Origin of the sequence: Brachyspira pilosicoli, from assembly GCF_008016535.1 — a bacterium.
GTDB classification, from domain to species: Bacteria; Spirochaetota; Brachyspiria; order Brachyspirales; family Brachyspiraceae; genus Brachyspira; species Brachyspira pilosicoli_A.
Window position 1 is genome coordinate 1 of record NZ_SAXY01000007.1, and the last position, 57,671, is coordinate 57,671.

Annotated in this window: 42 protein-coding genes and 3 pseudogenes (1 of these 45 running past the window's edge); 9 read left to right on the plus strand and 36 right to left on the minus strand. The window is 26.5% G+C overall.

Translation table 11 applies throughout. The annotated features are described in order from the left end of the window. Window positions 1–107: 107 nt before the first annotated feature. A pseudogene (locus tag EPJ72_RS00550) lies at window positions 108–581 on the minus strand (ankyrin repeat domain-containing protein); the annotation flags it as partial. Window positions 582–857: 276 nt separating this feature from the next. On the opposite strand from EPJ72_RS00550, the gene EPJ72_RS00555 reads away from it, so the two are divergent. Then, window positions 858–1,730 (plus strand): flagellin N-terminal helical domain-containing protein, encoded by an 873-nt coding sequence (locus EPJ72_RS00555; protein ID WP_013243178.1) that lies wholly within the window; start codon window positions 858–860, stop codon window positions 1,728–1,730. 145 nt (window positions 1,731–1,875) lie between these two features. On the opposite strand, the gene EPJ72_RS00560 is transcribed toward EPJ72_RS00555, so the two are convergent. The 3 genes from EPJ72_RS00560 to EPJ72_RS00570 all read right to left on the minus strand — a co-directional run bounded on the left by EPJ72_RS00560 (window position 1,876) and on the right by EPJ72_RS00570 (window position 4,390). Next, window positions 1,876–3,603: a flavocytochrome c gene (locus EPJ72_RS00560; RefSeq protein WP_147730333.1), complete on the minus strand. Its 1,728-nt coding sequence runs from the start codon at window positions 3,601–3,603 to the stop codon at window positions 1,876–1,878. Window positions 3,604–3,782: 179 nt separating this feature from the next. Beyond that, complete coding sequence (locus EPJ72_RS00565) at window positions 3,783–4,154, minus strand: LuxR C-terminal-related transcriptional regulator (RefSeq protein ID WP_147730334.1); 372 nt, start codon at window positions 4,152–4,154, stop codon at window positions 3,783–3,785. 2 nt (window positions 4,155–4,156) lie between these two features. Continuing rightward, entirely contained in the window at window positions 4,157–4,390 is a 234-nt protein-coding gene (locus EPJ72_RS00570) for a hypothetical protein (protein WP_013243180.1), read from the minus strand. 192 nt (window positions 4,391–4,582) lie between these two features. On the opposite strand from EPJ72_RS00570, the gene EPJ72_RS00575 reads away from it, so the two are divergent. Then, on the plus strand, window positions 4,583–4,768 hold the full coding sequence (locus EPJ72_RS00575; RefSeq protein ID WP_147730335.1) for a (2Fe-2S)-binding protein: 186 nt from the start codon (window positions 4,583–4,585) through the stop codon (window positions 4,766–4,768). Window positions 4,769–4,773: 5 nt separating this feature from the next. Here EPJ72_RS00575 and dapF read toward each other — a convergent pair whose 3' ends face one another. Then, window positions 4,774–5,613 carry a diaminopimelate epimerase gene (dapF, locus tag EPJ72_RS00580; protein WP_147730336.1) on the minus strand — a complete coding sequence of 280 codons (840 nt, stop codon included), beginning with the start codon at window positions 5,611–5,613 and terminating at the stop codon, window positions 4,774–4,776. Window positions 5,614–5,647: 34 nt separating this feature from the next. Next, window positions 5,648–7,873 carry a glycoside hydrolase family 2 protein gene (locus EPJ72_RS00585; RefSeq protein ID WP_147730337.1) on the minus strand — a complete coding sequence of 742 codons (2,226 nt, stop codon included), beginning with the start codon at window positions 7,871–7,873 and terminating at the stop codon, window positions 5,648–5,650. 183 nt (window positions 7,874–8,056) lie between these two features. On the opposite strand from EPJ72_RS00585, the pseudogene EPJ72_RS00590 reads away from it, so the two are divergent. Next, window positions 8,057–8,245: pseudogene (locus EPJ72_RS00590) on the plus strand (hypothetical protein); the annotation flags it as partial. An 86-nt stretch (window positions 8,246–8,331) separates the two neighbouring features. Here EPJ72_RS00590 and EPJ72_RS00595 read toward each other — a convergent pair. The 9 genes from EPJ72_RS00595 to EPJ72_RS00635 form a co-directional block, all read right to left on the minus strand. Continuing rightward, the gene (locus EPJ72_RS00595; protein ID WP_147730339.1) at window positions 8,332–9,300 is read right to left on the minus strand and encodes a M14 family metallopeptidase; all 969 of its coding nucleotides are present in this window, start codon (window positions 9,298–9,300) and stop codon (window positions 8,332–8,334) included. Then, window positions 9,293–10,627, minus strand: coding sequence for an MATE family efflux transporter (locus tag EPJ72_RS00600; RefSeq protein WP_147730340.1), 1,335 nt, complete (start codon window positions 10,625–10,627; stop codon window positions 9,293–9,295). The genes EPJ72_RS00595 and EPJ72_RS00600 overlap by 8 nt, the downstream gene beginning before the upstream one ends. Before the next feature lie 33 nt (window positions 10,628–10,660). Further along, the gene (locus EPJ72_RS00605; RefSeq protein WP_199749254.1) at window positions 10,661–11,521 is read right to left on the minus strand and encodes an ABC transporter ATP-binding protein; all 861 of its coding nucleotides are present in this window, start codon (window positions 11,519–11,521) and stop codon (window positions 10,661–10,663) included. After that, complete coding sequence (locus EPJ72_RS00610) at window positions 11,521–12,345, minus strand: ABC transporter ATP-binding protein (RefSeq protein ID WP_147730341.1); 825 nt, start codon at window positions 12,343–12,345, stop codon at window positions 11,521–11,523. The genes EPJ72_RS00605 and EPJ72_RS00610 overlap by 1 nt, the downstream gene beginning before the upstream one ends. 28 nt (window positions 12,346–12,373) lie before the next feature. Further along, on the minus strand, window positions 12,374–13,198 hold the full coding sequence (gene opp1C / locus EPJ72_RS00615; protein WP_147730342.1) for a nickel/cobalt ABC transporter permease: 825 nt from the start codon (window positions 13,196–13,198) through the stop codon (window positions 12,374–12,376). Window positions 13,199–13,202: 4 nt separating this feature from the next. Next, the gene (gene opp1B / locus EPJ72_RS00620) at window positions 13,203–14,141 is read right to left on the minus strand and encodes a nickel/cobalt ABC transporter permease (RefSeq protein ID WP_147730343.1); all 939 of its coding nucleotides are present in this window, start codon (window positions 14,139–14,141) and stop codon (window positions 13,203–13,205) included. Between the two features lie 73 nt (window positions 14,142–14,214). After that, window positions 14,215–15,807, minus strand: a complete 1,593-nt coding sequence (gene nikA, locus EPJ72_RS00625; RefSeq protein WP_147730344.1) for a nickel ABC transporter substrate-binding protein — start codon at window positions 15,805–15,807, stop codon at window positions 14,215–14,217. A 231-nt stretch (window positions 15,808–16,038) separates the two neighbouring features. After that, window positions 16,039–16,386: an META domain-containing protein gene (locus EPJ72_RS00630; RefSeq protein ID WP_242004857.1), complete on the minus strand. Its 348-nt coding sequence runs from the start codon at window positions 16,384–16,386 to the stop codon at window positions 16,039–16,041. A 50-nt stretch (window positions 16,387–16,436) separates the two neighbouring features. After that, the gene (locus tag EPJ72_RS00635) at window positions 16,437–16,928 is read right to left on the minus strand and encodes a hypothetical protein (RefSeq protein ID WP_147730345.1); all 492 of its coding nucleotides are present in this window, start codon (window positions 16,926–16,928) and stop codon (window positions 16,437–16,439) included. A gap of 131 nt (window positions 16,929–17,059) precedes the next feature. On the opposite strand from EPJ72_RS00635, the gene EPJ72_RS00640 reads away from it, so the two are divergent. Further along, entirely contained in the window at window positions 17,060–17,746 is a 687-nt protein-coding gene (locus EPJ72_RS00640) for a hypothetical protein (RefSeq protein WP_147730346.1), read from the plus strand. A 28-nt stretch (window positions 17,747–17,774) separates the two neighbouring features. After that, window positions 17,775–18,434, plus strand: a complete 660-nt coding sequence (locus EPJ72_RS00645; RefSeq protein ID WP_147730347.1) for a TenA family protein — start codon at window positions 17,775–17,777, stop codon at window positions 18,432–18,434. On the opposite strand, the gene EPJ72_RS00650 is transcribed toward EPJ72_RS00645, so the two are convergent. The 8 genes from EPJ72_RS00650 to cmk form a co-directional block, all read right to left on the minus strand. After that, a complete protein-coding gene (locus EPJ72_RS00650; protein ID WP_147730375.1) occupies window positions 18,435–19,652 on the minus strand; it encodes an HsdM family class I SAM-dependent methyltransferase in 1,218 nt (405 codons plus the stop codon). It abuts the gene before it with no gap. 10 nt (window positions 19,653–19,662) lie between these two features. Continuing rightward, the gene (locus EPJ72_RS00655) at window positions 19,663–20,367 is read right to left on the minus strand and encodes a type II restriction endonuclease (RefSeq protein ID WP_147730348.1); all 705 of its coding nucleotides are present in this window, start codon (window positions 20,365–20,367) and stop codon (window positions 19,663–19,665) included. A 168-nt stretch (window positions 20,368–20,535) separates the two neighbouring features. Continuing rightward, window positions 20,536–35,157, minus strand: a complete 14,622-nt coding sequence (locus EPJ72_RS00660) for a SpiroCoCo family coiled-coil protein (RefSeq protein WP_242004858.1) — start codon at window positions 35,155–35,157, stop codon at window positions 20,536–20,538. A 151-nt stretch (window positions 35,158–35,308) separates the two neighbouring features. Further along, a complete protein-coding gene (locus EPJ72_RS00665; RefSeq protein WP_147730349.1) occupies window positions 35,309–36,064 on the minus strand; it encodes an ABC transporter ATP-binding protein in 756 nt (251 codons plus the stop codon). A 9-nt stretch (window positions 36,065–36,073) separates the two neighbouring features. Continuing rightward, on the minus strand, window positions 36,074–37,063 hold the full coding sequence (locus EPJ72_RS00670; protein ID WP_147730350.1) for a FecCD family ABC transporter permease: 990 nt from the start codon (window positions 37,061–37,063) through the stop codon (window positions 36,074–36,076). Window positions 37,064–37,068: 5 nt separating this feature from the next. Next, window positions 37,069–37,965 (minus strand): ABC transporter substrate-binding protein, encoded by an 897-nt coding sequence (locus EPJ72_RS00675; protein ID WP_147730351.1) that lies wholly within the window; start codon window positions 37,963–37,965, stop codon window positions 37,069–37,071. Between the two features lie 25 nt (window positions 37,966–37,990). Continuing rightward, window positions 37,991–39,661: a S1 RNA-binding domain-containing protein gene (locus EPJ72_RS00680; RefSeq protein ID WP_147730377.1), complete on the minus strand. Its 1,671-nt coding sequence runs from the start codon at window positions 39,659–39,661 to the stop codon at window positions 37,991–37,993. Window positions 39,662–39,707: 46 nt separating this feature from the next. After that, a complete protein-coding gene (cmk, locus tag EPJ72_RS00685; protein WP_147730352.1) occupies window positions 39,708–40,388 on the minus strand; it encodes a (d)CMP kinase in 681 nt (226 codons plus the stop codon). A 178-nt stretch (window positions 40,389–40,566) separates the two neighbouring features. On the opposite strand from cmk, the gene EPJ72_RS00690 reads away from it, so the two are divergent. From EPJ72_RS00690 to EPJ72_RS00700, 3 genes are all read left to right on the plus strand, one after another. Then, complete coding sequence (locus tag EPJ72_RS00690) at window positions 40,567–41,502, plus strand: DDE-type integrase/transposase/recombinase (protein WP_147730353.1); 936 nt, start codon at window positions 40,567–40,569, stop codon at window positions 41,500–41,502. A gap of 101 nt (window positions 41,503–41,603) precedes the next feature. After that, window positions 41,604–42,530 carry a sigma-70 family RNA polymerase sigma factor gene (locus EPJ72_RS00695; protein ID WP_147730354.1) on the plus strand — a complete coding sequence of 309 codons (927 nt, stop codon included), beginning with the start codon at window positions 41,604–41,606 and terminating at the stop codon, window positions 42,528–42,530. 444 nt (window positions 42,531–42,974) lie between these two features. Further along, window positions 42,975–43,838 carry a hypothetical protein gene (locus EPJ72_RS00700; RefSeq protein WP_147730355.1) on the plus strand — a complete coding sequence of 288 codons (864 nt, stop codon included), beginning with the start codon at window positions 42,975–42,977 and terminating at the stop codon, window positions 43,836–43,838. An 82-nt stretch (window positions 43,839–43,920) separates the two neighbouring features. Here EPJ72_RS00700 and EPJ72_RS00705 read toward each other — a convergent pair whose 3' ends face one another. The 8 genes from EPJ72_RS00705 to EPJ72_RS00740 all read right to left on the minus strand — a co-directional run bounded on the left by EPJ72_RS00705 (window position 43,921) and on the right by EPJ72_RS00740 (window position 52,063). Then, the gene (locus EPJ72_RS00705; protein WP_147730356.1) at window positions 43,921–45,009 is read right to left on the minus strand and encodes an iron-containing alcohol dehydrogenase family protein; all 1,089 of its coding nucleotides are present in this window, start codon (window positions 45,007–45,009) and stop codon (window positions 43,921–43,923) included. Between the two features lie 19 nt (window positions 45,010–45,028). After that, window positions 45,029–46,069, minus strand: coding sequence for a diguanylate cyclase (locus EPJ72_RS00710; RefSeq protein ID WP_147730357.1), 1,041 nt, complete (start codon window positions 46,067–46,069; stop codon window positions 45,029–45,031). A gap of 72 nt (window positions 46,070–46,141) precedes the next feature. Beyond that, entirely contained in the window at window positions 46,142–47,107 is a 966-nt protein-coding gene (locus EPJ72_RS00715) for a DNA-methyltransferase (RefSeq protein ID WP_147730358.1), read from the minus strand. Window positions 47,108–47,110: 3 nt separating this feature from the next. Beyond that, the gene (gene guaA / locus EPJ72_RS00720; protein WP_147730359.1) at window positions 47,111–48,655 is read right to left on the minus strand and encodes a glutamine-hydrolyzing GMP synthase; all 1,545 of its coding nucleotides are present in this window, start codon (window positions 48,653–48,655) and stop codon (window positions 47,111–47,113) included. 506 nt (window positions 48,656–49,161) lie between these two features. After that, a complete protein-coding gene (locus tag EPJ72_RS00725) occupies window positions 49,162–50,097 on the minus strand; it encodes a DDE-type integrase/transposase/recombinase (protein WP_147730360.1) in 936 nt (311 codons plus the stop codon). 191 nt (window positions 50,098–50,288) lie between these two features. Further along, on the minus strand, window positions 50,289–50,618 hold the full coding sequence (locus tag EPJ72_RS00730; RefSeq protein WP_147730361.1) for a branched-chain amino acid transporter permease: 330 nt from the start codon (window positions 50,616–50,618) through the stop codon (window positions 50,289–50,291). Continuing rightward, window positions 50,611–51,324, minus strand: coding sequence for an AzlC family ABC transporter permease (locus EPJ72_RS00735; protein ID WP_147730362.1), 714 nt, complete (start codon window positions 51,322–51,324; stop codon window positions 50,611–50,613). The genes EPJ72_RS00730 and EPJ72_RS00735 overlap by 8 nt, the downstream gene beginning before the upstream one ends. 1 nt (window position 51,325) lies before the next feature. Further along, window positions 51,326–52,063, minus strand: coding sequence for a copper homeostasis protein CutC (locus EPJ72_RS00740; protein ID WP_147730363.1), 738 nt, complete (start codon window positions 52,061–52,063; stop codon window positions 51,326–51,328). A 190-nt stretch (window positions 52,064–52,253) separates the two neighbouring features. Between EPJ72_RS00740 and EPJ72_RS00745 the strand changes: the two genes are divergently transcribed. Further along, window positions 52,254–53,171: an Rpn family recombination-promoting nuclease/putative transposase gene (locus tag EPJ72_RS00745; protein WP_147730364.1), complete on the plus strand. Its 918-nt coding sequence runs from the start codon at window positions 52,254–52,256 to the stop codon at window positions 53,169–53,171. A 141-nt stretch (window positions 53,172–53,312) separates the two neighbouring features. Here EPJ72_RS00745 and EPJ72_RS00750 read toward each other — a convergent pair whose 3' ends face one another. The 5 genes and pseudogenes from EPJ72_RS00750 to tpx form a co-directional block, all read right to left on the minus strand. Then, the gene (locus EPJ72_RS00750) at window positions 53,313–54,086 is read right to left on the minus strand and encodes a tetratricopeptide repeat protein (RefSeq protein WP_147730365.1); all 774 of its coding nucleotides are present in this window, start codon (window positions 54,084–54,086) and stop codon (window positions 53,313–53,315) included. A 183-nt stretch (window positions 54,087–54,269) separates the two neighbouring features. Then, a pseudogene (locus EPJ72_RS13685) lies at window positions 54,270–54,551 on the minus strand (tetratricopeptide repeat protein); the annotation flags it as partial. Window positions 54,552–54,553: 2 nt separating this feature from the next. Continuing rightward, a complete protein-coding gene (locus EPJ72_RS00760) occupies window positions 54,554–56,884 on the minus strand; it encodes a tetratricopeptide repeat protein (protein ID WP_147730366.1) in 2,331 nt (776 codons plus the stop codon). A 161-nt stretch (window positions 56,885–57,045) separates the two neighbouring features. Then, complete coding sequence (locus tag EPJ72_RS00765; RefSeq protein ID WP_147730367.1) at window positions 57,046–57,531, minus strand: glutathione peroxidase; 486 nt, start codon at window positions 57,529–57,531, stop codon at window positions 57,046–57,048. A 74-nt stretch (window positions 57,532–57,605) separates the two neighbouring features. Continuing rightward, window positions 57,606–57,671, minus strand: partial view of a thiol peroxidase gene (gene tpx, locus EPJ72_RS00770; protein ID WP_147730368.1) — the final stretch only. 432 nt of this gene lie beyond the right edge of the window; only the last 66 of its 498 coding nucleotides appear in the window; the start codon falls outside the window, past its right edge; the stop codon is at window positions 57,606–57,608.

The following is a 57,671-nucleotide window of genomic DNA, read 5'->3' on the forward strand; positions in this document are numbered from 1 at the left end:
TTAAATTCTGTGCTATAATCTCTTTTCATAGTAGCATCCTTTTTATTTGTTTTATGTTCAAAATATTATAACAAGGATACTGCTTTTTTTATACTAAAAAATGTCCAATATCTCATACTCCTAAACATTCTCACTATTTCAGTATAATTTTGACTGCAAGCTATCATCAATGTTGTTAAATAATTTTTTTCTAATTTAGTTTCTATATACATATCAGCTTTATGTTCAAGAAGAATTTTAACGACATCTAAATTGCCATAAATACATGCATATATCAAAGCAGTATAATTATAATTGTTAGTTATATCTACAGAAGCATTATACTCCAATAAAAGTTTTACTATATCAGTATTTCCTTTATAAGAGGCAATCATTAAAGGAGTGTATCCTTCTTTATTCTTAAAATCTATTTCAATATCTTTTTTTTCAATATCATTTTTATTATTTTCAATTAATATTTTTGCTATTCCAAATACATTTATATTTACATAATTATTTTTATTCAATAAATATTTTATTTGCTCAATATCGCCCTCTTCTACAGCATTGAAAAATTCAATTTTTTCTCTATTTGTAAACATCATAAATCCTAAATTTATAATTTTTTAAACAAAAAATAAAGTTGTATAATACTTATAGATAGTATATTTAAAAATGAAGAAATATCAATAAATATATGTTTATAAAGTAAAAAACACAAAGAAAAGTTTATAATTACATAATAAACATAACATTTTACAAAAAATTATAAAAAAATATCTAAAGTAAGCAAAAAAAATTAATAATTAATTGATAGCAGCCGATAATATATACTAGTTCAAGGACGGACTAATAAACAATTTTCACGGAGGAACCATATGGTTATCAATAATAATATAAGTGCAATAAATGCACAAAGAACTCTTAAATTCCGCCAAGTAGATTTAAGAAAAGACGCAGCTCAAATATCTAGCGGTATGAGAATCAACCAAGCTGGAGATGATGCTAGCGGATTAGCAGTATCTGAAAAAATGAGAACTCAGATTCGCGGTTTACGTCAAGCTGAAAGAAACACTCAAGACGGTATATCTTTCATTCAAACAACAGAAGGTTACTTGGAAGAAACTACTAATATCCTTCAAAGAATTCGTGAATTAGCTATACAAGCAGCTAACGGTATCTACACAGATGAAGACAGACTTTATGTACAAATCGAAGTTTCTCAATTAGTAGATGAAATCGACAGAGTTGCTTCACAAGCTCAATTCAACAAACTTAACATGTTGACTGGAAGATTTGCTAGATCTACAGGAGAAAATACTCCTACAGCTTCTATGTGGTTACATATCGGTGCTAATATGGACGAAAGAAAACGTGTTTATATTGGTACTATGAACAGCCAAGCTCTTGGACTTAAAAATCCAGTTGGACCTGCTACTACTGCTACTTTCATTAGTGTTTCTAGCCCTAATAAAGCTAATACAGTTATAGGTATGGTTGATGAAGCTCTTCTTAAAGTATTAAAACAAAGAGCTGACTTAGGTGCTTATCAGAACAGATTAGAAATGACTGCTCAAGGCTTAATGGTAGGCTTTGAAAATATGCAGGCTTCTGAAAGCAGAATTCGTGATACAGATATGGCTGAAGCTTCAGTTAAACTTGCTAAAGATCAAATTCTTAATCAAGCTAACTTGTCTATGCTTGCTCAAGCTAATCAGTTACCACAAGGTGCTCTTAGATTATTACAATAATAATAGCCTAATAGCTTAAAATAAAAAGGGTGATGCTATTTTTTAGCTTCGCCCTTTTTTAATGCAAAATAAATAATAAAATATATATAAAAAATGGCTTGCAAGTATATATACTCACAAGCCTTAAAACATTTTCTATAAAATATTATTTATTAGACTGTATATAATTAGCAGCATTTTTTCCAGCCTGTCTTCCAAAAATAATAATATCGGCTATAGCATTACCGCCAAGTCTATTAGCACCATGTATACCTCCAGTAACCTCACCAGCAGCATAAAGTCCAGCTATGGCAGTATTATTTGTTCCTATAACTTCAGCATTAGTATTAATTTTTATACCTCCCATAGTATGGTGTACGGCAGGAGCAATTTTTATAGCATAATAAGGAGCCTCTTCTAAACTCCAATCAATAGCCTGAGTTCTTCCAAATTCAGTATCATTTTTAGCCTTAACATCATTATTCCATTTATCCATAGTAGCTTTAAAAGCATCAGTTGGAATATTTAATTTTTTAGCAAGCTCTTCATAAGTAGCAGCTTCAGTAACTATTCCAAGAGCAACCATTGATTCAACAGTAGCCATATTTTTTCTTAAATTGTTATCAAATATGATATAAGCATAACTTCCAGGCTGAGCTAATACATCAGCAGAAACAACATCTCTAGTAGCCATTTCATCTCCAAATCTCTTTCCTTCCTGATTTACAAGTATAGCTCCCCTTCCTCTTAATCCTTCTGTAACAAGCTCGCTTTTTGATTGCTCAACTGTAGGGTGAATCTGTATTTGTTCCATATCAACCAAAGCAGCCCCAACTTTTTCTGCCATAAATATACCATCGCCTGTTCCGCCAGGATGACCTGTAGTAATGAAACCTTTTAATTCAGGCTTATATTTGGTATACAATTCTTCATTGGCACTAAATCCGCCTGTAGCAATTATCACAGCTTTAGCATTTATAGTCATTTTTCCATTAGGAGTTTCAGTTATAACACCAGCAGCTTTCCCATCTTTCATAATTATTTCAGTGGCTTTAGTTTCAGTATATATATTTATGCCTTTAGGCTCTAATTGCTTTTGAAGTCCTGCAATGATATATTTTCCTGCATCTGAGCCTCCTTCAGGAGCATGCATTCTTGGTCTGCTAGCTCCGCCGCTAGATACTACTGATTTTAAACTTATTCCCATACTGTCTAACCATTCTATAGCATCAGAAGAATTTTTTGCTAAATAAGCAACCAATTCAGGATCATTTATATTTTTTCCGCCTTTCATAGTATCATCTATAAATGTCTGAATACTATCTGCAATACCGAGTGATTTTTGATATTTAGTTTCAGCAGCATTCAATCCGCCTTTAGCTCTTACAGTATTTCCGCCTAAATAAACCATCTTTTCTATTAATGTAACATCAAGTCCGCTTTCTTTAGCACTTAAAGCAGCACTCATACCTGCTCCGCCTGCCCCTATAACTAAAACATCTGTATCTATTGTAACATCTTCTTTTACTATAGCTTCTTTTGAAGATTCCCCTATAGTTCCAGCCTGACTCAATGCCACTGTAATAGCCTCTATAGCACCTTTAGTAGTTCTAGTTGCTCCACTTACAGTATTTACTCCATCTATAGTATTCTTTTTAATAGTTTCATCTATAACTTTTTTTACAGCCATATCAGAAAAATCACTATCAGCTTTTTCTAATACATCTATTTTCTCTATCTTATTATTTGATATTGTAACGGAAACTTTTATCTCTCCTTGATGTCCCATAGCAGAACCTTCATAAACCCCATCTGCATAAGAACTTTTTTGAGAATCTCCGCAACTAATCAGTAATGATAAAGTTAATAATGCTAAAAAAATAGTTTTTTTCATTAAAAAACTCCTTAATATTTAGATAAATTAATTATATAAAAAAAGATTAGCATTGTCAATTTGTTTTTATATTTTTATTACAATTCTATTATTTTAAAGTATAAAAAATAACAAAATTATTATAATTATCAAAATTTATAAACTTTTATAAACTTAAACTATATTACTAAATTATTATATTAGCTATTTATAACCATCTTGAATTGATTTGATATCTCCTTCTTTATAGCCTGTAAACTCTGTGATATAGATGATTGGCTAACATTAAAAATCTTAGCTAACTCTCTTTGGCTCTTACCTTCAGAAAATAATTTTAATAACTGTTTTTGCTTTGGTGAAAGTATCGCCACAACCAAATTTGAAAGCCTCTCATATTCTACATAACTTAAACTATTTGTATAAAGTATATTCTCTAAGTCTTTATCTGTTAAAACCACTTCCCTGCTATAATCCCTATTTTTCTTAAACTCCCTCTTTCCATATCTAATCTTCTTTAACATCTCATCGCATAATTTTACACAAGTATTATATTTAGGACATAAATTACACATTGTTAATACTCCTTTAATACATATAAAATATCTTCTAAAAGCATAGCTGAATATTCAATAGATGTATCAAAATTAAGTTTCTTTACAGCATTATCAACATCTACCCTCATTATAACCCAATCCTCCCAATTAACCTTTTTATTGTAAAAATAATCATCATCGTCAATATTATCTAGTATTATTTTTACAAGTTTTTTGTTATAATTTTTAAACTTTCTTGTTGGCGGTTTATTCATAATAGCTCTCCCAAACTAATGTATAGTAATATACTGTATATTACTATAGTAGTTTTATATATCATATATCGTTTTTTTTCAATACCCATTTTGATGTTTTTTAACATTTTTTATGTTTTTTATGCTTTTGATATTTTTTTATTTTTCGATTAGAATGGTTTATAAATCATAATAAATAGTAAGAGTAGTATAATGATAAAAGAAGATAGTAAATATATATGTAAATGTAAAGAATTATCTATTGAAGAGATAGAAACATTAAAAAAAGAATATGGATTAAAGACATTAAGAGATATAGTAAAGAAGACAAAAGCAGGCACAATTTGCGGTGGATGTAGAAATCGTTTAAAGGAGCTATTTAAAGATAATTTAAGATAAAAGCATTATAATTCTACATAGCCTCTGTATGCGTATCTTGCTTCGCCTTTCATAAAAACTGTATTATCTTTATAAGTTAATATCAACCCCCCCCCCAAAAGGTGATTGAGTATAATATTGTCAGTTCTTTTACTTATAAATCCAGCCACACAAACGGCAGAAGCACCTGTACCGCATGCCAAAGTCTCACCGCTTCCCCTCTCCCAAGTTCTCTGTATAACTTCTCCTCTACTTATAACCTGCACAAACTCTACATTTGTTCTATTTGGAAATATAGGATTATTTTCAATAAAACTTCCAATATCATCAATTCTCATATTTTTTACATCATCTACAAATATCACACAATGAGGATTGCCCATAGATACACAAGTAAAATAATAAGTTTTTCCATTAAAATTAATAGGCTCATCTATTATTGGAGTTTTATCTATAGTAGTTGGTATTTTTAAGCCTTCAAGTATAGGAGAGTCCATATTTATCTCAACGCTATCAACTTCATCATTCTTTATAAATAAATTAGCCTCAAGAACCCCTCTTAAAGTTTCTATTTTCATTGGGTTATTTTTTGATATATCATTATCATAAGCATATTTTGCAACACATCTTATGCCATTTCCGCACATTTCAGACTCAGAGCCATCATAATTAAACATTCTCATAGTTACATCAGCTATTTTACTAGGCATTATTAAAATAATACCATCAGCACCTATAGAATAATGTCTATGACTCAAAATTGGAGAATATTTTTTGGCATCTTCAACTGTAAAACTCTCTTTAAAACAATCTATATATATATAATCATTACCTATGCCATGCATTTTAGTAAAATTCAAAGTCATAACAATAAACTCCAAAACATAAAAAAATATTTATTTATTTTACTTTAATTTCTATAGTTTTGTCTTTTACCCTGCTGTTTGAAACAGTAACTATTATAGAGCCTTTCTTGTTATTAGATTTCACCCAGAAAGAGTAATATCCGCCCTCAAGTACAGGGTTATCATTTCCTATTAAAGAACCAGAGCCTTTAACTTCTATTTTTATAGCTTCGTTAATATATGGAAGTCTGTTTCCTATAGAGTCAATAGCTTTTACTGTTATTCTTGTAGCATCCCATGCAGAACCATTGCTTACAGCATTAATTTCTTTATCATCAGCAATTACTTCCAACTCTTTGAAAGTAGGATTTTTTAAGAAATGTTTTTCTATTACAGGATTACTATCAATATATCCTACAACTTTAGCATCTTCCCAATTCATAGCACTAACACCGGGAATATTTCTCTCCATTTGTATAATAACAGGAGCATGCTTTAATCCTTGATATTTTGCAGAAGCAGGATATTCTTTTGCTAGTAATTCATTCTTATAATAAAACTCCACATAATCACAATTTGTAGCAACCATTAAAGGAGATATTCCCCCTATAGCTCTTTCACCTCTTGCATATATAGTAATAGGCTCTAATACAACACAATCTTTTTTATTCATCTGAGAAGAATATACACTTGCAGCCAATTTTTTATTTCTAAACATATCGCAAACGCCATGATAACATATTCTATCACCCGAACCAAAATCATAATGAGTATGATAATCAAAAGCACACCAGCCAGTAGAACCAGATATACTGTCATCTATAGCAACAGCATTAATAACATCAAAATGTCTTTTAGTATGCTCAATCAAACGCTCCTCAGAGTCTTGCATCTTTGTAGGGAACATATGTCCATTATACTCTGTTATCATATAAGGCACATTTTTATCTAATTTTGTTACAAACTTTTGAGCTCTTATAGGGTCATTAACTCCATCGCAATTAAAGTCATTCATAGTATATACATCTTCTAAAAGCTCGCTTCCCATTATATATCTAACTCCGCCTGTTTGTCTTGTTTTATCTAACTTGTGAGCTACTTTGTTAGTTTCTTTGTAAAAGCTATGATTATCCTGACTCTCATTGATTCTCACTCCCCATATAATTATAGAAGCATGATGAAAATCTCTCTCTATCATGTCTTTTACATTTTCTATAGAAACCTTTTGCCAATCTTTATCACCTATATGCTGCCAGCCAGGTATCTCTTCAAAAACCATCAACCCTATTTCATCGCATCTGTCTAAAAAATGTCTTGAAGCAGGATAATGAGATGAACGAACTATATTAACTCCCAAATCAAACTTTAATATATCAGCATCTTTTTTCTGCATTCTCTCAGGCATAGCATAACCAACATAGGGAAAACTCTGATGTCTGTTTAATCCTCTTAATTTTATTTTTTTACCATTCAAAAAAAATCCGTTATCTCTAAATTCAACATCTCTAAAACCAATACTTACACTAATAGTATCTTCATTAGAAAGAGAAGCCTCAAGTCTATAAAGTCTAGGATTATCAATATCCCAAAGCTCTATTCTGTCAGTATCAATATATTCTTTTATATTTATATCAGTAAATAATTCATCTTTTTTTAGAGTAATTTCTTTTTTTATCTCGCATATATGATATTCTCTATTATAAAGATTAATAAATAAAGTTTCTTTTTTGTTTTCTTTTTTGCTATTTCTTATTCTCACTTTTCCAATAATATTTTGTTTAGCGTCACCTATAATCATAACATTCTCTATAGAAACTTCATCAACTATAATAATTTGTACTTCTCTATATATACCGCCGTAGCATAAATAATCTATTTCATTTCCAAAAGGAGGAATATCTTTTCTCTCTGTACTATCAACTTTAACTGCTATAATATTATCTCCCTCAATTAAAGAGTCTGTAATATCATGAACAAAAGGCAAATATCCCCCCTTATGTTCTGCGAAACTTTTGCCATTAATAAATACTTCTGCAGCAGCCATTACTCCTTCAAAATTAATTAAAACTCTCTTATTTACAAAATCTTTCTTATTATAATTAAATATATTTTGATATCCGGCAACAATCCAAGTATCAGATTCATCAAAATAATGAAGCGGTATTTCTTTTACAGTATGAGGTAAAGTTACACTTGTTGTTTTTTTAATGGTGTTTTTTATATCATCATTCCATTTATCTAAAAACTTCCAATTAGTGTTAAAATCAATTACTTTTATCATAATATTTTACTCCGATAAGGATAAATAATTTTTTATTAAGTATAGATTTTATTATTTAAACAACAAAAAATCAATTATAATTTTATCATTTTTTGTTTAGGAGTATGAGATATTGGACATTTTTTAGTTTAAAAAAGTAGGTATTCCTTATAATATAAATAGCCCAAATTTAAAGGAATACCTATGAAAGAATATACTTCAAATCAAAGAAAAAAGATAGTTATAAAAATAAATAAAGTTAAAAATAAAGAAATATTAGCTTTTAAATATCATATTAGTATTAGAACATATTATTATTGGAAAAGACAATTAGAAACTTGTTCTATTATAAAACCTAAATCTACTAAATTTAAAGCTAATAAAAACATTCTGCTTTAAATTATAATACGTCTTTTGTTTACTTTTATAAATTAAGGAATTCCTAACTGCAATATATTTGTCCCCTGTGCATATTAAACTTATTTTTTTATTTCTTCTATTTCATTTATCTCTATTAAAGAATCCCCTATTTGTAAAGATGGATTTGTCTTTAAAATACAAACAACACCGTCATAATCTGATACTATGTCTTTAATTTTTTTACCAAAATAATCTTTTATTTCTCCAACCTTATCTCCTTTTTTAACAATATCCTCTGTTTTTACAATAGGATACCACATACCATAACAATCAGCCTTTATAGAAGCAGTATAATTTAATATAACTCTCTCTTCTGTATCTTTTATTTTTTCATCGCATAACATATCTAAATAAATCATAATATTTTTTATTCCATCATAATGAACTTGAACATTCTCTTCATCTAATATACCGTTGCCTCCAGCTTCAGTAAGTATAGAAGGAATACCTCTAAAAGCTAATCTGCTATAAGCTCCCCCATATTTATTATCTTTGTTCATTTTAGTATCTATTATATATTTTATATTATATACTTCAGCCATCTTTCTTGATATATTATCTGTTTCTTCTATACCAACTATAGGAATATAAATACAATTAGCTATTGATTCAGGTATGTCCCCTCCATGAAGTTCTATAGAGTAGTGAGCATCTTTTAATATTTCATTCCAAAAATAATAATCCATAGCTTCGGTATAACTTCCATACTCTTCACCTGGAAAAAGTCTTAATGGATTTTTATTATCATTAGGTACAATAAAAGCTCTATTCTCTCTAAAAGCAGGTATATTAAATATTGTAGTTATTATTAATTTCCCTTTAACTTGCAATTTATTTGATTCCAAATCATTTAATAATCTTATAGCAGCCTCTATTCCTGTAAATTCACTTCCATGCATCCCGCCTATAATAGCTAAAGTTTTATCATTGTTATTTGTTTCGCCTTCTACATATGCAATAGGAAAAATTATTTCTTCTCCTGTAGTCTTACATATAAACTTTTTAATTTCTTTTTTTATTTTATTCATTTTTTACTCCATTATCAATTTTTTTAAATAAACTTTTTATAAAAGGTAATATAAAAATACTTCTGCCAAAATAAAAAGAAAGTAATGCAATCCAAAGCCCATTATTGTTTAAATAATCAAAACTTATAAAAAGCACAGCTAAAAATAATATTAAACTCAAAAAAGTAGATATAAACACTGCCCTATTAAAAGAAGCCCCTGTAAATATTCCATAAAGTGTAAGCCCCAAAGCAGAAATAGTAGGATATAATGCTACCCAAAAATAATATTTATAACTATAATTTAGAACTTCAATATTATCTGTAAATAAATTAATAAATGTTTTATTAAAAATTAAATATAAAGTTGTTAATAATATTACAAATATAAATCCATATTTAATATTTTTTATTATTGCATATTTTAATAAAGTTGAGTTTTTTAATCCAAAAGCTCTGCCGCTATAAACACTTGAAGTATTAGCAATTCCATCAAACATATACGATATTATTGATTGTATTTGAAGAAGTATAGAGTTTGATGAAATTAATATGGTTCCCAATGAAGCACTTTTTGATGTAAAAATATTTATTTGAATTAGTAAACATATTGTTCTAAGCATAAGATATAAATTTGAAATTAAAGAAGTTTTCATTTTAGATAAATCAGTAAAATCTTTTAAATTAACTTTTCCAAAATTTCCATATCTTAAAATAAAAAACACACCAATAAAAAAAGAAGTTAATTGAGATATTAAAGTTGCAATTGCTATACCCAATACCCCCATAGATAATGATAAAGCAAATATTACATCCAATATCATATTTAATAAATTTCCGCTTATTTGCATTATTAAAGAAGCCTTAACTTTTCTCTGCCCCATAAGCCAGCCTAACATCACATAATTAGATAATAAAAATGGAGCCCCCCATATAAGCACATTATAATATATATTAAAAGCTTCTAATGCCCCTATTTCTAAATCAAAACTATTTTTTGCATAAAAACTAATAACTCTTTGAAATATTAGTATTATAAATGATATTGATAATGCAATATATAAAGGCTGAAAAAAAGCAAAAGCTCTATCTTCTTTTTTTCCTGTACCTAATGCAATAGCACTAAATGAAGTAGTATTTACTCTAAGAAAACCAAATACCCAATATATAGTATTAAAAACAACACTTCCAACCGATACACCAGCTATATATATTGGATTGCCTAATCTTCCAGCAACAGCTGTGTCTACTGCACCTAAAAGAGGTTGTGTCATTGTGGATATTACAAAAGGTATTAATATTTTTATATAATCTGAATCTTTTATTAATTGTTTTGTATCATTATTCATTTTATAATTTTTATATTTTTATAATTGAAAAAATCATATTGCAATATATTCTTCTTTTCTTAATTCTCTTGCTATATTCACTATATCAAATGTTTTTACACTATTAAGAAGCTCTAAAGCATATTCTGTTTTTACATTATTAAGATTTTTTATATCATCTACTTCTTCTACAATATTTCCGCTATTAAAAAATAACACTCTATCACATAAATATGTTATAGTAGATAAATCATGAGTAATAAATATATAAGAAAAACCATATATATTTCTTAACTTTATTAAATAATCCATAAGCTGAGTTTGTGTAGAAACATCTAATGAACTTACTGCTTCATCTAATAAAATTATTTTTGGGTGAACCGCTACTGCCCTAGCTATACAAATTCTTTGCAATTGCCCTCCGCTTAATTCATGAGGATATCTCTTCAAAAAACTTTCATCTAACCCTACATTATTTAAAAGCTCTATAGCCATGTTTCTTCTGTTTATTTTATCAAGTTGCTCTCCTGTATTGATAGTATGAACATTAATAGCTTCATCTAAAGTTCTCATAACCGTAAATCTAGGATTAACAGAAGATACATAATCTTGAAACACAACACTTATATCATATCTTAATTTTTTATTCATTTTGTTTTTATATTTATAGAGGTCTATATTATCTATAATAACTTTCCCATTCTCAGGTCTTTGAAGTCCTAATATAACCTTTCCTAATGTGCTTTTACCGCTTCCGCTCTCTCCTATAATACCAAGACATTCTCCCTTTTTTAAATAAAAAGAAACATTATTTAATACAGTCTGTCTTTCTTTACCAAAAACTTTTTTTTGATTTTCCTTTCTAAAACTTACTTTTATATTTTTTGCTTCTAATATTATTTTCTCATTTGTCATTATATTGCATCTCCATAAACTATTTCATTAAACTTTTTCATAACAGACATTCTTTTTGATACCAGAGAAGCTGTATATTCATCTTTGCTGTTAAATATAATGTCTCCTACAGAAGCATTTTCCAATATTCTTCCTTTTTTCATTACTATCATTTTGTTTGATATTTTGGATAATATTCCTAAGTCATGCGATATGAAAAGCATAGAAACTTTATTCTCTTTTTTTATTCTCAAAAATTCATTCATAATAGTATTTTGACTAATAGAATCTATTGCAGTAGTAGGTTCATCAGCTATTATAAGTTTAGGGTTTAATGATAATGCTAATCCTATCATTATTCTTTGAAGCATGCCTCCGCTAAGCTGATGAGGATATTTTTTTATTGTATCTTCTGGATTTCTTATTTTCATTATATTTAGAGTATCTATACATTTTTGATATATTTGTTTTTTATTTAAATCCGTGTGCTCTAAAAAAGTTTCCTGCATTTGATTGTATATTCTGTATAAAGGATCAAAACATGTCATAGGATTTTGAAGTATCATACATATTTTATTTCCCCTTAATTTTCTTATGTTTCCAGAACTCTCTTTTATTAAATCAATATTGTTAAAAAGAGCCTCACCTTCTACACGAAAATTATTATCAAGCAAACGAAGTATTGATTTTATGGTCATACTCTTGCCGCTTCCGCTTTCTCCTAATATGCCTAAACATTCGCTTTCTTTAACAGAAAAAGAAACATCATCTATTATTTTTATATTATTGTTTTTTTCTCTAAAATAAACATTGAGATTTTTTACTTCTAAAATATTTTCATTCATATTTAATCCTATTTAATAAATAATAAAATTATGCCCTGCTTTCTTTAGGGTCAAGAACATCTCTTAAAGCATCTCCAAGGAGATTGAATGAAGCTACCAAAAATACTATCGCAACTCCTGGAACTATCATCTGCTTAGGATTTGTAGTCATTACATTTTTTGCTTCATTAAGCATAGCACCCCATTCAGGTATAGGAGCCTGCACACCTAACCCCAAAAAAGATAATGTTGAAATATTTAATATAGCCCACCCTGTATCTAAAGTTGCAAGTACTATCATTTCTGACGATATTGAAGGAATCATATGATTAAATAATATAAATCTTGAAGAAGAACCTATAGTTTTTGAAAATAAAACAAAGTTCTTTTCTCTATATTTAAGTACATTCGTTCTTATCATTCTTGAATACCATGCCCATTTTATAAATACATTAGCTATAATAACATTTGCAATATCAACTCCTAATAAAGCAACAACTGCAAGTATCATTATCTGACTTGGAAAAGAAAGCATAACATCTACTATTCTCATTATTATCTCATCAACAGCACCTTTAAAATATCCAGCAAGTATTCCCATTAAAGTGCCAAGTGCTATAGTTCCAAGCATAGTGAGTAAAGATAAAAATAAAGTGTATCTTATTCCATATATCATTCTTGATAATATACATCTTCCAAGCTGATCTGTTCCTAATGGATATTCTTTTGATATACTTGCAAATTTATTTAATATATTATTTGCATAAGGATCATTTGGAGCAATTAACGGAGCAAATATTCCTATTAAGGCAATAATTAATATAAATACCGTACAGCCTAATGCCATCTTATTTTCTAAAAATCTTTTTAACATTTTATTACTCTCCTATTCTAAGTCTAGGATCAGCTACTCTTTGTATAATATCAAAAATCAAATTGAAAAATACAAATAAAATACCCGTCATTAATATATAAGCTTGTATAACAGGATAATCTCTATTAAATATAGAAGCTATGCATAGTCTTCCAACACCGGGCCAAGCAAATACATTTTCAACAACTATAGTACCCGATATTAATTGAGGTATACTCATCCCTATTGCTGTAATGCATGATTGAAGAGAGTTTTTTAATATATGTTTTACTAATATTATTCTTTGATTTAATCCTCTAGCATTTGCATATAATACATAATCTTCTTTCATATTTTCAAGCATATTATTTCTTATAAGCCTTATATATGTGGATATGTATGTTATTGATATTGTTATTGCGGGAAGTATAGCATGACTCCAAGTTCCGCTCCCGCTTGTAGGGAGCAAATCAAGTTTTATACTAACAAGCCATATTAATAAAAGCCCAACCCAATAAGCAGGCATAGCAGTTGTTGCAAATACTATAAATCTAATAACTCTATCAAAAATGCTATCTTTATAGACGGCACTAAAAAAACCAATAGGCAAACTCAAAACTACTACAAATATCAGAGAAAGAAATGCTAATTGCAATGTGGCAGGTAATGATCTTGCTATTTCTCCTACCACTGTTCTTGAAGGATTAGTATAGCTTACACCCAAATCTAATCTTAAAAAATCTAATATCCATCTAAAATATCTAACAAAAAAAGGTTCGTTTAAGCCCAATTCTTCACGCATTTGTTCTATTGCTTCATCAGATATAATGGGAATTTGCTGAACTCTCAAAACAACTTCGGCTGGGTCTGATGGTATTAGATTGATAAAGAAAAAACTTAGCAAAGTAATTCCAAATAAAAGCGGTATTGTAACTAATACCCTTTTTATAATATATGCTTTCATAATGAAAACCTCTTTTTTTATATATAATTGTATGCTGCAAACTATTAATTATAATTTGCAGCGATGAAATCTATTAATTAAAATACATTAGCCAAAAAGGAACTTCATATTGAGTTTGAGCAAACTTAACATTTTTTAAATCTGATGTATAAACCGCCTTGTTACATTCATAAGTAAGCGGTATATAAACAGCATCTTCATGAAGTCTAGTGAGAACGAAATTATAAAGCTCTTTTCTTTCATTTTCATCTACACTCAAAAGAATCTTTGTTATAGCTTCATCAATTTCTTTTTTGTCATGCAAACCCTGCTGAGCTGCATAATCGCCATATACCCTCTGACGCATAGCTGCTAATGATGATTGCGGGTCATAAGGAGAGCCCCAACAAATATTAAACACCATATCAAAATTACCAGCCTTCATATTATCTCTATAAGATTGCTCTTCTTCTCCTGTAATATTAACTTCAACTCCTATTTTAGCATACTCAGACTGTAAATATTCTGATATTGTTTTTTCTGTTACACTATCACTATTATATAAAAGATTTAAACTTAATCTTTGTCCGTCTTTTTCTCTTATTCCATCATTGCCAACAACCCAACCAGCTTCTTCTAATAATTGATTTGCTTTATCCATATTATACTCATAAGGAGTAAGTTCTATATCGCAATATGCTACAGTTCTTGAGAAAAGTGTATCAGCAGGAGGCTCTAAACCATAAAATATTCCATCTGATATAGCTTTTTTATCAGTAGCATGCTGCAATGCTTTTCTAACATTGCTATTAGATAATATAGAATGAGTTGTATTTAATACTATTTGTCTTGTTGAAGTAGGTGCTGATAGAGATGATACAAATTTAGAATCATTTTTATATTTATTGATAGCATCAGAGTCTATCATGTTTTTACCAAATATTAAATCTATCTCTCCCTTTTCTAAAGCTAGTAGTCTAGTTTGATTATCAGGTATAACTTTTACTCTTATTCTTTTAATTTTAGGCTCTTCTCCCCAATAATTAGTATTAGCTTCAAAAACAGCATATTTATCAGTTTCATATTCTTTTAATACATAAGGCCCTGTACCTATATATTCATTAACTCCATTCTTTGTAGAACCATTTTTCATAGCCTTTGGAGATATCATAGCAAATGGTCTTGTAACTCCTAATTCTGTAAGCATAGGATAATATGGAGAAGTTAAAGTTATTTTTAAAGTATAATCATCAATAGCCTCAACTTTATCTAATATATGCATCATTTCAAGCCATGTATGTCTTTCTTTATTTTCTATAATAGCATCAAAATTAGCCTTTATAGCATTAGCATCACATATCTCACCATCAGAAAAATAAACATTCTTTCTAATATTAAATGTATATACTTTTCCATCTTCACTAATATTCCAGCTTTCAGCAAGACAAGGCTCGTATCCATTCTCTCCGATATTAACTAATGTTTCATAAAGCATCTCTTGTGCATACATCTCCCCAGCATATAAATGCGGATTTAAATCCCTTATATCTCTATAGTTTACAAATATTAACTCTTCATTATTAAGTTTTCTGTTACTTTCTGCCGTATCTGAACTTCCAGAACAATTTACAAAAAGCATTAATAATAATATGCTGAAAAGCAGATTTTTAATTATTTTATTTTTCATTTTAGAATCTCCATTGTTTTGTTACTAATATATTTTGTTAGTGTATTCTAACATATAATATATAAATGTCAACACATTATTAGTGATATAGAACAAATTTTTAGATGTGTGAAATAGATAAAATACTACTCAATATACGTAAAATACAACTCAATTGCTATAAAAAACTTTAATTATACTTTAATTTTAATATTTATTACAAAAAAATATAGACCTTAAAATTACAAAAACTTAATATTTTATCTCTTCATATATTAAAGGTTCATCTCTAAATGTTGTGTATATTGTTAACGTATTATCTGTTATATTAAAAGAATAAGCTGTTTGAAGAATTGACAAATATTCACCCTCTGCATTTCTTTTTTTTGAGTCAGCAGTTTTTCTTGTGGTATTTATCATAGATATTGAAATTTTATCATTTTCTATTTTGCAATCTGCCCAATACTCATTAATTGAAGACTTACCATATATTTTATTTTTATCAATACTAATAGTAATATTCATATAACTATAAATATTGACAAGTTTATATACTTTTATCTTTTCAACTTCTTTAGAATCTTCTTGCACAAAGAGCATATTATGTTTGCAAGATATAAAAACTAGAAAAAATAGTATTATAATATTTTTTAAAATAATGTAAGCTCTCCTTCTTTGCTTGAACCAGAATCATCAAAAGATTCCATAGTGTTTGCTGCATCCAATGGAGATAAATTGCCTTTAAGTGCATCTTCAAATAATGGCGAACTTATAAGTCTATTATAACCCTGATTTGTTCCTTTATCAAATGTGATGTCTGGGTGAAGCTTTATTGCATGCAAAAGAAGAAGCTTACCAAATCCTCCCCTTCTATATGGGAAGCTTATATATATGTATTTAAGCATATTCTCTTTATCTACATAATAATAACCTTCTATTCTTCCATCTATTGTTAAAAGACCTACATTTTGATTGTTATTATTAATTATTTTATAGAAAAAATTATCAGTATAGACAATTTCTTTATTATCTTTTATCTTGATATTTTTTATAAAGTTAATTAATTCATTTTTGTATAAACTATTATATTCAATAACAATTACTGAAGGATATTCTTCATGGTCTATTGTTAAAACAGGCATATAAAATTCTCCCAAAAATATAAAAAATCTCTCTTACAATATCGGAAATATTGTCAATATATATACTAATTAATTGACTTAAAAAATTAATAGCTATATATTATTAATATAATAAATATTTAGGATAATTTATGAAAAAAACTATAATTTTATTTTTTGCATTATTTTTATTTTCAGTAAGCAATCTATTTTCAGCACCAGGTTTTTTTAGTTTAGGCTATGTTATAACATTAGCAGGAAGCTTGCCTGAATACAAAATAGAAAATAACGGCGGAAGTTTAAATAAAAATGACTATCAAAGTCAATCATATTTTGAAGGCGGTATAATATTACAAACAGCTTATAATTTTATAGTTAGCTCAAGAACACAATCTGCTATAACACTTGGTATTGATTTTGGATATAATAGAGATGCTTTTAGTTTTATAGATTATAATATTAAGAAAAAATATGCTAATTTATTTGACAGCATACTTGTGGGAGGATATTTAGAATCTACCATATATGGATTTATGCTTGGAGTTGGAGGAGGAGTAAAAATAGCTTTGGGCGGAAACTATAGATATGATAATATAATAGAGCTTCTTAACTATAATAGATTAAGAGAAAGATTTGATGATTTATATATACCGTATATAAAATTTGTAGTTGGTTATAAATTCTATAAATATTATTCAAGCAGCAGTTTGAGTTTTTATTTTAACTATGATTTTCCTAATGTTAAAGTAAAAGGAGTTTCTCCAGATGTACAAAAACTTGCAGCAATAGATTTAGGTGTTCAGATATCAGGACATTTTAATTTTACAGAAGACTATTAATTAATAAAACTAATTAAAGAAATTAACAATGGATTTTTCTAAAAAAGTATGGAACAAAAACATAAAAAACTATCAAAAAATTAAAGATATGCCATTCAACAAAGAATTGATGTTAGGAACTTTAGATAAAAATAAATTTGCCTACTATATAGAACAAGATGCTCATTACTTAAAATATTATTCAAAAGTTTTAGCAATAATATCTTCAAAAATAGATAGTGCAGATACTGCTATTACATTTTTACAATCTTCTATTAATTCATATATAGTTGAAGAAGAGGTGGTTCATAAATATTTTAGAGAGTTATTTAATTTTAAAAATACAAATAAAATAACAACTGCCTATTTAGGCTACACTAGTTTTTTAATAAATACAGCACATACTGAATCTGTAGAAGTTGCAGCATCTGCTATACTTCCTTGTTTTTGGATATACAATGAAATAGGAAAGTACATAAAAGAAAATGCTGTTACAAAAAACAACCCTTATAAAAAATGGATAGATACTTATGCAGACGAAGAGTTTTCTAAAGCAACTGACAATATGATTAGCATTATTGACAATATGTATTCAAAAACTTCTAAAATAAATAAAGAAAAAATGATTAAGGCTTTTGATACTGCTTTTATTTGGGAATATAGGTTCTGGAATGATGCTTACAATTTAGAAGTATTTAATAAAATATAATTATTTTTTAATTTTTATAGGAAGCAGTCTTTCTAATTCTGTTTTTGATACTTGAGTGTTGCCTGTTATTAAGCTTAACACTTTTATATTAGTTTCATCATTTAAAGCATTAAAAATATATTCTAAGCTATAATTTTTATTATAATTCTTTAATGGATATATTATATTCACATGATTTTCGCATACAAACACACTCTCTTTTACTATTGCTGACTTTATATTAATATTTTTATGAGAGCCTGTGATTCTATTAACTGCTATAACCTCTTCTCTTATTATTAAATCTTCTGAAATATTTTTTATATATTGAAGTTTTCTTTTATTTGGTATAACAATTTTTCCATTTACTATATTAGAAGAATATATTAAAGGAATCGCATTATTTTTACTTTCTGTAAGATTTTCTTTATATTTATTCCAAGCAATACTTCCTGTTTTTACAGAGTAGCCTATTTCTTTTAAGCTAATTGTGTCTTTATATGCCTTGTTTAAAAATAATTTATCTTCTGTAAATATTGTAATATCATTTTTTGAAAATATATATTTTTTATTTTTTTTAGTATTAGTTCTTTTGAGTATTAAAAGCATCACTTTTTGATTTGCCATATAAAAGTTATCAGAGCCTTCCACTATATGCATATATTCTATACTGCTATTATTAATTATATATTCTCTTAATTTAGCAAAGAATGCTCCATTATTCATTGAAGGCGGCACAACATAGGCTAAATATCCACCATCATTAAGAAGCTCTAAACCTATTTTTATAAACAAAGAAAATATATTAACTCTTCCGCTTATAATCTCTTTAAATCTTAATTTTTGCTCTTTATCTAATTTAAACTCAAAATATGGAGGATTTCCTATTATATAATCATATTTAATAGATTTATCAGTGTTAATTTTTAAAGTATCTAAACATTTAACATCTGCATTATTTATTATTTTTTTTGATATAGCTACTAAACTCTCATCAATATCAAATCCATGTATCTCAGCATTATTAAAATATTTTCTACAAGATAAAAGAAACTCTCCGCTTCCGCATGCTGGATCTAATATTCTTACATTATCTTTTTTTTCTGAAATATTTATTAATTCTTTTAAAAGTAAATCTCTTATACTTTTTGGCGTAAAGTACTGTCCTAGTTTTTTTCTTTTTTCTATATTTGTATTTTTAAAATAATCTATACTTTCTTTTGTGTACTCTTTTATCATCATATCTCTCTTACAAACTATTACAAAACTCTATAACATTATCTTCGCATCTTTGTCTATCTTCATGTAAAAAATAATCTATCTTAGCATTTTCATTTATCGTCTTATTTTGTTCGTAAGCACGCCTCACATAAACATTAAATCCCCTATCAAACTTATATGCAAATAAATTATCTTTATTATTTCTTTTAATTTTCTTTTTAAAACTATCTTCAAGTTTTTTTATCTCTTCAAAAAAATCTATCAATTCATCTCTCTCATTCATAGGAAGCACATCATTACCCATAAAAAAAGTAACATCTCCCCTACCATAAGAACCAAATATGTAAATAGAATTCGCTTTAGGAAGATTACTATTCCACATTGGTTTTGAAGATATATTGCTACTATATTTTATTTCTATAGATATAATTTTTTTTCTGCTAAACACAAGAAAATCAGGGAAATTCTGACTTCCATAAGGCTGCGATACAAAACAATTTTCAAAACTCTTATCTTCTAAAGAATAAATATTATCAATAATCTTATCAGACTTTTTATTTAAAATATCACTTTTTAAAATAGAAAGTATTTTTTTTATTTCTATATCATTTCTTCTATTGAAGCCAACCTTTTTTAAAGCAGTCTCAAATCTATCTTCAAACTCAATACCTTTTTTACTTTTTAGCCACTCTTTTTTATTATTTCTTATATCTATAAATATATCTCTAAGCATGCTAATAATATATTTTAAAAAATAATATTGTCAATATATAACTATTAAAAGTTAGTATGTATAAAATTAATATAAAAAATAATAGAAAATGCTAATAAGTCTATAGCTAAATTGCTCTAGCTATAGACTTATTATTTATATACTATATTTTATCAGATCTCTTATTTATTAATATCCTCTCGCTGACTCATCTTTCCATTTTTTGATAACTCTCTCAACCTCATCTCTGTCATAAGAAGTATTTTTTACTATCTCATCATATTTCCAACCCTGCTTATACATATTAATAATAATGTTTTCTTTCTTATCATTAATCTTTGTACTAGTAGTTTTATTTCTCTTAGTTAAACTTTTACCCGCATCATTAACATACTTCTCAGCATTATCTAATAGAGTTTCCAAATAACGAACAAAATATTCAGCTCTCTCAAGATTTTTCACTATATTGTTATCATAATCCTCATACTGCTTCTTCATATATTTTAGGTTTTCTCTCTGATTCTGTATCTCTTCTATGATAACATTAAGCTCTTCTAACTTGCTAAAGAACTTCTGAACCTTTTCATCATTCTTATCTATCTTAGCTATATCTCTTTCTAAAGCAAACATCTTATCAGAGAACTCTCTTCTAGTATCTTCTATATCAAGCATAGCAGATTTAATAGTATCTATTTTTTGTAATATATCATCAGATTCAGTGTCTGCAGTATTTACTTTTTCTAATATAGTATTAGCCTGCTCTTCTTTATCATTGATAATAGCAAGTTTATTTTCTATCTGAGAAGCTATATCTATAACAACTTTTATACCCTCTTGAGTATTTTCTATCATAGAGTTGCTTTCTGCTATTTGCATAAACTTGTTTTGTACCTCTTCAGACATCTCTACAAGCATATTTACTTTTTCTTGAGTATCTTTCAAACTTTCTTTCTCTTTTCTGATACTATCCGCATAGTCTAATATAGTATCATGCATATTCTTAAGCTCTTCAAACTCAGACATAGTTTTATTCATATCATAAACTGTATTTTTAGTATCATTTACTAAAACGTCTAATTTAGCTACATCATCTTTAATGAAATTAGCCATCTCTTCCGCTTTATCAAACATTTTTACAGTATCCATATACTTATCTATGTCTTTGCCTATTTTTTCTATCTGTATTTTTAATGTTTCATACTCACTGTTTATATCATAAGTTTTATCATCAAGCATTTTATCTATAGAGTTAACAACATCATTTAATTTTTCTGTTAAATTATCTGTTCTTGAATCTAAATCTTTGAGTATAACATTAGTTTTATCTTCATACTTCAAATTAATGTCTTCTAATCTAGCATCTATCCCACTAGCATATTTAGCTATATCCTCTTCTAAAGCAGATATAATATTTTTCATGCCTGAAAGTCTCTCATCATAAACATCTAAATTTGAAGATTGAACCTTTAACATCTCCTCTTTAGCATTTTGTACATACTCTTTAGCATCATTCATAAGCAATGATAAAGTCTGTTCCATATTAGAATTAAGTCTGTCTATATATTTATCATACTTATCATTAGCAGATTCTTCTATATTAGTTACACTCTCTTCAATAATACTATTAGCCTCTTTAATCTTTTCGTTAACAGCATCAGATATAGATTCTCTTAACTCCAACAATGAAATAGAAATATCTTCATACTGAGTTCTTAATTCATCAAATTGAGTATTCTTATCTTCTAAAAGCTCATTTATTCTATTAGTAACATTCTCAATTATAGAATCAAATTCACTAACTTTGCTGTCTAAAGAAGTTTTAGCATTAGAAGAAAGCTCTTCAAGTCTAAACTTAAACTTATTGCCTTCTTCTTCTATATCTTTAGAATACAACTCAATTTTATTTTGTAACTCTAATGCCTTCTCTTCAACTATAGCTTGAAGTTTCTCTATAGAAGGAGAAAACTCATTTTGTAAGTTATTCATCTTCTCTTCTACATCTTTTAATAAGTCTTTATTATCTTCTAAAGATTTATTAAACTCTTCTTTAGCATTAATAGCCTTCTCTAAATCACCTAAAAGATTATCAACTGAAGAATGCATACTTTCTTTTGTTGACTCTAACTCACTATAAAGAGAATTAATCTTATCCTGCCATTCTTTATAAGTGTTTTCAAATAAAGCTACAATATCTTCTTTGCTTCTCTCTTGTCTGTCACTATAATACTTCTCTGTTTCAAGATACATATCTTTTAATTTTGTAACTTCTTCCTCATGCATAGTTTTTACTTCTTCTATGCTTCTTTCACTCTCATAATTAACAGCACTTCTTAATTCGCTTAAAAGCTCATCTTGATAAGAAGACATATTATCTCTTAACTCTTTAGCAGTATCATCTAATTTAGAGTTCATCAATTTGAAAGTTTCATCAATCTTATCACTAATAGTTAACTCTACCTCATCTATAGCCTGTTTAACATCATTGAATCTCTCAAACTTCTTCATCTCATTATTAACAAACTCATTTACAATTTTCATTATATGAGGAGTTAAATCATTAGTCTCTTTCAATATACTCTCATTAAATGAAGCAAGTAAATTATTAACAGCCTCTTTAGATTTGTCTAAATGCTCATTATTTTCATTAATAATTTTCTCTTCCATAGAAGATATATATTCTTCAACTTCTTTTATCTTTCTATTAAACTCTAATTCTTTCTCAGCTATTCTTTGAGAAGCATTATCTGAAGCCTCAATAACCGCAGATGTTAAACTATCAATCTTATTATTTATATTAACATCACTAGTTTTTACCATCTCAATTAGAGCTTCTCTTTCTCTGCGAACATTTTCTATGTCCTGAGATATTAATTTTTGAGATTGACTTAATAATCTTATCTCATTTTCCTGCTCTTTCAAATTAACTTTAATAGTATCAACTATAGCATCTATTTCATTTTGAGCATTATCTATTTTCTCCATTATAGATTTTACTTTATCATTTTCTATATCATTTATATGCTTCTTAACTTTTTCAACATTGTCAGTAATATCTAATAATATATGAGAAGCACTCTCTTTAATATTATCAACTTCAACCTCTATAGCATCTCTATAAAACTCTTTAATTTTTTCTGGCTCTGAATAAGCATCTTCAAAATGTTCTATTCTTGCCTCTATACGTTTTCTGAAAGCCTCATTAGATTCTTCAAATACCTTGATAATATCATCTCTCAACTCTTCTGTCATATATTTGAAATCAGCTTCTATAGAATCACCCTTAAAGTTCTCAAGAACATCTAATATCTCTTTTTTCTGTTCATCTATTAGAGAAATAGCATCATCTTTACTTATTAAATCTAGAGAAACTTTTTTGTTTAGCTCATCTATATTATCAATAATGCTTATTTTCTCATTGTTCAAAACCTTCATAGCTTCATCTTGTTCTCTTATAAGCTCTAATATAGATTTTCTAAAATTAATAAACTCATTAATTAATCTATTTCTATCGCTTTCCATACTATTTATAGCATCATCAGAATATAAAGTGCCTGTCTCATACTTTAATCTAATATCCTCTACTTCTAAAGCAATTCTCTCTCTCTCTTGTAATAAACTATTAGCCAACTCTTCTATGAAAGAAAGTTTATTAGCAAACTCATCTCTAAAGTTAGAAATATCATTTGCTATATTATCCCTATAGCTATTAATATTGCCAACTATTTCTTCTTGAAGCATAGCAAAGTTATTTCTCATATCAGCCTTTTGCTCTTCAGCAATATCTTGGAAATGATTCTCTTCTTGAAGTTTAGATTCTATATCATCTCTAAATGAAGCAAACTCTTCTCTCAAAGACATCTTCTCTTCAACAAATATATTGCTTATATCCTCTAAAGTTGGAATATCTTTAAGTATTGATTCTTTTAAACCAGATAATTTATTTTCAAAATTAACTTGCTCTTTTGATAAAATCTCAGCTATAACATCTGTAGGAGAATAGTTTTCTTCTAAGTCTTTTCTAAACTCATCTATAGTTTTATTAATATTAGCTATCTCTTCATCAAATAATTTTGAAACATAATCTTTATCTGCAATATTAGAAGATAATTTTTCTTTTGTATCATCTATAGAATCATCAATACTGCCTTTATACTCTGACATAAGCTCTTCAAACTTATCTAAAGAAACAGAATTATCTTTTAAACTTTCAAACTCTTTTCTTATATCATTTAAAGCATAATATAAATTAGCTTTTTCTTTATCAATTATATCATTAAAGTTCTTTAAATATTCGTTTCTAAAAGCTTCTATCTTATCAGAATTAGACATATATTCTACTCTAATAGCAGATTTGAAATTATCCAATTCTTCTATTAATTTATTTTTCTCTTCTTCAAACATATCAGCAAAGTTTTTATTGTTAGAAGTTAATATATCATTTTTAAAGTCTTCAAACTCATTAACTATATTGTTCTTCTCTGAAACAAATAAATCGCTAATATCTTCCATGCTAGGTATTGATTCAATAACCTCTGTTTTAAACTTAGAGAACTCTTCATTCATCTGAGCATCTTTTCTCTCTATAGTTTCATAGACATCTTTCTTAAGCTCATATATTGAATCTAATAACTCTTTCTTATCTTTAGCAAGTTCATTAGAAAGCTCTAAAGAAGAAATTAAATTATGTTCTATATGTCCAGTATCATTTGATAAGCTATCTTTCAAATTATTTATCTTAGTATCAATAGCTTCTTCATAATCATTTAATACTTTATCTAATCTGTTTACATATTGAGTGATATCATTATTTAAGTAATGCTGACTATCCTCTACATCTTTTATTCTATCTTCAAATGCTTCCATTTTATTTTCAAATGTAGAAAGTTTATCATTAATCAATGATTTTGATTTATCATTATCTTCTTCAATAGAAACTATTTTTTTCTCTATATCAGATTTTAAATTATTTATAGTATTTGATATACTTTCTATTTTTTCATTAGAAGTAAGATTTTCTTTGTCTAGGTTTTCAATTATAGAGTTTATATTTTCATTAAAGCTCTTTTCAACATTATCTATTTTTAAATTAAACTCCTCAAATGAATCTCTAAACTTAATCTCTAAATCAGATTTAAAACTATCTGCCTTCTCAGTTATAAAATCAGAATATAATTCTCTTATTTTATCTCCGTCACCCCAAGAATCTTCAAAGAACTCTATACGCTTCTCTAATCTGCTTGTAAAGTTCAAGTTATTATCTTCAATATCTGATAAACTATTCACTATAGAAGATATTTTAGATTTATATTCTTCAAGAGTATTAAATATATCATTATTATTAGATTTAAATAACTCGAAACTCTCCTCTATTTTTTTCAACTCTTCAGATAATTCATCTTTACTGATTTTATTATTCTCATAAGAAGAGATTTTATTTACTAATTCTAATTCTTTGCTATTTATAAACTCATTAATCTTACCCTCTGAACTTTCAATAGCCTTAGATATAGCATTATTGATGTTTTCATTTAAATCATTTAATGAATCTGTTATAATATTATCTAAGCTCTCTTTGCTCTTCTCTATACTATCCATCTGCTCTTTTAATTTTGAATCTATCTTAGAAGAATAATCACTCAAATATACATCAATATATCCTCTATTAGCATCCATCTTAGATTTTTCTATTTCTAATTTCAAACTATTACAAAGTTCTTCTAAAGATTTAGAATTATTTTCATAAGCAGTATTCAATAACTTAGCATAGCTTTCATAGTTAGATATAATACTTTTACCTATATCATTGATATCTTTCATTATAGAAGATGACTCCTCTAATCTATAGCTTTCTATATTTTTTAACTCATCTTCATATTTATCAATAGCATCAGTTATCATATTATTAAATCTATTAATATCAGAAGTTAGCTTGTTTTCCAAATTATTAACTTTATTATTAATAGAGCTTATTCTAGATTCTAATGATTCATTTAACTCATTTTCTCTATCTGCTATTTTTTCTCTAACAGCTTTTACTATATCATCTACAATAGAATCCTTTTTATCATTTGTGCTGTCTATAAATGATTCTATATTATTTTTTGCTTCTTTTAATTGTTCAAGCAAATTATATAAACTATCATCTTTCCAAATAGATATGCCGTTTTCAACCTCATCAATTTGCTCTTTTAAACTTGACATTATCTCATTTTTCAAGTTGTTTACTTCTGGAGTAATAGCATCTTCATAAAGTTTTAATATTTTACTTGAATCTGATAAATTATCTTCAAAATAAGCAACTCTATTATTGATATTTTCTCTAAACTCATCATTATTAGAATTTAATTCATCATACAAAGAATAAAGCTTCTCCTTCTCTTCGTCAAAATATTCTTTAGAAACACCATTATCCTCTAATGTATCTATTTTGTATTCTAATGAATATTTAAACTCAGATACCTCTTCAAATAATCTATCAATATCAACTCTTAAATTACCATCAACACCTTCTAAATTATTTTTTAACAAATAAACTTCATTTTCTAACTCATCAAGCTTATCAAAATCTTCTTTCAATGAATTGAATGTATCTTGTAATTTTATTCTCTCCTGTTCTAATTCATCTAATACATCATTATTTTTCAAAGCTTCTAATTCAAATTTAAAGTTATCTATGCTATCTAATATACTATTTTTTTCATCATCCATAGTATTTTTTATATTAGAAATCATACTCTCAGAATCTGATACTCTATCAATTATCTCTTTAGTAAACATGTCAAAGGATTCTTCAAATTGATTTTTTAATTCCTCAAAAATACTTGGAATATATGATTTTTTAGCTTCTAATATAGAATCTTTGAAATTAGCAAACTCTTCTCTTAATGCTACAACATGCTCATCACTTAATACAGAACTTTCTATATTTGAGAATTTATCTTCATAAGATTTACCTATAGACTCATACTCTGTTTTAAGTTCTGATATTTTTGAATCTAAATATTCATACAATAATTTTTCTTTTTCATCTACTTTAGATATTTGTTCAGCATAATCATTTAATTTGCTCTCTACAATAGATATTCTTTCATTTTGATTAAGAGTATTCTCATTTATTTTACTTATAGTATCATTTAAATTAGAATTAAGCTCATCAAAACTATTTTTTATTATACTTTCTAATTCTTCTTTTGCTTTATTTAATACACTAAACTTATCTTCTATTTTTGAATCTATATTATTTAAATATTCTTGTAAATATTCATCAATATAATTCTTATCTGCATTCTCCTCTCTAATACGTTCTATCTCTTCTCTTAAACTATTTGAATACTCTTCTAAATATTCGTTTACATAATTTTTGTCAGATTCTCTATTATCTTCTCTTAAAGTATTCAATTCATCTTTTAAATTATTTGAATACTCTTCTAAATATTCATTAATGTAATTTTTATCTGCTTCTGTATTTTCTTCTCTAAGAGAATATAGATCATCTTTCAAATTATTAGAGTACTCTTCTAATAAAGATACTGAATTATTATAAACTTCTTCTAAGTCTTTTACATAATTCTCATAGCTATTTTTAACCTCTTCACTAATTTTGTTTAGAGTATCCTCACTTAACTCTGCACTATTAACTTGTAGAGTATTTATTTCTGCTTTATAGTTATTAACAGCTTCATTTAAACTATTATAGAAGTTCTCTAAATCTTTGCTAACATCATTAGTTATCTTATCATCAAATACTGACAACTTACTTTCTATATCTTTAACTCTGTCTTCTAATTTGCTGTATATAGCTTCTTCTTTTGATTCTATCTCTTTCATCATATAAGATAACAATTCTTCTTTTTTAGCGTCTGTATCTTTTATATAGTTTTCTATAGTAGACTTAGACTCTTCTAATTTATCATATATAGATTTCTCTTTTAATTCTAATTCTTTCATTATAGAAGACAATATTTCTTCTTTTTTACTATCTGTATCTTTTATATAGTTTTCTATACTATTTTTTGCTTGTTCCAACTCAGACAATAATCTATTAATATCATCTTCTTTGTAATTATCCACACTTAATGATAAATTATCTACCTTAGATTTTAGCTCTTCTAAATAATTCTCAAACTCAAGCTCTCTTTCATATCTTATATTGTCTAGCTCTTCTCTTAAATCTGCTGAATATAAGCTTCTTATTCTTGTGCTGTCTGACCAAGTATCTTCAAAATATTCTACTCTTCTCTCTAATCTCTCTCTAAACTCTTTATTGTCTTTCTCTAAATTATCAAATAAATTATTTAGTTTTGACAACTCTTCATTAAACAAATCTTTTACACTGCTGTCATTATTCAATGAACTAATGTTATTTTCTATTCCTATTAATTTATCTTCTAAATCTTTTCTGTAATTTGATATACTATTTTCTAACTCTAATGATTTGTTAATAGCTTTATCCACATCTTCTTTGAAACTGCTTAATCTATTATCAAAATCATTTACATTACCATTCACACTCTCAAAGTTATTATTTAACACCTCAAAGTTAGATGATATTGTATCTAAATTAGCAGATATATTTTCATTATTTAATGATAATTCTTCAACTCTGCTATTTAATTTATCCATTTCTAAATGAACATTATTATATTCTTTTTTAAGTTCATCTATTGATGAGTTTATTGAAGATTTTAATGAACTATCTAATTCTGATACATTATCTCTCAATTCATTTAAACTGCCTTCTAATTCATCAAACTTAGACAACTCTTCTCTTATACCATTAAAAGAATCTTCTAATGATAACTTATAATCTAATAACTCATTTAATCTGTCATCATTATTAATATTATCTATATCAGAGCGAAGAGCGTCTAACTCCTCTAATAAAAGATTCTTATCACTTGATAGCATATCTTTTACATAGTTTATGTCACTGTCTGTGTCATTTAGTCTAGTTAATAAATCCCTGCTAAACTCTTCAAAGCCTCTCTCTAACTTCTCTCTCTCCTCTTCAAATAAACTATATAAATCACTGCCATCATTATTAACCAAATCATTATTATCATTAACTGATGAAATATCTTCTTTCAATGATAAATAATCATCTCTAAGACTCTCTAGTTTAGATATAAGCTCTTCTTTCTCTTGACTTTGTAAATCTATTATCTCATCTCTATCTAAAATGCTCTTCTTAACTAAATCTAAAGCTTCCTCAAAATCTACACTCAACTCTTTATATTGACTGCGTACTGAAGATATATCATTATCTAAACTTGCTTTTATATTAGTTATCTCTTCTTCTAATTTAGAGTTAATACTATTTATACGTGAATCTAATTCTTCAACATAATCTTTATTAAACAACTTGCCAAAATCTTCTTCTAACCTGCTTAACTTCTCTACATTTGCAAGAAGCTTATCATTAATATCATTCTCTAATGATGTTATTTTTTCTTCTGCTAAACTATTTACTTTAGATAATGATTCTTCTATACGAGTATTAAGATTTTCAAAAGAAGTATTTAATATATTGTCTAATTCTTTTTTGCTCTCTTCTAATACATTTAACTTCTCTTCTAATCTGCTGTCTAAATTATTTGAATATTCTTCTAAATATTCATTAATATAATTTTTCTCATCATTTAAAAGCTGTAACTGAGATTCTTCTTTAATATTTTCAATCTCTTTTTTTACATTATCAAGATGCTCATCTAAAGAAGAAATAGCAGTATTATAAGTATTATCAAGCATTATAGAATATTCTTCATAATCTGCCCTTATACTATCTGATAAAGATTTTAAATCAGATATAATGGCCTCTTTTTCATTGCTTCTGTAATGTTCTATATTTTTTATCTCTTCACTATATTTATTAGAAGCATCATTTATCATTTTATAAATATTTTCTAAACTGCTTCCTATATCATTGTTAATTTTTTTGTCTATATTAGATAATTTATTATCAACATCTAATATCTTTTCATCTATACGAGAATAAATTTCTCCCTCTTTAGCCTCTAATTTTTTTAGTATATCAGAAAGCAACTCTTCTTTTTTGCTGTCTGTGTCTTTTATATAAGATTCAATACTATTTTTAGCATCATTTAATTGAGATAAAAGCTCATTAATATTTTCATTTTTCCAATCTTCTATACCGCTAGAAATCTCATCTATCTGTGTTTTTAACTCATTAATATAAACATCGAATTTCTCATCAGAATATGCTCTAAGATTGTTAATTTCTTCTTTTAGCTCATTAGAATACATACTTCTAAGTCTAGTAGGATCAGACCAAGAATCTTCAAAATATTCAATGCGTTTCTCTATTCTATTTTTAAACTCATCATTTCCAGCTGATAATTCTTTTAATATATTTTCCATTCTGTTTTCTATATTATCAGTCTTATCAATAGAACTAGAAATACTGCCCTTTACATCATACAATTCTTTATTAAGAGTCTCTAAATCTTCTAATAAAGAACTAGAATCATTAGATATTTTCTCTTCTAAATTGTCTTTAAAATCTATTAATTTTTTAGATAAAGAACTAACATCATCTTTTATAGTAGAGTCTATTCCTTCCATTCTATCTTTCAAAGAGTTAAAATCTTTTTCTAAGTTTTTAACTTTTTCTATATCAGATTTCAAATCATCTAAAGAACTCTCTAATTGTAACTTATCCTCAACTAATGCCTCAACTCTATTATCAGATTTAACATCTTCTAAATCTTTTTCTATCAATTCTATTTTTTCTATTAAACGATTTCTCTCTTCAGATAAAACATCTTTAATATAATTTAAGTCACTTTCATTATCAGATATTCTCATAAGAAGATTTTTTGAAAACTCATCAAATATATTTTCTATTCTTTCTCTCTCTTCTTCTAATAAAGCAGGTATTTCTACTTCATTGCTCTTTAATATTTGAGATTTAAAAATTTCAAACTCTTCTTTCATATCATCTAATTGAACATTCAAAGCTTCTCTTTCAGACTCTTGTATATCATTTAATTCTTCTCTAGACATAATAGAAGATTTTATTTCATCTATAGTTCTATCGAATTCAGTATTTTTAAATGATACATCAGATTTTAACTCTTCTAATTCATTATAAATATCATCTTTAAGAGTATCTACTAAATTAGAAATATCATTAACACGTTCAAGTTTTTCGTTATATTGATTAAACATAGATAACATATTTTCATTATTAGAAATCATATTATCTATCTCTTCTTTTAATTTATTATCAAGACTCTCTCTATAACCATTAAAACCATCTCTCAATAATTCTAATGCCTTAGAAAGTTCTAATGTTTGATTACTTACAGCAGAATCAGTATATTCTTTAGCCTTATCTAATAATTGAGTAACGCCATTATAAAGAGTATTGAAAGAATCATTTAAAGTAGTGCTTATATTATTAACCTTTTCATCTATCTCTAAAGATTTATCCTTCAAATAATTATCTATATAATTAGCCTCATTTTCCAAATGTACTTTTTCAGAATCTTCTCTGTGTTTTTCTATATCATTTTTTAATTCACTAACATAATCATCAAGAGAAGATTTTTTATTATTGTATATCTCTTCTAATATCTTAGTGTATTTTTTATAATCTTTTCTTATGCTAGCACCGATATTTTCAATATCAGCAATTATATTTTCATTTTCTTCTAATCTTAAGCTTTCTATCTCTTTTATTTCATCATTATATTTTTCTATAGCAGCCTCTATTATTTCATTAAGCTCCTCTAATTTACCTAAAGACTCCTCCTCTATTTTATTAAACACTTCATCACATTTAGCATTCAAAAACTCTTTCTTATCTTCAATATAAGATGAAACATCTTGCATCTCAGCATTAACTGCTTTTTTCAAGCTATCTATATTGTCTTTAAGTTCATTAACATAAGAATCAGCTGTTTCCAATCTATCATCTATAGTGTTTTTTAATGCATCTATATAATAGTTAGAATCTTTCTCTTTAGAATCTATATTAGATTTTAATTCATCAACATATTTGTTAATATTCTCTTTCTTTATTTCAATATCTTCTATTATGCTATTTACAGAAGAAACAACCTCATTAGATTTTGCATCAACATTCTCTTTTACACTATTAACATAATCTGTTATATCTTTAGTTTTATTTTCTATGCTGTCTTCCATATTTTTAGAAGCAAATGCAAGCTCTTCCAACTTAGAAGATAAAGTATCCATTTTTATTCTATATTCATCGCTAATAATATCAGAATGTTCTTTTAATTGTTCGTATTCATTTCTCAAATTATTATAATAATTTTCTAAAGAACCTTTATATTCCTTAGTCATAGAATCTAAATCTGATTTACTTTCACTAAACAAATCATCTATTTTATCATTTAATGATTTATACTTATCTTCAATATTTGATAACAAATTACTTTCTTTTTCATTTGCAACATCATATACTCTATTTATAGTATTTTCAAAATCTTCTCTTCCATTTTCAACTCTATTTAAAATATCTTCTATATCATCTCTAACTTTATTTATACCTTCTCTTTTTTCGTTTAGGAGAGTATCAAATGAATTAGTTGCCTCAAGTAATTCAGTATTTAGCATATTAACTATTTTGTTTTTATTATCTTCAGCAAACTCTTTATTTTCATTTAATGAATAATCTATTTTCTCTTTAAACTCTTTTAAAGAATCTTCCATATTTGAAATTATATCATTATGTCTTTTGTCGCTTTCTTCTACCTGATGAGCAAGACTGCTTATGCTATCACTTATAGATTTTATACTAGTCTCTTCATAATTATCTATAACTTCTTTTAATTGACTTTTCAAACTATCTAAATAAGAGTTGCCGTATTCATATAGATTATTTCTAATCTCTTCCATGTTAGATTCTGCATTTTTTATACCAGTGTCCAATTTTTCATTAGCACTATCAACTAAATCTTTTATCTCTGAAGAAGTTTTATCTAAAAGCTCTATACGTTTTTCTATATTTTCTTTTAAATTAGTTTCTGTATTTTCTAATAAGTCTTGTATCTTACTACTATCATTATCATATTGTTCTTTTAATACAGATAATTTATCAGTGACATCATTCAAATCTGTATATGTATTTTTTATATAATTATCTACACCCTGTTCAAAATCAGCTTTTATATTATTGAAATTATCCTCAAGCTCTTGTATCTTTTTATTAGCCTGTTCTTCTAAATCTTTATATAAATATTCTTTTTCTAAACTTAAAGCATCTAATATCTCTTCTTGTTTATTGTTTAATATAGAAGATATTTCAGAAGTTTGATAATGTATTTCATTCATTTTATCTTTTAAAAGATTAGTTTCTGTTTCAACATCTGCTCTAAGTTCATTAATTTCAGCTATAAGAGAACTTCTAGCATTGTCTATAGAATACTCCATATCATCTTGAGTTCTAGCTAATATATCATTTTTAAGTTTGTCTATATCATTAACTATCTCATCAAATTTACTCTCTGCTCTAAGCATAGTTTCTTCGCTCATACCATCTATAGATACTATTAAATCAGAAAGCTCTTTAGTTTTATTTCTATAAAGAGTGATAATACCGTCATTTTCATTTTCAAGTATATCTCTTATATTATTAGAAAATGCTTCCACTTCTGTTATCAAACGATTGCTAATATCATTTTTAAGAGTAGTAAACTCTGTTTCTAATTGAACAGTTTTATCTTCATAATCTTTAGTTATTAAATCTGCTTTATCTTTAATATCATCTATAGTCTTCTCTAAAGAATGAGCCTTATCTTCAACAGACACTAAGAACTCTTCTTTTTCATTTCCTATTTTCTCTAATTCTTCTTTTAATGTGTTGTATAAGAACTCTTTAGTCTTCTCCATTTCACCCTTAAACTCTTCAACGCTAGACTCTGTTATAGAATTAAGTCTATCTTGTATAGTATCTCTCAAGTTTATAAGCTCAACTTCAAGTCCTTCTTTGGACTGGCTCAAACTAGCATAACGTTCTTCTATATCTTTTGATTTAGCATTAATCTCTTCAGCAAATAGAGAATATTTATTTACAAGTTCATCTCTTCCCTTTTCAAATAATTCTGCCAACTGTTCTATGTTGTTGCGTGCAGTTCTTTCAGCAAGCTGAGTAAGCTGATTTGTAAAGAGTTCTTCTTTTTTTGCAACATGAAGCTTAAACTCTTCTGTTAATGCTGATATCTTATCTTTTTCCTGCTCAGCCATATCTGTATAATGAGCATCACGAGCGAGTAAGTTTGTAGTAAGAGCATCAAATCTCTTATATAATTCAGACTCAAAATCATTTAATTTAGCATTATAAGAAGCAATTAAATTATCCTGTATAGAAGAAACATTTTTTTCTAATTCTATCATCTTTGTTTTAACATCAGATATTCTTTTATATGTTTTTTCTATAGTGTTGCGTTCTTTTAATACAGTATCAACTTTGTTAAGTATATCTAAATAAGCCTCTTCAAGCGAGTCTACTTGTTCCTGATATTGTGATACTGCCGCCTTATAATCTTTATATGACTCTATTTTATTATTAAGTTTAGCTAAATCTTCTTCCATAGACTTACTTATAAAACCAGCTTTTTTTACAGCAATCTCCAAATCTATGGCATTATCCCTAACTTCTGATATTTTCTCTTCTATAATACCTTCTAATGCTGCTTTTTCTTCAGCAAAGATATCATCAAAATTTGAGTTGTTATTGTTTTTTTTTCTATCGATAATTTTAGAAATACCGACAACTATAATAGGAATAATTAGCATTAACGCGAAATTCAATATAGGGAACATAATTATCTCCAGTAGACAAAAAATATAGTATAATTAACATAATAATATATTATGTTAATATATAAGTCAATAGTTTTTTACAATTTTATTATGATAACTTATGCATAATTTAGTGTTTTAATAAAAAATATCCTATAAAATCGCTTTTTAATCACTTCCATATATTTAAAGAATCATGCATATACTTAGATATATTAGAATTATATAATTTATTAATTAAACTAACATCAAAATCTTTAACTAATCCATAATAATATAATGAAGAGTCTTTTAATATTAGTATTTTATTTGCAAAATATAAAGCACTATTTAAATCATGAAGCACCGCAACAATGCATCTATTCTCATTTTCCAAAACCCAATTTTTTAAATCGTTTATTAAATCTAATTGTATATTCAAATCCAAATGATTAGTAGGTTCATCTAAAATTATAATATCAGGCTCTTTTGCAAAAATACGAGCCAAAAATACCCTCTGAAGCTCACCTCCAGAAATCTCGGTTATAAGTTTATCTTTTAAATGTAATATTTTTAGTTTTTCTAAACAATGAATAATAAAGTCTTTATCCTCTTTGCTTGGAATAGATAAAAGCCTATCTTTGAAATTAAGATATCTGCCCATCATCACAGTATCATAAACAGTATACCCAAAATATATATTGTATACCTGACTCATCATAGCTATTTTTTTGTATAACTCATTATATTTTTTTTGATTATTTATAAGTATATCACCTTCAAAATCAACTAAATTACATAAAGCATTTAATAAACTACTTTTTCCGCACCCATTAGGACCTATTATGCATAAAATATCATTACTATAAACTTCAAAACTAATATCTTTTAATATGTTTATATTATTGTAATAAATATAAAGATTTTTCACTTCTATAATTTTTTTCATAAATAAACCCTAATTTTTAATAAAAACATACAAAAAGAAAGGAGCCCCTATAATAGCCGTAACTATACCTATTGGAATATTAGAACCAGAAACAATAACCCTAGAAAATATATCAGCAATATTCAAAATCAAAGCCCCAATTAAAGCACTCATAGGAATAACTATAATATGCTTAGCACCAAAAAGACGCCTTGCAATATGAGGCGATATTAAATCTATAAAACCAATAACCCCAACAAAAGCAACCAAAACACCAGTAACTAAAGAAGATAATAATATAAATAATATCCTAGCCTTTTTGGGATTAACTCCAAGAAGTAAACTCTCCTTATCTCCAAAAGTCATAATGTCTAAAATATTAGCATTTTTCACCAAAACAACAAAAAATATTATAGTCAATAATATTATAATAAAAATATCAAAATAATTTCTAACAAATAAATTACCCAACTGCCAAAATATTATCTGATTAGAATACTTAGGAAAAGTATAAGCAAAAAAACTCATAATAGAGCTAAAAAATAATGATATAACAACTCCCGCAAGTATTATAGAATTACTACTGATATCTTTATCTATTTTTTTTGAAATAAAAAGTATAAATAATATTGTTATAAATCCAAAAAAAACAGAAGAAATTATAAAAAAGTAATAATTAAAATATATACCGCTAATTATAATTAAACTCACCCCAAAACCAGCCCCAGAAGATATACCCAAATTATACACAGAAGCTAAACTATTTTTTAATATAGACTGCATAACAATCCCTGTCATAGATAAAGAAGCACCAATAAATAATGACAAAATAATATGCGGAAGTCTTATATTAAATACAATATTTATTTTATTTATATTGTCTACAAAACCAAAATTAAATAATTTATATAATATAATAGACATTACTTCTTTAGGCGAAATAAAAACACTTCCTATACATATTGACGCTATAATAGATAATATAAGTAAAATAAAAATTATTATTATTTTTTTTATCATAATATTTATTTAATATCCTTATATTCTTCTGGATAAATATATTTAGCCATTAATAATATAGAAGAAACTATATTATGTGTTGGAAGAGATGTACCTTCTACAAAAAATACTTTACTTGTTTTTACAGCATTAATATCTTTCCAAGCAGCCCTATTTTGTATTTCTGCTACAGGGTTATCTATATAATCAACACTTGTAAAAATTATATCAGGATTTAAATATACTACCTCTTCTTCTGATACACTTATCCATTCATTTCTGTTAGAAAAAATATTTTTAGCCCCTATAATGTTAATAATATCATCTAAATAAACATTAGAGCCAAAACTATATAGATTAGGAAGTGAAGATATCTCAAAATAAACAGTTTTTTTGTTTGTAATAGTATCTCCTATATCTTTTATCTCTTTTATTTTTGTACGCATATTATAAACAATTTCTTTAGCTTTCTCACTAGCATTCAAAACATTACCTAAAAAATATATATCATCTTCTATTTTCTTTAGAGTTTCACTATTTGTAATTGTTATAATTGTAAGGTTAGATAATGAAAGAATAGAGTTTTTAGTGTAAAATGCTGTGAGATTATTTATAAACACAACATCAGAATTAAGAGAAATAATTTTTTCTGCATCTGGATTTAACATATCAAAAATAAAAATATTAGAAACATCTATATTATTTCTTTTAAGAATATCTTTTGAAAAAGTATCGGCTGCTATTATTTTATTAGCTACATTCAAATCAATCAATATATCAGTAACTCCAGGAGAGAGAGATATTATTTTTTCTATTTTTTTATTTGGAATTATTATATTGTTTTTGCCGCTATTATTAATCCCATTTTTAGAACATGAGTATATTGATAAAATAAAAATAATAAAGAAAAAAAACTTATACATACGATTTTAGAATTATTTTTATAAATTAATTTTTAATATTATCGAAAGGATTATAAGTTAAAGAAGCAGGCTTTTCTTTAGAAATATAGCTTTGAGTTTCTTTTTTATTTTCAGCTTCCATATACTCTCTTCTAGAAAGAGATATTCTTCTTTTTACTTGATTAACTTCTCTTACAACAAAAGGATAACTCTCCCCAACTTTAAGTACATTTTCTAAGCTCTCACCCTTAGGTAAATCTATTTGAGAAATATGCATATATCCTTCTAAATCATTTTCTAAAGAAACAATAACACCAGAATCTATAATAGCCTTAACAGTACCATTAACTATAGAGCCATGAGGATGAGCCTTGTCAAATACTCTCCAAGGGCTTTCTTTAGTATGCTTATAGCTAAGTTTAATTCTTTGCTTATCTCTATCTATGGAGATAATAACCATTTCAACTTCTTCATTTTCTTTTATATAATCTTTAATATTAACAGTATTGTTCATCCAATCGAAATCGCTAATATCACATATACCCTCAAGACCATTAGGAAGTTCAAACACAGCAAAATCTTTGAATATTCTTTTTACTTTACATTTTACAGAACTCTTAACAGGGAAATCTCTATCAGCACTGTCCCAAGGATTATCTTGAACTTGTTTTAGACCTAGAGTTAATTTTCTCTCAGGTACATTCATATCAAGGATTTTACATTCTAAATAAGCACCAACCTTAACAAAATCATTAGGATTATTAACATGAGAGTTCCAACTCAAATCAGAAACATGTATAAGCCCTTCAACACCATCATATACATTTACGAAAGCACCAAACTTTTTAACAGTAGTAACCTCGCCTTTGATTATATCTCCAACATGATACTCTTCAACAAACTTATACCAAGTATCTCCCTTAAGTTGTTTAATACCCAAATCAACTTTTCTTTTTTCTTTATCAACAGATAAAACTTGAAACTTTCTCTCTTCACCTTTAGTTATAATATTTTTAGGATTAATAATCTTAGCCCAAGACATATTCGGTATAGCAAGGAAACCGTCTAAACCTTCTGTTAATTGTATGAAAGCTCCGAATTTCTCTATATTTTTAACTTTTCCTTCTACTATATCGCCTTCTTTCAAATTTGATAAATATTCTTCTATTACCTTATTTTGAGTTTCTTCTTGTAAAGCCCTCCTAGAAACAACTATATCTTTATTACCTTTTCTATCTATAATCTTAAATTGAAACTCTTTTCCTATATAATCAGCTTCTTTTATTCCTCTAGAAATATCAATTTGAGAAAAAGGACAAAAAGCATTATGTCCCATTATAGAAACAGTAAATCCTCCCTTAATAGCCTCTTTAACAACACCATTTATAGGAGCAGCATTTTTTACAGCATCTTCTATTAAATCTTGTGCCTTTCTCTTATCAATTTCTCTCTTAGATAAAATAACATAACCTTTATTATTATCTTGTCCTATTATTACAGCCTCAACCTCTTCACCTTTAACAGGCTCCTTGTCAAACTCATCTCTATTTATCTTACCTTCAACCTTATAATTAAAATCTATAAAAACATCAGTATCATCAAATTGAACTATTTTTCCGCTAACAACACTTCTAAGTTTAAAGTGCGTTTTATTGTCAGTCTCCTCTAATGCCTTAAGAAATTCATTTTGTTGTTCTGATAAATTATTATCTTCCATCATTCTTCCCTCTCCCTCCTGAACTTAAAATCAGGTTAATATCTAATTATTCATTAGATTTTTTATTAAAAACCACATCTGTGATTTTTTGTACAACTTCATCTATAGTCATATTTGTAGTATCTATAATAATAGCATCTTTAGGTACTACTAGGGGACTATCCTCCCTATTAGAGTCAAACTCATCTCTTTTTTTTATGCTGTTAAGCACTTCTTCAAAAGTTATATTTTTGCCCTTTTGTATTTCTTCTTCATATCTTCTTTTAGCCCTAATTTCAACAGAAGCATCTATATAAAACTTATATTTTGTAAAAGGAAAAACAACACTTCCTATATCTCTGCCGTCTACTACATAATTATCATTTTCAGCAATAGCCCTTTGTAAGGAAACCATACTTTTTCTAACTGCACTAATAGAAGATACTTTAGAAACCATATTAACAACTTTTATACTTCTTATCTCTTCACTAACATCTATATCATTTAAGTATATTTTGTTATTATTGTCAAAACTAATTTTTAAATCGCTGATAGCAGATATGATTTCATTATCATTTTGTATATTAACGTTTTTATTTAAAAAAAATAAGGTTACAGCCCTATACATAGCACCAGTATCTAAATATTTATATCCTAACTTTTTAGCTACTAACTTAGCTACTGTACTTTTACCAGCACCCGAAGGACCATCTAAAGATATTATTTTATATACTTGTAAATCAGACACCTATAACCTTTATTTAAAAACTTTAATGCTAATAATATATCATAAATAATTATAATTGCAAATATTTTAAAAGAAAAAATTGTTAAGGAGTGTGAGATATTGGACATTTTTTAGTATAAAAAAAGCAGTATCCTTGTTATAATATTTTGATATAGAAAACAAATAAAAAGATACTACTATGAAAAAAGATTATAGCACAGAATTTAAATTATTTATAGTGGATGAAGCATTAAAAACTAAAAATATTAAAAGATTTTTAAAGAGAGAAGAAATATCTAAATCCACTTTTTATACTTGGCTTAAGAAATATAAAGACACTGGAACTGTCGCTAATTTTAGCACTAAGCCAAAAACTTCTCCAAATATCTTTAATAATCAAAAAGCTATTAATTTAATTATTGAACTCTATACTAAAGAATATCGAGGTAAGCATTATATTAAAGCATATTTAAATCGTGAAGGCATTAATATAGGTGTTACAGCTATAGAGAATGTACTAAAAAGAAATAATCTTTGGAGATACAAAATAAAAAAGAAAAAGAAGCGATATGATAAACGAAAATTTGTCTCTAAAATACAAAAAGAAGGCAAAATAGTTCAAATAGACACTAAATATATCAAATTAGGCAGAAAAAGAGTTTATCAATTCACAGCTGTAGATTTAGCTACTCGCTATAGTTGGAGGCAAATCTATGAAGATAAAACACCTTCTAGTGCTTTATCTTTCTTAAAATATGTATTGAAAACTTCACCTTTTAAGATACAAGCTATACAAACAGACAATGGTATAGAATATACTTATCGCTGTATTAATACTCCTAAAATCAATATTTTTGATGAATACTGCTTAAAAAATAAATTAGAGAGAAGATATATTCCAGTAGCAACACCAAGATACAATGACGTAGTAGAAAGAGTACACGGCATAGACGAAAGAGAATTTTATTCACGATTAAATAAAAATATCACAGTAGAATTATTGAGAGAAAAATTAAAAGAATATACACATTTTTATAACAATCAAAGATTGATTTCTTCGTTATTGTATATTACAATCAAAGAAAGAATCAAAAATATTATAGCAAGTAAAAGTACAATATCTATGGCTCCATGACAAGCAAGTTTATACTTATAACCTTGACAATTTTTAAAAATCTTTTATTCTATGTATATTAAGTTTTTATATTTTTTTATAATAATTAGGAAATATAGCACTTGAAAAAAGATATTAACGAAGAATACAAAGGTCCTGTCAGTGTATACCTAAAACAAATAGGTGAAATACGCAGACTCACAAAGGAAGAAGAATTAGAATTATGGCAGCGTCTTGAAGTGTGCCGAGAGAATAAAAATAAATTAATAGATGAAGATGAAGAAAAGTATTCTAAAGAAATTGAAGAGATTGACAAAGAAATAGATTCTATTCAACATAAATTAGTAAAATCAAATTTAAGATTAGTTATTAGTATTGCAAAGAGATATTATAATAGCGGAGTACCTTTTATAGATATCATAGATGAAGGAAATATTGGTTTAATAGAGGCTGTAAAAAGGTTCGAGTATAGGAAAGGATTTAAATTCTCTACTTACGGAGTGTGGTGGATAAAACAAAGTATTGTTAAAGAAATATCAAGCAAAAGACATATCATAAGATTTCCAATGCATATGGCAAGATTAATAAAAAAAAGTATACAAATATCTAAAAACCTCACACAACAGCTTGGAAGAGAGCCTTCTATAGATGAAATAGCTAAAGAAATGAAAATAGACAGAAAAACTCTCTCTTCTATAATAGTATTCACACAAGAAACTGCTAGTGTTGACTCTTTCTTTAAAAACTCTGATAATAATGATATGACTTCTTTTATTGAAGATAAAAACTTTCCTTCACCTCATCAAGATGCATTTATGGAAAGTTTAAGAGATACTTTGACAGAAGCATTAAAAGCTCTAGATGAAAAAGAAAGAACCGTAATTATAGAAAGATTCGGACTTTATGGAAAAGAGCCTAAAACATTAGAAGATACAGGAAAAGAATTAAATATCACAAGAGAGAGAGTAAGACAAATACAAATAAAAGCTCTTAAAAAATTATCCGGTCTTAATTTATCCAAAGAATTAAAAAGTTTCCTTTGGGACTAATATATTGTGGGATTAATATATACTAAAAATTTTTAAGTTTGTCAATCTTGTTTTTAAATTTTATTGTTTGCGGGGACTAGCCCCCGCACCCCCACTTCTTTTATTGCTATAAAAGAAGCAAAAGAACTGCATTTTTAGCTAAAATATAGGTATTACTTTATATTTTAATACATATTTTTATATATAAAGTTCTACTAATTAGTTTTTTTATAAAATATAATAAAAAGGTAAAACTTTTTTTGTTCAGTAAAAAACAGATAATTTTTTATAATGTGTAGTTATTGATAAACTATATTTGTTTAGGTATATACTAATATTTTAAGTTTATCAAAATATTTTTTCACTTTATATTTTTAAGTATATTCTTGATTATTTTTTTATAAAAGATTTTTATTATTATCCGAATTAAGTAACATATAATTTTAAAAAACGGAAGTAATAATTATGCCTAATGAAATCAAAACTAAATTAAAGCCAGTGATAATAATTCTTTTAATACTTATAGTAGTAGTTGCTGGTTTTTTCATTGTAAGAAGTATATTAAACAGTAAAGGAATGCCAAATATAGATTTCCCAGAAACAAATACTACAGAAACAACTGATACTACAACAATAGATGATATATTCGGTGAAGATATTACACAAGAAGAAAAAGATTTCTTGTCTACAAATCAAACTATTAACCCTACTATAACAGAAACGAATATAAATACTAATAATAATGCTATAGCATTAACAGATGATGGGTTATATGAAGCTAATAATAATATGAATATACCAGATATAGCTCCTAATCCTACTCAAAAACCTTCTTCTGGAAGTTCCGCATATATTTATGACACTACAGGAACAGTAGTTGTAGAGCCTAATACTGGAAATAATCAAGCATTAAATAATACAGTAAATAATAATCAAACTGTTAATATAAGCTCTTTTATAATAAATTATAATGATAGATTTGTTGCTTCTAGAAGCGAGCCATTATTAATAACTTTGGCTGTAAAAACACCTCCTCAAGGTAAATTTGCTAGAATAAGATTTTATGCTAGAAGAATAGATGATAATTATAATATTTTAAGCAGAGATTTAATATTCTATCTTCCAAAAATATATGTTATAGATGGACAAGCACAAACTCAGTTCTATTTTGCAGGAAGAAAATCACCATTAAGCGGAGGACAATATTTACCTAAAGGAAGATATTTATTATACGCTGAAGCTGAAATAACAGATTCTAACGGAATGCCTGTTGGAAAAACTGGAAGATATCCTCTTCCTCAATGGAATTATGTTATAACATTAAGATAAAAAATAAACTTAAATAAAAATTAAGCTCTGGAAATAAAATTATTATTCCAGAGCTTTTATATTTTTTAATAATATAAAAAAATTATAATATTTTTTTTATATTATATTCTTCAAGTTTTATCATAGCATTAATTATCATATCTTTAGTAATAGGATAAGGCGAAACATCCAAATCCTTTGAAACATACGCCCCATCTAAAACTCTTGATAACTCTTCATCTTCTAAGCTTATATCTTTTATACCTATTGCTTTTATTGAAGTTGGAAGTGATAAAGATTTATTAAAATTAAAAACTTTTTCAAGTTCATCAAATTGTTTGTCCATAATTAAAAGCAAAAGTATACCATAGGCTACAAGCTCTCCATGAAAATACTTCTCTCCTATTTCTTTTATTCTCGTAAGTCCATTATATACAGCATGAGGCAATGATATATGATAATCATCTCTCATCATCACAGATGTAAGTCCTGTAGTATATACTATATGCAAAACTACTCTGTTAAAATCATCAGTATTTTTATTGTTTTTAAAATCATTAAAAGCTTTTAAAGAATATTTTATTATATCATCAGAACATTCTTTTATTATTTCATAGCCTAAAAAATTTTTATAATCAAAAACTTCATTTCTTGTAGAAAATAAAGTTTCATATTGCTTAGATAAAGCATCTCCCATACCCGCAACAAAATATCTCTCAGGAGAGTTTAATATAATATCAGTATTGATAAAAGTATGAATAGCAGGTCTTTTTTGAGTATATAAGTTTTTATAAGAATCATCACTATTATACATAACAGATAAACTTGTAACAGCCGCACAATTAGAAGCCAATGTAGGAAATGTAAATAAAGGCTTATTTATCATATCACAAAGTGTTTTTACTGTATCAACACAACGTCCGCCGCCAACAGCAAAAATCATATCTGCTTCTTTTATCTCTTTAATATTTTTGAGCATCTCAACATTCTCGTAACTTGCAACCCCGCCATAATAAATCTCAGCAATTATTTTTATGTTTTTTAAACTCTTTAATAAAATATCTCTTGAAGCATTTAAAGATTTTTTTCCAGAAATAATTACAGCATTAGAACCATAATTTTTACATATATTATCTATATAATTATACGCATCGTTTCCAATAGTATAATTTGGTAAAAATAAACTTTCCATAAATATATCCTTATAGTAACTATTTTCTATTAATTATTCTATCATCATATATAATAACTTTATTTCTGCCTTGATGTTTGGCCTCATACATAGCCATATCTGATTCTTTTACACTTTGAAATATTGATGTTTTTGAATTATGCCTATGCTCAGATATACCTATACTAACAGTAATTTTTATATCTTGTTTTTCATAATTAAAAACTTTATTTTCAACAGTTCTTCTAATTCTCTCTCCAACAGTAAATGCTTCATCTTTATTTGTATTAGGACAAATAATAATAAACTCCTCTCCTCCATATCTAAAAGAAATATCACTTCTTCTTAGTATATTATCTGATGATGAAGTTAATAAATGTCCTATTTCATGCAACACCAAATTTCCACAATCATGCCCATATATATCATTTACATTCTTAAAATGATCTAAATCCATAAATATGAGTGATATAGTATATTTATAACGTTTAGCCCTCTCAGCTTCCTCTTCTATAACTTTGTAAAAATATCTTATATTATATAAATTGGTAATATGGTCAATTATTGATTGTTCATTCAATATATCTATTTCTTTTTTTAACTCTTTGATAAATCTATTTTTTTCTATAGATGATTCTAGTTCTATATTATCTATACTAAGTCTTATATTTCTTATTTTTAATTTAATAATAATGTCATACAAAGTATATATATCAATTATACCTATAGGAAAATCTTTATCATCAACAACAACAGCATAATCTAATTTTTTATCCATCATCATATCGAACACATCATTTGTATTGGTATTAAACGGAACTTTTATATAATTTTTAGTAATAAATTTTGATATATTTTGATGAGCCAAACAGTCTATATTCTTTTTTTTCACTTGTTTTGCTAATGCGGTAAAGAGATCATTATATATAACAACACCAAAAATTTTTTTATTTGTATTTAGAACAATAAAGATTTTAGGCGGATTTTTTGATGATATAGAAATTAGATCTTGAAAGGTAGTATTTTTGTATATTATTTTGACATTATCAGCCTTAATGTAATTTATGATATCAACATGCATATAATGAGCCTTTAATCAAAAGAAATATTAATAGTACCAAATTAATTTTAACATAAAGTCATATTTTTTCAATTATTTTTTTAGTTTATTTTGAAGCTGCATTGTGTTTCTCTCCCAGAAGATATTATCAGTATAGCCTTGTATTTCTTTGTTTTCTTTAGCAATTTCTATTCTTTTTTCTGTCCAAGCACAGTATGCTGGGTTTTGCTCTATGCCTGAGTAATTTCTTCCTAATTTTTTGGCTACCACTGAAGTAGTACCGCTTCCCAAAAAAGGATCAAATACAAAATCATTTTCATTAGAACTAGCTAATATTAACTTTGCTATTAACTTTTCCGGCTTTTGTGTAGGGTGTGCTGTGTTTTCTGGCATTGACCAATAGGGGATAGATATATCGTCCCAAAAATTAGACGGACAAGTATCTCTAAAGTTTCCTTCTTCTGTTTCTATCCAATCTTTTGGTTTGCCTTCTATTCTATATGGAGCTATTACATTTCTTCTTATCTTTACTTTATCTATATTAAAAGTATATTTATTTGAAAGAGTAACAAACCATATATCTTCCATTCCATTTTTCCAATTATTTTTTGCACCTCTGCCCTTCTCTCGCTGCCAAGTAATTCTATTTTGTATCTTAAAATATTTCTCTAATACATTTCCTATTACAAGACTTGACTTCCAATCGCAACATACATACATCGTAGCATTTTCTTTTAGCATAGGAATAATACTTTCTACCCATAAATGAGTATATTTCTCATAGCTTAAATTATCTCTGTCTTTAAACTTATATCCATGATAATTTTTTGATATGTTATAAGGCGGATCAACTATCATCAAATCAGCTATATTTTTTTCTATTTTTTTAAATACATTAAAAGTATTTCCGTTTATAGTTTTATTTATAATATCTTTTTTTTTGTATTCTTTTATACTATCATTATCTATAATACATTTACTTAAATAAACTTTTCCTTCTTCTGTATTTATATCAAAATCAATAGTTTTGTTTTTGACAGATTTAATTTTTACATCCATCTACTATTCCCATTCTATAGTAGCAGGCGGTTTTGAAGATATATCATAAACAACGCGGTTAATACCTTTAACTTCATTTATTATTCTGTTTGATATTATACCTAAAACATTATAATCAATCTTAGCCCAATCAGCAGTCATAGCATCAACACTCTCAACACATCTTACAGCACAAACCTGCTCATAAGTACGTCCGTCACCCATAACGCCAACGCTTTTTACAGGAAGAAGTATAGCAAAAGACTGCCATAATTTTCTGTAAAGTCCTGCCTTTTTTATCTCACTTACAACTATATCATCAGCTTCTTGAAGTATTTTTACCCTCTCTTCTGTAATGTCCCCAAGTATTCTAACTGCTAAACCCGGACCGGGGAAAGGTTGCCTATATACTATATCTTCAGGTAATTTTAATTCTAAACCAATCTCTCTCACTTCATCTTTGAATAATTCTCTAAATGGTTCTAAAAGTTCAAATTTCATGTCCTTTGGAAGTCCGCCTACATTATGATGACTTTTTATAACCGCAGAGCTTCCCCTTAATGATACACTCTCTATTACATCAGGATAAAGTGTTCCCTGTGCTAAAAAGCCTACATTTTCTATCTTTTTAGCTTCATCATTAAATACGCTTACAAACTCATGTCCTATTATCTTTCTTTTTTGTTCAGGGTCAGTAACTCCAGACAATTTATCTAAGAATCTCTTTGAAGCATCAACATAAATTAAATCAATATTAAAATTATCTCTAAATACTTCAACGACCTTTTTATCTTCATCTTTTCTCAATAGTCCATTATTAACAAATATACATTTTAATTGCTTGCCTATTGCTTTTTCTATTAATACAGCAGCTACAGAAGAATCGACCCCTCCAGAAAGCCCTAATATTACATTTTTATCTCCTACAGTTTCTTTTATTCTTTTTATTTCATATTCTATAAAAGAGCCCATATTCCAATTTCTTTCGCACTTACAAATATTAAATAAGAAATTTTCTATGATTTTTATACCGTTTTCTGTATGAACCACCTCAGGGTGAAACTGTATAGCATAAATATTTTTCTTTTTATTTTCTATAGCAGCTAACTCTGTATTTGGAGTTTTTGCTATAAGTTCGAAACCTTCTGGAATAGATTTTATACTATCCCCATGACTCATCCACACTACATTGCTTTTACCGAATGATTTAAATATGCTTTCATGATTAGTTATTTCTATTTCAGCTTTTCCGTATTCTCTTTTGTCGGCACTTTCAACTTTTCCGCCCATAGAATAAACTATTATCTGCATTCCATAACATATTCCAAGTATAGGCACTCCCAACTCAAATAACTTTTTATCAACTTTAGGAGCATCTTCTTCATACACACTTGAAGGACCTCCTGAAAGTATTATTGCTTTTGGGTTAAACTCTTTTATAAAATCTATGGAAACATGAAATTGGTGAATCTCTGAATAAACATTTAATTCTCTTATTCTTCTTGTAATAAGTTGCGTAAACTGTGAGCCGAAATCTAGTATTAAAACTTTATCAATATTGTTTTGCATATTTTTCCTCTTTAAAATAAAAACATGATTTATGATTCATTAAGATTAATTAAACAATATTATATTAAAACAATAAAATTTCAATTAATAGTTATCATAATATATAGATTTTTAAATACGCACGGTAAGCAGATTTTTTGTTTAATAAAAATTATTTTATTTGTAACGTATTTATTTTTATAGTAAGTTAAGCGTGCGTTAATTATATTTTTAAATAAAAAAACACTAGGGTGGGTGCCATAATTCATATTGAAATAATAAATATAATTAAAACTAAAAATTCAAAATTAAGCATTAAATATTGAGGGCGGGGAGCGTAAATAAAATTTAAAATCTATTTACATTCCCCGCCCTTTATGATTTTTTGTTTATATTTGAATTTTTTATTTTGTTTATCTTTTATACTCACACAGAAAAAGCACTCCCGCCCAAGCTTTTTAAAACTTAAAAACTTATATAAAAACAATATATGCATAAAGCAATTCATATCATACCAACTATAAATGTCATGGAGCCATAGATATTGTACTTTTACTTGCTATAATATTTTTGATTCTTTCTTTGATTGTAATATACAATAACGAAGAAATCAATCTTTGATTGTTATAAAAATGTGTATATTCTTTTAATTTTTCTCTCAATAATTCTACAGTTATATTTTTATTTAATCGTGAATAAAATTCTCTTTCGTCTATACCGTGTACTCTTTCTACTACGCCATTGTATCTTGGTGTTGCTACAGGAATATATCTCCTCTCTAATTTATTTTTTAAGCAGTATTCATCAAAAATATTTATTTTAGAAGTATTAATACAGCGATAAGTATATTCTAATCCATTGTCTGTTTGTATAGCTTGTATCTTAAAAGGTGAAGTTTTTAAGACATATTTTAAGAAAGATAAAGCACTATAAGGTGTTTTATCTTCATAGATTTCTCTCCAACTATAACGAGTAGCTAAATCTACAGCAGTGAATTGATAAACTGTTTTTCTGCCTAATTTGATATATTTAGTGTCTATTTGAACTATTTTGCCTTCTTTTTGTATTTTAGAGACAAATTTTCGTTTATCATATCGCTTCTTTTTCTTTTTTGTTTTATATCTCCAAAGATTATTTCTTTTTAGTACATTCTCTATAGCTGTAACACCTATCTTAATGCCTTCACGGTTCAAATATGCTTTAATATAATGTTTTCCCCTATACTCTTCAGTATAGAGTTTAATAATTAAATTAATAGCTTCTTGATTATTAAAGATATTTGGAGAAGTTTTTGGCTTAGTACTAAAATTAGCGACAGTTCCAGTGTCTTTATATTTTTTAAGCCAAGCATAAAAAGTAGATTTGGGTATTTCTTCTATCTTTAGAAATCTTTTAATATTTTTAGTTTCTAATGCTTCATCCACTATAAATAATTTAAATTCTGTGCTATAATCTTTTTTCATAGTAGCATCCTTTTTATTTGTTTTATGTTCAAAATATTATAACAAGGATACTGCTTTTTTTATACTAAAAAATGTCCAATATCTCACACTCCTAAACACATCGCTATTTTTTATATAAAAGCATAAATAATTTTTGAAATTTATTTTTTTAATAAGAATTTTCAATTATTTTTTGTATTTTTGATATTATATTAAATAAAAATAACCTGCACTAAAAACATATATATAACCGTACCTAAACCTATACTAATAAGCACATTTCTTTTAATAATTTGAAAAACAGCTACTAAAATTATAGAGATTATTTCAGGCAAGCCATATGGAAATTTTATTATATTTATATCTTTTATGCAATATATTACAAGCAACGCTATCATAGAATATGGCAATATTCTACCTAAAAACTGAACATATTTATTTTCAGATAATGATTTATTTATTATAAAAAAAGGTAAAAATCTAAGAAAAGCTGTTCCTATTACAATCATTAAAGCTGTTATTAATATTTCTTTATTATTCATATATTTTTCCATTTTCATTATATTTATAAATAGCACTTATTGATATAAATATTAAAACCATAGCAAGTATTATAAATATATTAGTTTTAAATATTAAAATAGGTATAGAGCATAAAATTCCAATCAAAGCACCTCTATGGTCTTTAGAATCAAGCCATTGTTCTGTAAATATCACCACAAATAAAGCAGTTAAAACAAAATCAAGCCCTTTAGTATTGAAAGTTATAAAAGAGCCTATAAAACATCCAAGCAATGTGCCTATATTCCAATACATATGATCTATAAAAGATACAAAGAAAAGAAAGGCATTTTTATTGATGTTTTTAGGTATATCTGCAGAGCATAATATAGAAAAAGTTTCATCGCTTAAAGTGTATATTAAATAAGGCTTTATAAAACCTGTATTTTTAAACTTTGATACAAGAGATATACCATAAAAAGCAACCCTTGAATTAACTATTAATGTAAGTATAAAAGCGTATAGCGGATTAAAAGGAGCTAAAAATAAATAATTAATAGCCGTATATTGCATGCTTCCGCAATAGGCAAATAAACTTAAAAAAACCGCAAGCCAAGTATCAAACCCTTTAGCTTTCATAAGTATACCATAAGCCATACCCAAAAATATATACCCCACAAGAACAGGCACAGTAAAAGGAAAAGCATATTTTAATGCTGAAATTAAATCATATTTTTTGATATTCATATTATAACTTCGATTTTATATTTTTCACTTTGTTTTCATCTGTATATTTTTGGCTAAACTCTACAGGTCTTAATGCTGCCCCCATAAATACATTTTCATTTCTATATTGCATCACACTTTCAACTGTTTTGTTTGCTGTCATATGATATTCATTAGCCTTAACAGTATCTTTTACATATTCAATGTTTCTTTCATTTATTCCGCTTCCGGGCATTATTATTATTTTGTTATTATATTTTTCAACTAATTCTTTTAATTTTATTATACCGCTCATAACATTAGATTCACCGCCTGAAGTAAGTATTCTCTCAAACCCAAGCGATATAATATCTTCGCATGCTTTATTTAAATCAGAACTTACATCTATTGCCCTATGAAATGTTGCCTTACTGCTACCCCATAAATCTAATAAGTCACCGCATCTTTTTTTATCAACTTTCCCATCTTTCGTGAGTATACCAAACACTATGCCGTCAATTTTTAATTCTTTCATGAGTTTTATTTCTCTTTTCATTATTTCAAACTCAATATCATTGTAGCAGAAATCCCCTCCCCTAGGACGCACCATTGCATATATTGGTATGTTTATTTTTTCTCTTGCTAATTCTAAAACACAGTAACTAGGAGTTGTGCCTCCCTCAAACATGTTCCCGCAAAGTTCAAGCCTATCAGCTCCGCCTTTTTCAGCACTTATACAAGACTCTGCACTATCTACGCATATTTCTATTTTTTTATTCATATAATGATGCCTCTAAAAACATTAATTAAAACATATAGATTATACTAGAAAATTCCTAATTGTCAAGAGCTATAATATAACTATTAATTAAAGCCTTATTTAAACAAAGAATATTTATTAATTATTTTGATGAATTAATAATAAATAATCAAAACTTTACTTTTATAGTTATTTTTCGTATAATAATATTATGAGTAGCAGAGATATTAATGTTTTAAATGATTATTTTGTGAGATATTTATTCTCATCTCAAGACAGCAATTTAATATTACTTGACTTTATTAATTCTATAATGCTTGACTCTAATATGAAAATTTTTAGAGCAGTAGAAATTTTAAATCCATTCAATTATAAAGAGAATTATGAGGATAAAGAAACTATAGTTGATGTTAAATGCATTACTCAAAATGGCTCAGTTGTTATTATAGAGATTCAATTACAAGGCAATTCAAAGTTTCCAGAGAGAATATTATATTATTGGGCTTCTAATTATAATAAGTTATTAAAACATGGTGAAAAATATGATGCTCTAACTCCTGTAATAAATATCAATTTGCTTAATTTCAATTTAGATGATAATGACTCTATACATTCTTGTTATATGATATATGATACTAATAGTAAAAGATTACTTACCGACCACTTACAAATACATATAATAGAATTAAAAAAGTTTAAATATAATTTATTAGAACCAGATTTAAACTGTTGGCTCACATTTTTTACAATGAAAGAAAAAGATAATAAGGAGGTTATAATGTCAGAATTAGTAAAAGAAAAACCAATAATGGAAGAAGTACAGAAAAGATATAACAACTTTATTAAAGACAGATTAATGATGAATGAATATGATAAAAGACAGGCTTATCTATACGGCAATCAAATAATGCTTGAAGAAGAAAGAAGATTAGGTATAGAGCAAGGTATAGAGCAAGGTATAGAGCAAGGTATAGAGCAAGGTATAGAACAAGGTATAGAACAAGGCATAGAACAAGGCATAAAAAAAGAACAAATAAATATAGCCAGAGAAATGAAAAAAGAGAATATGGATATAAAACTCATAAATAAATTAACAGGCTTGAGTATAGAAGAAATAGAAAATTTATAAATCATTGCCGCCATCAAAAGAATACAAATGCCGACATTGAATATAAATTTTTAGCCCCGAACAACACCCTAAAAAATCACAATCCTAACTCCCTTAACTCTTCAGCTATTCTAGAGCATTTTTCAGCTTCAGATTCTCTTTTTAGGACATGTAAGGTACTACTCTTCTCAAAATAAAGCTCACTGCGCTAGGCTTTAACTTTATAGCCTTGTCATAACATTTTATAGCTAAGTTATAATATTTTTCTTTGTCAGATTTAGAATATTGATGAGAGAAATATTTATTAGCGAATTGACTATAAGCATCAGCTTTGCCTTTATAGGTTTCTGCATCATTAGGATTTAATTCTATAGCCTTGTCATAACATTCTATAGCTAAGTTATAATATTTTTCTTTGTCAGATTTAGAATATTGATGAGAGAAATATTTATTAGCGAATTGACTATAAGCATCAGCTTTGCCTTTATAGGTTTCTGCATCATTAGGATTTAATTCTATAGCCTTGTCATAACATTCTATAGCTAAGTTATAATATTTTTCTTTGTCAGATTTAGAATATTGATGAGAGAAATATTTATTAGCGAATTGACTATAAGCATCAGCTTTGCCTTTATAGGTTTCTGCATCATTAGGATTTAATTCTATAGCCTTGTCATAACATTCTATAGCTAAGTTATAATATTTTTCGTCACTATAACTATAACTATTATCAGCTAATTTATAATAAGTATCAGCTTTACCTTTATAAGTTTCTGCATCATTAGGATTTAACTCTATCATCTTGTCATAGCATTCTATAGCTAAGTTATAATATTTTCCTTTGTCAGAACTATAATCAGATTTATCAGCTAATTGATTTAAAAAGTCTATTTTCTCTCGGTAAGTTTCTATATTTGTTGGATTAGCTTCTATCATCTTGTTATAGCATTCTATAGCTAAGTTATAATATTTTTCTAAGTTATAATATTTTTCTAAGTTATAATATTTTTCTTTGTTATTATTGTTTTTACTATTACTATATATACTATTACTATATATACTATATAATATTTTGTATATATTAGCTTTACCTTTATAGGCTTCTGCATAATTAGGATTTAATTCTATAGCCTTATCATAATATTTTATAGCTAAGTTATAATATGTTTCTTTGTCAGACTTAATATAAGCTAATTGATAATAAATATCAGCTTTTCCTTTATAGGCTTCTGCATCATTAGGATTTAATTCTATAGCCTTATCATAATATTTTATAGCTAAGTTATAATATGTTTCTTTGTCAGACTTAATATAAGCTAATTGATAATAAATATCAGCTTTTCCTTTATAGGCTTCTGCATCTGACAGATTTAACTCTATAACATTGTCATAGCATTCTATAGCTAAGTCATAATATTTTTTTTATTACTATCATTTTCATTGGCTAATGTTCTGTATATTTCTGCTTTGCCTTTATAGGCCTCTATAGGGCTTAATTTCATCATCTTGTCATAACATTCTATAGCTGCTTTACTATTGCCTATGCTTTTGGCAAATTCTATTTTCTCTCTGTAGCTTTCTATATTTTGATTATTTGCCTCTATAATTTTATCATACCATTCCATAACTAAATAATTTTCTCCTTTGCTTTTTAATAAATTAATTTGTTCTTTAAGGCTTTTTATATCTGATTTATTATCTTCTTCTTCTCTTTTATTAGAATTAACATCTATTTTGTTTTCATCTAATATATTTAAGGCTTTTTGATAAAGTTCATCTCTGCTTAAAGATTCATTATTTTTTTCTATATTGTTATATAATGATAATGCTTCATCATATTTGTTTAGCAAAATCAAAGCTATTATTTTATAAGCATAAAAAACTTTATTATTCTTTTCAAGCTTTAAAATATTATTGCAGTAATTCAAAATATCTTCAGCATTTTTATTATCTATAAATGATAATGCCTTATTAAAATTATCAATAGCCTTGTCAAAAAGAGATAATTTATATAATGTCATACCTATTATATAATAATCTCTTGCATTATTTTTTTCTTTATAATTTTTTAAAGCTTCATCATAATATTTAATAGCTTCTTTATAATTATTTTTTATCTCATAAATCTCGCCCAAAAAATAATACATATCATATTTATTAAAATTGTTTGTGCTTTTAAAACTTTCTAATGCTTCATCATATTTTTTTAAATTGTATAAACAAAGTCCTTTATAATGATATGCATTACTGTTTTTATCATCAATTTTTAAATATAAATCCATTACTTCTATTGATTCATTATATTTTTTAAGTTCAAATAAAATTAGAGCTTTATTATAATAAGAATCAGTATCTTTATCGTTAATCTCTATTGCTTTATCAAAACATACTATAGCTTCATTATAATTTTCTATATTTTTTAATAAAGAGCCCTTAAAATAATATGACTTATAATATTTTTCATCTAATGAAACAGCTTTATCAGCACAATTTATAGCCTCTTTATGCCTTCCAAGTTCAAAAAATGTCTCTGCTTTATCATAATAATATTTTATTTCTTTTTGTAAGTTCTCATTATAGTTTATTTTATCCAAACAGTATTCTTCATAGTATGCATTATAATTTTTATCTAAACTTTTTACTTTATTATAATATTCTAATGCCTTTTTATAATCATCTTCTTTTGAAGTTTTATCCGCTTGTTTTCTATATTCATCAGCAATAATGTATAATGCTTTTATATTATTAGAATCAATATTTAATATTTCATTACAGCAATTAATAATTTCTTCCTGTCTGCCGACTAAACTCTCTAAATATTCTATTTTTTTATAATAGCTTTCTAAATTATTTTTATTCAAATTAATTATATCATCATAGCATTTAATAACATCTTCTTCTCTGTTGCCCAAGCTCTGTAAATACCACAATTTTTTATAGTATCGCTCTGCATTATTTTTATCCAATTCTATTATATCATCAAAACATTTTATTATATTATCCTGCCTATTTCCTAAACTCTCTAAATATTCTATCTTTTTATAATAACTTTCTAAATTGTTCTTATCCAAATTAATTATATCATCATAGCATTTTATTATATCATCAGCATTTACTTCATTACCTTTCTTTAAAATATCTAATTTCAAAAGTTTTAAATTTATATCATTCGCATCAATTTCTATTGCCTTATTACAGTCTTCTATTGCATAGCTTGGCATTGATAAACTATTATATATTTCTGCTCTTTCTTTATAGAGATTTTTTTTATTTTCTTTGTTATAGCTTTTATCTGTTTTTTCTACTTCCTTTATTTGATTATCTAGTGAAATAATTCTATCTAACAACTCATCATTAATATTTTCATTATCAGCAAATTTATTAAAATATTCGTTTTCTGTAAGTTTTATATTTTCAGCAAATGTTTTAACTTCATAAAAATCATCAGCACTTAAATCAGGCATAACATTAACCATAGGATTAAGCTCCATACTTTTTTTCATTATATCATTTATTTTATCATTAAAAGAGTTTATTTTGCTGTTTATATCTGTGATAATATTATCAATCTTTTTATTAGAAGTTAAAGCATTATCCAAAAAGTGAATAAAGTTTTCTATATTATTTTTAGCTTCCTCTTTAAAATCTTCTTTTACTTCATTTAAGTTTATATTGAGATTTTCTTTTATTTTGTTAATTTCTTTTTTTAGAAAGTATATTTTGATGTCAGCCATAATATTCAAATCCTATATAATATTTTGCTATTATATATTTATTTTCATATAAAATCTATATTTTAATCAAAATAAAAATAAAGAAAAAATTAATTTGAAAAGCTTTTAAATTGTTATAAAAAAGAGCCTCTATATAATAATATATAAAAGCCCTTAATATTTTACTCTTTTTTTAATAATTCGCCTACTATCTCATCGAGTTCTTCAGGCTTTACTCTAGGGTCATAACGCCCAACTATATTACCTTGTCTATCTATTAGAAACTTACCGAAATTCCATCTTATTTTATCAACACCCTCTTCGGTTGGTTTTTCGGTTCTCAAATAAGTAAATAAAGGATCAGCATTTTTGCTATTAACTTTTACTTTGTCAAACAACTTAAAAGTAATGCCGTATTTTTCTTTTCTAAACTCAGCAATCTCTTCAATAGGCTCTTTTGCCTGTCCGCCGAATTGATTGCAAGGAAAGTCTAATATTTCAAAACCATCCTTTTTATATTTTTTGTATAAATCCTGCAACGCAGAATATTGTTTAGTAAACCCACATTTAGTGGCACTATTAATTATAAGCAAAACTTTTCCCTCGTATTTTTTTAATTTTACATCTTTGCCTTCAGCATCTTTTACTGTATAGTCATATATACTCATCTCTTAAACTCCTTATTAAAAAAAAGCATACCTTTAAAATAAAGATATGCTTAATTTATACAAAATATTTTTAATTATAAAAGCTCTTTAGCTGCTTTTATAACTGATTCATAATCAGGTTCATTAGTAATTTCTGGAAC

Coding starts and splice junctions, on each gene's coding strand:
- EPJ72_RS00555 (WP_013243178.1), top strand. CDS start 858: ATGGTTATCAATAATAATATAAGTGCAATAAATGCACAAAGAACTCTT.
- EPJ72_RS00560 (WP_147730333.1), bottom strand. CDS start 3,603: ATGAAAAAAACTATTTTTTTAGCATTATTAACTTTATCATTACTGATT.
- EPJ72_RS00565 (WP_147730334.1), bottom strand. CDS start 4,154: ATGTGTAATTTATGTCCTAAATATAATACTTGTGTAAAATTATGCGAT.
- EPJ72_RS00570 (WP_013243180.1), bottom strand. CDS start 4,390: ATGAATAAACCGCCAACAAGAAAGTTTAAAAATTATAACAAAAAACTT.
- EPJ72_RS00575 (WP_147730335.1), top strand. CDS start 4,583: ATGATAAAAGAAGATAGTAAATATATATGTAAATGTAAAGAATTATCT.
- dapF (WP_147730336.1), bottom strand. CDS start 5,613: ATGACTTTGAATTTTACTAAAATGCATGGCATAGGTAATGATTATATA.
- EPJ72_RS00585 (WP_147730337.1), bottom strand. CDS start 7,873: ATGATAAAAGTAATTGATTTTAACACTAATTGGAAGTTTTTAGATAAA.
- EPJ72_RS00595 (WP_147730339.1), bottom strand. CDS start 9,300: ATGAATAAAATAAAAAAAGAAATTAAAAAGTTTATATGTAAGACTACA.
- EPJ72_RS00600 (WP_147730340.1), bottom strand. CDS start 10,627: ATGAATAATGATACAAAACAATTAATAAAAGATTCAGATTATATAAAA.
- EPJ72_RS00605 (WP_199749254.1), bottom strand. CDS start 11,521: ATGACAAATGAGAAAATAATATTAGAAGCAAAAAATATAAAAGTAAGT.
- EPJ72_RS00610 (WP_147730341.1), bottom strand. CDS start 12,345: ATGAATGAAAATATTTTAGAAGTAAAAAATCTCAATGTTTATTTTAGA.
- opp1C (WP_147730342.1), bottom strand. CDS start 13,198: ATGTTAAAAAGATTTTTAGAAAATAAGATGGCATTAGGCTGTACGGTA.
- opp1B (WP_147730343.1), bottom strand. CDS start 14,141: ATGAAAGCATATATTATAAAAAGGGTATTAGTTACAATACCGCTTTTA.
- nikA (WP_147730344.1), bottom strand. CDS start 15,807: ATGAAAAATAAAATAATTAAAAATCTGCTTTTCAGCATATTATTATTA.
- EPJ72_RS00630 (WP_242004857.1), bottom strand. CDS start 16,386: ATGCTCTTTGTGCAAGAAGATTCTAAAGAAGTTGAAAAGATAAAAGTA.
- EPJ72_RS00635 (WP_147730345.1), bottom strand. CDS start 16,928: ATGCCTGTTTTAACAATAGACCATGAAGAATATCCTTCAGTAATTGTT.
- EPJ72_RS00640 (WP_147730346.1), top strand. CDS start 17,060: ATGAAAAAAACTATAATTTTATTTTTTGCATTATTTTTATTTTCAGTA.
- EPJ72_RS00645 (WP_147730347.1), top strand. CDS start 17,775: ATGGATTTTTCTAAAAAAGTATGGAACAAAAACATAAAAAACTATCAA.
- EPJ72_RS00650 (WP_147730375.1), bottom strand. CDS start 19,652: ATGATAAAAGAGTACACAAAAGAAAGTATAGATTATTTTAAAAATACA.
- EPJ72_RS00655 (WP_147730348.1), bottom strand. CDS start 20,367: ATGCTTAGAGATATATTTATAGATATAAGAAATAATAAAAAAGAGTGG.
- EPJ72_RS00660 (WP_242004858.1), bottom strand. CDS start 35,157: ATGTTCCCTATATTGAATTTCGCGTTAATGCTAATTATTCCTATTATA.
- EPJ72_RS00665 (WP_147730349.1), bottom strand. CDS start 36,064: ATGAAAAAAATTATAGAAGTGAAAAATCTTTATATTTATTACAATAAT.
- EPJ72_RS00670 (WP_147730350.1), bottom strand. CDS start 37,063: ATGATAAAAAAAATAATAATAATTTTTATTTTACTTATATTATCTATT.
- EPJ72_RS00675 (WP_147730351.1), bottom strand. CDS start 37,965: ATGTATAAGTTTTTTTTCTTTATTATTTTTATTTTATCAATATACTCA.
- EPJ72_RS00680 (WP_147730377.1), bottom strand. CDS start 39,661: ATGGAAGATAATAATTTATCAGAACAACAAAATGAATTTCTTAAGGCA.
- EPJ72_RS00690 (WP_147730353.1), top strand. CDS start 40,567: ATGAAAAAAGATTATAGCACAGAATTTAAATTATTTATAGTGGATGAA.
- EPJ72_RS00700 (WP_147730355.1), top strand. CDS start 42,975: ATGCCTAATGAAATCAAAACTAAATTAAAGCCAGTGATAATAATTCTT.
- EPJ72_RS00705 (WP_147730356.1), bottom strand. CDS start 45,009: ATGGAAAGTTTATTTTTACCAAATTATACTATTGGAAACGATGCGTAT.
- EPJ72_RS00710 (WP_147730357.1), bottom strand. CDS start 46,069: ATGCATGTTGATATCATAAATTACATTAAGGCTGATAATGTCAAAATA.
- EPJ72_RS00715 (WP_147730358.1), bottom strand. CDS start 47,107: ATGGATGTAAAAATTAAATCTGTCAAAAACAAAACTATTGATTTTGAT.
- guaA (WP_147730359.1), bottom strand. CDS start 48,655: ATGCAAAACAATATTGATAAAGTTTTAATACTAGATTTCGGCTCACAG.
- EPJ72_RS00725 (WP_147730360.1), bottom strand. CDS start 50,097: ATGAAAAAAGATTATAGCACAGAATTTAAATTATTTATAGTGGATGAA.
- EPJ72_RS00730 (WP_147730361.1), bottom strand. CDS start 50,618: ATGAATAATAAAGAAATATTAATAACAGCTTTAATGATTGTAATAGGA.
- EPJ72_RS00735 (WP_147730362.1), bottom strand. CDS start 51,324: ATGAATATCAAAAAATATGATTTAATTTCAGCATTAAAATATGCTTTT.
- EPJ72_RS00740 (WP_147730363.1), bottom strand. CDS start 52,063: ATGAATAAAAAAATAGAAATATGCGTAGATAGTGCAGAGTCTTGTATA.
- EPJ72_RS00745 (WP_147730364.1), top strand. CDS start 52,254: ATGAGTAGCAGAGATATTAATGTTTTAAATGATTATTTTGTGAGATAT.
- EPJ72_RS00750 (WP_147730365.1), bottom strand. CDS start 54,086: ATGATAGAAGCTAATCCAACAAATATAGAAACTTACCGAGAGAAAATA.
- EPJ72_RS00760 (WP_147730366.1), bottom strand. CDS start 56,884: ATGGCTGACATCAAAATATACTTTCTAAAAAAAGAAATTAACAAAATA.
- EPJ72_RS00765 (WP_147730367.1), bottom strand. CDS start 57,531: ATGAGTATATATGACTATACAGTAAAAGATGCTGAAGGCAAAGATGTA.